Source organism: Pantoea sp. CFCC18177 (genome assembly GCF_059412425.1).
Genome location: NZ_JBNBPL010000036.1, coordinates 1 through 42,108, shown reverse-complemented (window position 1 = coordinate 42,108; position 42,108 = coordinate 1). Strand labels below are relative to the sequence as shown.

The window sequence follows — 42,108 nt, the reverse complement described above, 5'->3', positions numbered from 1 at the left end:
GTCTCAGTCCAGGGCATAGTGAGTCTCCTCTGCTATACCAATTTATAACTGTTACCCATGTGCCCGGTCTAAAGTGTTACCTATGTGCCCGGTTTGCACCTAAATGCGCACCCTACGGGGGTTTTTGTAGGGTCGCCATTAATGGCGACCTGGTTAATCACTGCACTTTCTTAATGCGCTTTCCCCTGCGAAATTCCCACTCCCGTCTGTGAACGAATAAACTGTCCGCGGAAACGTGCACGCTCCTGCGCACCCTGTTCAGAGTGATCGGTAATCGAGAACAGCCAGGTGCCCACAAACGCCGCAATCATGGAGAACAGCGCCGGATACTCATACGGATAAACCGGCTTGGCGTGACCCAGTACCTGTACCCAAATGGTCGGTCCGAGGATCATCAGTACCACCGCCGTGATCAGCCCCAGCCAGCCCCCCACCATTGCGCCGCGCGTAGTCAGCTTCGACCAGTACATCGACAGCAAAATGATCGGGAAGTTACAGCTGGCCGCAATCGAGAATGCCAGACCGACCATGAAGGCGATGTTCTGTTTCTCAAACGAAATGCCCAGCACAATCGCTACCACGCCAAGCACCAGCACGGTAATCTTCGATACCCGCAGTTCGTCTCGTTCGGTCGCCTGACCTTTACGGATCACGCTGGCGTAAAGATCGTGCGAAACCGCCGAAGCCCCCGCCAACGTCAGACCCGCCACCACCGCCAGAATCGTGGCGAAGGCCACTGCCGAGATAAAGCCGAGGAACAGACTGCCGCCGACCGCATTCGCCAGATGGACCGCCGCCATATTGGTGCCGCCAATCAGTACACCGCTGGCATCTTTGAAGGCGGGATTCGCTCCCACCAGCAGAATGGCGCCAAAGCCGATAATAAAGGTCAGGAAGTAGAAGTAACCCATAAAGCCGGTGGCCCAGAACACGCTTTTACGCGCTTCACGCGCATCCGCTACGGTGAAGAAACGCATCAAAATATGCGGTAAACCGGCGGTGCCGAACATCAACCCCAGGCCAAGCGACAGTGCAGAAATCGGATCTTTCACCAAACCACCGGGCTGCATAATCGCCGCGCCTTTCGGGTGGACAGCCATGGCTTCGGTGAACAGCGTATTGAAGCTAAATCCGGTGGCTTTCATCACCATAATGGCCATAAAACTGGCGCCAAACAGCAGCAATACCGCTTTGATGATCTGCACCCACGTGGTGGCCAGCATGCCGCCAAACAGCACATACATCACCATCAAAATACCGACCAGCACCACCGCGATGTGGTAATCCAGACCAAACAACAACTGGATGAGTTTGCCCGCGCCGACCATCTGCGCAATCAGATACAGCGCCACAACGACTAGCGAGCCACAGGCGGAGAGGGTACGAATCGGTTTTTGCTGTAAGCGATACGAAGCCACATCGGCAAAGGTGTAGCGCCCAAGGTTACGCAAACGTTCTGCGATTAAAAACAGAATCATCGGCCAACCCACAAGGAAGCCGAGTGAGTAGATCAGCCCGTCGTAGCCAGAGGTATACACCAAGGCGGAAATGCCGAGGAAGGATGCCGCAGACATAAAGTCACCGGCCATCGCCAAGCCGTTCTGGAAGCCGGTGATGTTGCCACCCGCAGTGTAGTAATCGCTGCGTGAGCGAGTGCGTTTTGAGGCCCAGTAGGTGATGCCGAGTGTTGCTGCGACAAACACCACAAACATGATGATGGCTTCATAGTTGGTCGCCTGTTTTTGCACCGCACCGGTTATGGCATCGGCGGCAAATACGCTGGCGGGCACAATCGCTAATAACGCAGAAAACAGGCGCTTCATGATTTCACCTCGCTCAGGATCTGCTTCGTCAGGCGGTCGAACTCGCCATTGGCACGCCAGACATAAATGCCCGTCAATACGAATGACACCACGATTAAACCGACGCCAATCGGGATGCCGCGCGTGACATTGGTCCCTTCGTGTAGCGGCGTACCCAGCCAGCCAGGGGCGAAGGCAATCAGCAAAATAAAGCCGACGTATAACACCAACATGATGATACTGAGCAGCAGCGCAAAGGACTGGCGTTTATGCACCAGTTCCTGAAAACGCGGATTGCTCTCGATTTGTTGCCAGACTGCTTCCTGTTGATTTAGGGCTTCGTTCATCACAGTTTCTCCAGAGGAAAGGCAGGCAGATAACTCACGGTTAAGTGATTTATCTTTCTGAATTTTATAATTATGTAAGGTTTTGCGATGCTGGAAAGCGTACGGCGTAAGGAGGGGGTGACGGAGAGTAGCCTGCCGTGGACAGGCTGACACTCTCCGTCGCGTCGATGCCGATTAAGGCATGGTGATGGATTGTTTCTCCTCCAGCAATTTCTCAACCACGCCCGGATCGGCCAGCGTTGAGGTATCGCCGAGATTACTGGTATCGCCTGCGGCGATTTTGCGCAGAATACGACGCATAATCTTGCCGGAGCGGGTTTTCGGCAGCGAGTCAGTCCAGTGCAGGACATCCGGCGTGGCAATCGGGCCAATCTCTTTTCGTACCCAGTTGCGCACTTCGGTATACAGCTCTGGCGACGGCTCTTCGCCGTGGTTAAGCGTAATATAAGCATAGATTGCCTGGCCTTTAATGCTGTGGGGAATACCCACCACGGCAGCTTCTGCAATCTTCGGATGTGACACCAGCGCCGATTCAATCTCAGCGGTACCCAGACGGTGGCCAGAGACGTTCAACACGTCATCGACGCGGCCCGTAATCCAGTAATAGCCATCTTCATCACGGCGTGCGCCGTCACCGCTGAAGTAGCGATTTTTGAAGGTGGAGAAGTAGGTTTGTTCAAAGCGCTCGTGATCGCCAAACAGCGTACGCGCCTGACCTGGCCAGGAGTCGTTGATCACCAGGTTGCCTTCTGTGGCGCCTTCCAGCGGATTACCTTCGTTATCCACCAGCGCGGGCTGTACGCCAAAGAACGGCTTGGTCGCGGAGCCGGCTTTCAGCTCAATCGCACCCGGCAGTGGAGTAATCATGAAGCCACCGGTTTCAGTCTGCCACCAGGTATCCACGATCGGGCAACGGCTGTCGCCAATCTTTTTGTAATACCACTCCCAGGCTTCCGGGTTAATCGGCTCACCCACCGATCCCATGATGCGCAGGCTGCTGCGGCTGGTACCTTCAATCGCTTTATCGCCTTCGGCCATCAGGGCGCGAATGGCGGTTGGCGCGGTGTACAGCAGCGTCACTTTATGTTTGTCGACCACTTCCGCCATGCGGCTCGGCTTCGGCCAGTTCGGTACGCCTTCAAACATCAGGGTGGTGGCACCGCACGCTAACGGGCCGTAAATCAAATAGCTGTGACCGGTGATCCAGCCCACATCGGCGGTGCACCAGTACACATCATCTGGATGGTAATCAAACACATATTTGAAGGTGCTGGCCGCGTACACCAGATAGCCGCCAGTGGTGTGTAGCACCCCTTTCGGCTTACCGGTGGAACCAGAGGTATAAAGGATAAACAGCGGATGCTCGGCTTCGACCGCCACCGGTTCGTGCTGATCGCTGGCCTTGGCCACCAGATCATGCCACCACAGATCGCGTCCTTCGCGCCAGCCGGTGTCTTTACCGGTGCGCTTAAACACCACCACGTTTTTCACGCTGGTGACGCTTGGGTTATTCAGCGCATCGTCGACGTTTTTCTTCAGTGGAATGCTGCGTCCTGCGCGCACCCCTTCGTCGGCGGTGATCACCAGTTTGGCGTTGGAATCGACGACGCGACCGGCGACCGCTTCGGGTGAGAAGCCACCGAAGATCACCGAATGCACGGCACCGATGCGCGCGCACGCCAGCATCGCTACTGCCGCTTCTGGCACCATCGGCATATAAATGGCGACCACGTCGCCTTTCTTCACGCCGAGGCTCAGCAGCACATTGGCAAAGCGGCATACATCGCCATGCAGTTCGCGGAACGTAATGGTTTTGCTTTCGCTGGCGTCATCGCCTTCCCAGATGATGGCGGGGTGATCGCCACGCGTCTGCAAATGGCGATCGAGGCAGTTGGCGGCAAGGTTCAGCGCACCGTCTTCATACCAGCGAATCGAAATATTGCCTGGGGCAAATGAGGTGTTTTTCACCTTGCTGTAGGGCTTAATCCAGTCGAGGATTTTGCCTTGTTCACCCCAAAAGGCGTCGGGATCGTCAACCGATTGTTGATACAGCGCCGCATACTGATCGGCGTTAATCAGGGCATTCGCTGCGACGGCAGCGGGTACAGGATGCTTATGTATTTGGCTCATGGCTGACCTCCTTGAAGATGTTAATCATATGTCAATCAAAGGTTAATTAAAGAGCGCGATCTGGCTTTGTTTCTATTTTGTAGTCTGGATCACGACCTTTTGTATGCCTGAAAAGTGCCCGAATTCATACTGTTCATCACCGAAACAAATGAGACCCAATCTGTTGCTTTTCGCGGAATCAGACGTTGTCGCTGGTTAAATAATCAGCAAACGCGCCGGAGGGTTTTTTGCCCGATATTGAATAGCTATGCGGAAAATTATCGAATTAACACTTTTCATAACAGCGAGTTATGACTAAAAGTAAATGCCAGCATTTTATGCTACTCACCTGCACAGGAAATACGCTAAGCCCCCAGGGGTTGCAATTATCGCAGTGAAAATGGTACTTATCTCGCCCCTGTTCAGCAGGTATCCACTCAGGCTGCATCATCGCGCAGGCGCAAAATGCCGCGCACAGTGGTTAAGGATGCAGTCCAATATAACCCTCTATTTTATCGGGCTTTTGCTCACTTCCCTGTGTGTCAAATCTTCTGCACCATCGCAGCAGAGCAAAGGGGTTTTTACTGAGGAAAATAACGCGTTATGAAAGGTTTTAAGCTCACCCTTGCCTGGCAAATTTTGATTGCCCTGATTCTCGGCATCGTAGTCGGAACCGTGCTGCATAATCAGCCAGACGATCGTGAATGGTTAATCACTAACATTCTTACTCCTGCGGGCGACATTTTCATTCATCTGATCAAGATGATTGTGGTGCCGATTGTGATTTCCTCCCTGATTGTCGGCATTGCTGGCGTCGGTGATGCGAAAAAGCTCGGACGTATTGGTGTCAAAACCATCATCTATTTTGAAGTGATCACCACCATTGCCATTGTGGTCGGCATCACGCTGGCCAACGTATTCCAACCCGGCAGCGGCATTGATATGTCAACGCTGGCAACGGTGGACATCTCTAAATACGAAGCCACAACCGAAGCGGTACAAGGTGCCCCTCACGGCCTGGTGACAACCATCCTGTCACTGATCCCGCAGAACATCTTTGCCTCATTGGTGAAGGGTGACATGCTGCCGATCATCTTCTTCTCGGTACTGTTTGGTATGGGCTTATCAGCGCTGCCATCTGAGCATCGCGATCCGCTGGTCACCGTGTTCCGTTCGATTTCTGAAACCATGTTTAAAGTGACGCACATGATCATGCGTTATGCGCCGGTGGGTGTATTTGCGCTGATCGCGGTGACCATTGCCAACTTTGGTTTTGCCTCGCTTTATCCGTTGGCCAAGCTGGTATTACTGGTTTACGTGGCGATTCTGTTCTTTGCCTTTGTGGTGCTGGGCGGCGTGGCGCGCTTCTGTAAGCTGCGAATTACCACGTTGATGCGCATTCTGAAAGATGAGCTGATTCTGGCTTACTCCACCTCCAGTTCTGAGACCGTGCTGCCACGCATCATGCAGAAAATGGAAGCCTACGGTGCGCCAAAAGCCATCACCAGTTTTGTGGTGCCAACCGGATATTCCTTCAACCTTGACGGTTCAACGCTGTATCAGAGCATCGCGGCGATCTTTATCGCACAGCTGTATGGTATCGACCTGTCGCTGACCGATGAGATCATCTTGGTGCTGACGCTGATGGTGACCTCAAAAGGGATCGCTGGCGTGCCGGGCGTCTCATTTGTTGTGCTGTTGGCAACGCTGGGAAGCGTCGGTATTCCGCTGGAAGGTTTGGCGTTTATCGCCGGTGTTGACCGTATCATGGACATGGCGCGTACCGCACTGAACGTGATTGGTAATGCACTGGCAGTGCTGGTGATCGCGCGCTGGGAAAACCAGTTCGACACCCAGCAAGCCGAGGCTTACGAGCTGCAACTGCGCACGCAAAAAGCCAGTTAATGCCTTAAGTCGCCATTACGGTGTCATTATCTAAACCCGCCTTTTGGCGGGTTTTTTAATGCAATCCAAGCTCAATATTGGCGCACCAAACTAAACCCGCCTTTTGGCGTAATGCTTGCCAGTTAAGAACTCAGGCTGCTTATTAGAAAGTGGCCTGTCTTTTTAGTGCGGGCTCTGCCGCCACTACTGCCCCCTCTGGGCCGTCCTCGCGCCGCTAAAGCGGTGCCTTCGACTTCCACGTCGTGCCGGACGGACCGTTCGCGGATGACCATCCATGGTCTGCCGCGAACTGCCCCACGCCTCCCCGCGTGGGGCTCCTGGCCCAACGTAAAAGTCTCAGCGCTGCGGATAGCCCAGAGGGGGCAGCAGAGGCGTCATAGCCTCAGGCAATGTGCCCTTTTTGACAACACGCACTGAAGCTGAAGAGCAGGCTGGGGCCGCACCGGGGCAGGCATCCGCAGCGCTGAACGGCGTGAGTATGCCAGGAGAGCCCGCAGGACGCGGGCGAAAGGTGGCGCTGGAACATGGATGTTCCATCGGCACCGGTCCGTAAGGCAGACGAGTGAAGTGAAGGTACCGCGCAGCGGCGCGAGGACCGCCAGCCCCGGTGCGGCTCCAGACGGCGTTAACGTCTGTCGCTTAACTGATAAGCATTAGCCGTTTGGCGGGTTTTTTATACCCGTTTGCGCAGAATCACAAAAATCGGCGTCACCCGGCAGGAATTAACAATTCTAAATGGTGTATAGTTTTCAGAATAAATTATTCTTTCACAGGAGTGCATGATGCAGATCGACCTCAGCCAGATGATCACCGAAGGCCGTAACCCCGCAAGCCAGAATATTGATGAACTCTCCACCGAAGCGATGCTACGCGTCATCAATGACGAAGATAAGAAAGTGGCGTTGGCGGTAGAAGCAATCGTCCCGCAGATTGCACAAGTGGTGGATGCCATCACCCTGGCCTTCAGTAAAGGTGGCCGCTTGATCTATTGCGGTGCCGGCACATCTGGCCGTTTGGGCATTCTTGATGCCAGCGAATGCCCGCCCACGTTCGGCACGCCGCGCTCGCAGGTGGTGGGGCTGATTGCGGGTGGTCACACTGCGATTTTGCAGGCGGTGGAAAATGCGGAAGATAACCACGAACAGGGTGCGCAGGATCTTAAGGATATCGATTTCCATGCCCATGATGTGTTAGTCGGTATTGCTGCCAGCGGGCGCACGCCGTACGTGCTGGGTGCATTGGCCTATGCGAAACAGCAGGGCGCATTCAGCGCTGCTTTGACTTGCAACCCAAATAGCCCGATGTCACAAGCCGCCGATGTGGCACTGACGCCGGTGGTCGGGCCGGAAGTGGTGACGGGTTCATCGCGGATGAAAGCGGGCACGGCACAGAAGCTGGTGCTCAATATGCTGACCACCGGTGCGATGATCCGCAGCGGCAAGGTGTATGGCAATCTGATGGTGGATGTCGAAGCCACTAACCAGAAGCTGGTTCAGCGCCAGATCAATATCGTCAAGCAAGCCACTGACTGCGATGATGCCATCGCACAGCAGGCGCTGAGCGCATGTCAGGGGCACTGTAAAACCGCAATTGTCATGGTGCTGGCGGGGCTGGATGCCAGTGAGGCTAAGGCGCTGCTCAATCAGAACAGCGGCTTCATTCGTCGTGCGTTGCGTGAAGCAGGGGCCGAATAATGGCCGCCATCACCGAAGGTTTATTGCAGGATATCTTGCAGGCAGTAGGTGGCGCACCGAATGTAGTGCAGTGTGGTCATTGCATGACGCGCCTGCGTCTGACGCTGGCGGATGCGTCGCGGGCGGATCACGCGCGGTTGAAAACGCTGCCCGGTGTGCTGGGTGTGATTGACAGTGATGCGCAACTGCAAATTGTGCTCGGCCCCGGAAAAGCACAAACGGCGGCGGAGAAAATGCAGCTGCTACTGAATAGCAGTGAGCCTGCTGCGCCAGGCGATCTGAGCCAGATTGCGGCGGCGCAGAAACAGCAAATGAAAGCGAAACAGACCAGCGCGCTGCACCGTTTTCTCTCCTGCTTTGCCACCATTTTTACCCCACTTATTCCCGGCTTTATTGGTGCCGGTTTGCTGCTGGGGTTTGCTACGCTGATTGAGCAGATTTTTCATCTCAATCAGCCGGGCGATCATGCGCAGTGGCTGCTGGATACCGTGGCCTACATGAAAGTGTTCGGCAAGGGACTGTTCACCTTCCTGAGCATTCTGATTGGCTACAACGCGCAGAAAGCATTTGGCGGCTCCGGCGTGAATGGCGCGATTATCGCCTCGCTGTTTGTGCTGGGTTATGTGCCAAAAGCCACGGTAGGATATTACAGTGGCATGTCGGACTTCTTCGGCATGGCAATTGACCCACGTGGCAATATTATTGGCGTATTACTGGCTGCGATATTTGGAGCCTGGATAGAGAAACAGTTGCGCAAGATTATCCCGGATAATCTCGATATGATTTTGACATCATTACTCACGTTATTAATTACCGGCGCGGTGACCTTTATGGTGATTATGCCCATCGGCGGTGAGTTATTTAAGGGCATGTCGTGGCTGTTTATCCATCTGAATAACAATCCATTCGGTTGCGCCATTTTGGCCGGATTATTTTTAATTGCGGTCATGTTCGGTATTCATCAAGGCTTTATTCCGGTCTATTTCGCGCTGATGGAAACGCAGGGCTTCAACTCATTATTCCCCATTCTGGCGATGGCGGGAGCCGGGCAAGTGGGTGCATCCATCGCGTTGTGGTGTAAAGCTGATAAACACTCCTTACTGCGAAAACAGATCAAAGGCGCGATCGTCCCCGGCTTGTTAGGTGTCGGTGAGCCGCTGATTTATGGCGTCACGCTGCCGCGCTTGAAGCCGTTTATTACCGCCTGCTGTGGCGGTGCGTTGGGCGGATTCTTCATTGGATTGGTGGCATGGCTGGGTTTGCCAGTGGGGATGAATACCGTGTTTGGTCCATCAGGATTAGTGACGCTGCCTTTGATGACCTCATCGCAAGGTATCTTTGCCGGGATGGCGGTGTATCTGGTGGGGTTAATCGTCGCGTGGGTCGGCGGTTTTGCGTTTACCTGGTGGGGCGGCACCAAGGATGTGGATCTGAGTTAATCCCGTAGCGGCGCGAGTTATGGCGTCAGGCTAGTCAGTTAAGCGCTTTTCGGTCGCCATCAATGGCAACCCTACGACGATCGTGCGCGGTTTTTGTAGGGTGCGCACTTTTGGCCTCGAAGAAAGGATGAGCGATAAATCATGCCGCTTCAGGAGTGCCTGATTTGCGCCAATGAAGCGTGATGCAGGTCACACTTTTGCATTTCGCCGTATCGTTTACCTTGGCACGATCGACCTGCGTCTTGCCGTGCCAATCGTAAATAAAACGCTAAGAAAAAATAAAGAAATTATTAACAACTTAGCGTGCTAACAGTTGATTATCTGCGGAATTAAATATTGCCAATAATTTATCCTGCCTCGCATTTATTTCCTCATTGTGACAATAGGTTAGCTGTAATTGCCTTTTGCTTCTCATGGCAGAAAAGTCTATACCTAAAGCCAATTAATCTATAACAACAGTTCTGTCTCTTTTTCGCTGCGCCGTACTTTCTTCACACAGTGGTTCTCAGAAATTAATTGCTCATCGGGGTTGGTGTTATTCCTGCCGCTTTATCCCCTCGCGATGAATTTAACGCTGTTGCAATAACAGCGTGGACGCTGCACGCCCACCGGAGGAAGTATGAAGTTCAAATTAAATCCGATCGCCATCGGAATATTAGCGGCACAGGCACTGTTTTATCCCTATATCAGTGCACAAGCGGTAACATTGGGGAGCTATTCACCGCAGGTCAATGACAACCTCTTTGGTGAGCAGAATATTGATGTGAGTGGCACGAGCGAAACCTTGACCGGTAACCCGGATTTTGCACCGGGTACCAACGGCTCAGTGAGTTCAAGCCTGGCTCAGGTGAATATCACCTCGGGTGCGCAGTTCCTCAACCAGACGCGCCTCAATCCTGGGCCGCAGAACTTTGCCATTACGGTGCCTGATCCCACTACGGGCGGTAATACCACCTTCCAGGTTTACAACTCCGCCAGCCTGGTGGCACAAGCGCCCGTGACCTCAGACACTGCCGTGCCCGATGTGGTGAATGTGAACGGCGATCAATACATCAACGCACGGGTCGCGGATGTCTCTAATGGAGGTTCACTTGATGTGAACATCGGCCAGCCGAATGCTGCTAGCAGCGCCAGCACCAACAGTTGGAGCATGGCTGCCAAACAGACCACGCTGTTTCAGGTAGGTAGCGACAGCACGCTGAACTGGAATTCCAACAATCGCATCAGCTTCTTTGGCACTGCCGCCACCCCTGACGGCGCAGGAGCCACGCAAACGTTTCAGGTGCAAAATCTCGCGACTTACAACGGCAGTTTCAGTGTGCAAACGCTGGACGGTGCCAACCACACCTTCTCGGTCACCAGCGCCAGTGAGCTACAAACCTATAACAACTGGCTGATCAGCCAACTGCAATCAGGCAATCTCGATAAAGCCAACTATCTGACCGACTTCAACAAGGCCGTCACCGTGACCAACGGCAATATTGTTTACGACGTCAGCGCCACGCCCCCGGATGAAGTGACTCAGCATATAGGCAATCGCATCGTGGTGAATGCCGATGGCGCAAACGCGCGCGTCAATCTGGCGGCGGGTAAAACGCTGGAGGTGGTTGGTTCGACGGGCGGCGCAATTAAAGCGTCAAACGGTGCGCAGGCGGTGATTGATGGCAAGCTCGCCAGTCGAGGCACGATCGCTAACAACGGTACAGCGCTGGTGCTGGCGGGCGGCAGCAACGGCAGCACCAGCGCCACTGGCGTGATTAACGGTGGTTTCCTGAATCGCCAGGATGGTACCGGCATTGGTTCTACCGGCTATGGCGCTAACGGCGTGCTGGTGCAGAGCGGCAGTGAGTTCAACAATAATGGCATCGTCAACCTGGCCACCATCGGTAGCAATTCGCAGTACGGTGTGGCGGGGATTCGATTGGAGGATAACGCCACATCCAACAACAGCGGCAACATCAACGTTGGCGTTAATGGTTCCAGTGCCAGTGGTACCGCCTCTGGGGTTTTGTTGACCACCCCAACGTCCACGTTTACCAATACGGCCGATGGGCAGATTTATATCGGCCGGGGTCCACAGAACAGCCTGACGGATAACGTCGCGGATACGGCGATGAATCAGAGCGGCCTGACCAGTGGCATCGCGTTGGTGGCCAACGGCAGCGCCACCAACAACGGCAACATTGTTATCGGTTCAAAAGTACAGAATGCAGCAGGCATGTCGGCCTCAGGTGCCAACAATGTCACGATACTGAACAACGGCACCATTGATGTGAACGGTGCCGCAGCAACGGTACCGCGTGAAAACGTCGGCATGTCGGTGACCAATAGCAGCGGAAATATCGACAACAGCGGCACCATCAATCTCAACGGCGTCAACGGTACCGGCGTGAAAGTGGTGGCGACCAATGGCAACAGCGCATCGGCCAACTCCACGGGCACCATTAACGTTGCGGGTGGGGCCGATCCGGCGAGCGGAACGCGCAACTTTGGCGTCTGGGTTGAAGGTCAGGGAACCGGCCAAGCCAGCGCAGACATTGATGGTCCGGTGAACCTCAGTGGTAACGGCGCGATTGGCGTGCATGCGCGCGGCAATGCCACGGTGAACGTGGCGGCAAATGCCATTCCCTCCTTTAGCAATGGCAGCAATCAGATCGCCTTCTTCGCCTATGGCCCCAATGCGCTGATCAACGTCGCGGGCAATAATCCCTTCAATGTCACCACCGCCAATTCAACCCTGTTCCGCGTCGAGCAGGGTGCAGATTTCGATGGTACCGACCTGTCTCTCACCGCATCAGGCGCGGGTTCGGTGGCGGTGAATGGCAGCGGCACGGGGGGCACGGAGGTGAATACGCGCAACGCCACGCTTAATGTCAGCGGCGCGGGTGCCACGGGGGTCAATATCGAAGGCGGAGCCACCGGCACTATCGACAATGCCACCACCATCAATCTGACCGGCAACAATGCCATCGGCGCGATTGTGGATGGGCAAAAACATACCCTGGCGGGCAGTAACAGTGGTGCTCCCGTTACCGGCACCCGCCTGAGTTCAGCCGCCGCACTCAGCTCATCACAAACCGGATTGGTGGGTTATCTGGCGCGCAATCGTGCGCAACTCAATAACACCGGTGACATCAATTTCAGCGGGGCAAACGCCACCGGTATTCGGGTAGAGAGCGGTGCCACTGGCAGCAACAGCGGTAACATCAGCATCAATGATGGTGGTACTGGTATTGCGGTCAACAGCAGCGGCAGCACGGCGAATACCACCGCCAATAACAGCGGCAACATCAATGTCAACGGTGGCAGCACCACGAATCGTAGCCGGGGTGTCAGCGCCAGCGGCAGCCGGGCCATTGCCAATCTTAACAGCGGCACCTTGAACCTTAACGGCACGGGCGCGATAGGCGCAGAGGCGATCAATGGCGCGCAGGTGAATATTGCGGCAGGCTCCACGCCGATTTTCAATAATACCGATCAGATTGCTTATCACGCCGCAGGCAGTGGTTCACGCATCAACTCGGCTGCGAACGCACTGGATGTGAACACGCAAAACTCCACCGGATATCGCATTGATGATGGTGCAGCCTTGAGCTTTAGTAGCCCAACGGCACTGACCACCAGCGGCGTGAACAGCACGGGCGTGATTGTTTCGGGGAGTGGTAGCACCCTGAACAGCGCCAATGCCCGTTTCACCGCCAGCGGACAGGGCAGCACCGCGGTGCGGGTCGAAGGGGGCGCAGCTGCCACTCTGGCCAGCGGCAGCACGCTCAATCTCAGCGGCAGTAATACGGTGGGAGTGCTGGTGAATAATCTGCGCACTGACCTGAGCAATGCGCTGAATGGCAGCTCGGCACCCACTACCGTCACCAGCAATGGCAATCTGAGCGGCGCAGGCAGCAATGCCATCGGCTTTGATGTCACCAACGGTGCCGAGCTGGTGAACAATGGTGCGCTGAATCTCACCGGCAGCGATAACATCGGTATTCGCTCGCGTGCCGGCAGCACCTTAACCAACAACGGCACGGTGAATGTGGCGAGTGGCACCGGGCTGGATGTCTCCGGCAGCGGCAGCACCCTGGCTAAGGGCGGCGTAATCAACGTGGATAACGGTACAGCGGGCGTGCGCATCAGTGATGGCGCGCAGTTGGCGCTCACCGGCAGTGACACGGTGATCACGACACGCGGCAATGCGCACGGCATTTTGCTGGATACCGGTGCAACTGCACTGAGCGCCAGCGATGCCACGGTCAACGTGCTCGGCAGCGGCAACGGTATCGAAAACCGTGCAGAACTCAGCAATGTCAGCCTGAGCAATCTCACCCTTAACGTTGGCAACGGTAACGGGATCCGCACTGCCGTGGCCTTTGATCCCGCCTCCACCGTGACCACTAATGTGTCGGGCAGCGGCACCGGGCTGAACATCGCCAATGCGGATGGATCGACCACCCGTGGCGATTTAACGCTGGGATCGGGCTATCAGTTCAATGTGACCGGCGCAGGCGGCACAGGGATCCGTGCCAACACCAGCGGTAATGTGACCACCGCAGCTGACGTGAATATTGATAACCCGGCAGGTGGCTCGGCACTGGTTTCCAGCACGGCGGGCACCATCACCAATACCGGTACTTTTACCTCCAATAGCCTGACGTCCCCGGTGGTAGATTTGCGTGGCGGTAAAACCCTATTTGAGAACTATGGATCGATCATTACGGCCAATCCTCAGACGGTGGCGGTGGCCGGAAGCAATGCCGATGATGAAGTGCTGTTGACCGAGGGGGAGGTGCGCGGCGATATCAATCCCGGCGGCGGATCTGATGTATTTCGTTGGACGGGCGGCACGCTTAACGGCAGCCTGACGATGGGGAATGACAACAACAACAGCGCCGAAGTCAGCAACGTTGATCTGGGTACGACTTATCACCTCACCAGCGGCAGCGGTACTGGCAACACCCTGACTTTCAACCAGATTGATTCACGCGGCGGCAGCTTTAGTGCAGACGATCTCAACAAAGGGGTGAATCTGGGCAGCGGCTGGAGCACCATCAACTTCGCCAACACCCAGTGGACGTTGACCGATAACCTCAATCTGGCACACAGCACCATCAATGTGGATGCGGATTCGACACTGTACGCCGGTAATAATGTGCACCCGACGCTGGCAGGTGGCACGGCGGACTCACTCACGGTGAATAATGCGGGGACGTTGGATCTGACTAACGGCGCAGGTTCGCCAGGCAACACGCTCAATATCAACGGTTCGCTGGCATCCAGCGGTGGTCAGCTTAACCTGATCACCGACCTCAACGAAGGGGGCGCACTGAGCAACCAGTTCACTGACCATCTCAACGTGACGGGTAACGCCAGCGGCACCACGCTGGTGAATGTGAAACTGACGGACAGCAGTACTGGGGCGCTTACCGATCTCAACCGCAACGGCGGGATTGAAGGCAACGAAGGGATATCCCTGGCCCAGGTGGCGGGTAACGCCAGTCCGGAGAGTTTTGCACTGAAAGACGGCTATCTCGGTGCCGGGCCGTGGCAGTATCGGCTCTACACCTTTGCGCCGGGCAGCACTGACCCCAGCCAGCGTTTGGTCAGCGGTAGTGGCAACAATTACTGGGATTATCGACTGGCAAATTATTACGTCTGCGAAGACGGCGCCAGCTGCCCATCGACCTTTATCACCGATGCGTTCGGTAGCGGTCAAAGCTACGATGCGCGTGCTGCCGTGGTGCCGCAGGTGCCTTCGTATATCTCTGCGCCGGTCGGGCTGGCGTATTACACCTCGGCGATCATTGACGATCTGCATAAACGTCTTGGCGAATTGCGCCATGAGCAGACGCGGCCAGAGGGCGAGGGCGGCGAGATGTTCCTGCGCTATATCGGTTCAAACCTGAAATACAAAAGTGACCAGCGTTTTACTGATTACGGTTACGACTTTGATTTGGATTACAGCGCGGTGCAGGTGGGTGGTAACCTCATGCGCCTCGACGGGGAGAAAGACAGCCTGCGCGGTGGTTTGGCCTACACGCGCGGTAACACCCGTATTCGCCCAGATGCGGCGGATGGTTACAGCAGCACCACCTTTGACAGCGACAGCCTGGCGTTTTACGGCACCTGGAAGCGTCAAAGCGGTTTCTATCTGGACGGCGTGCTCTCGTTTGACTGGCATCGCGGCGAAACCGCCATTGCGCGCCAGCAGCAAGAGGCGAAGTTGAAGGCGCACGGTTGGACCGCCTCACTGGAGAGTGGCTATCCGTTCGACCTGGGTGATGGCTATAAACTGGAGCCGCAGGCGCAGTTGATGTATATGAAGCTCAACATGAATGACTTTACCGATCAGGATGGCAATAAAGTGCGCTATGGCGATTACCACCAGACCATCGGACGTCTGGGCGCACGGCTCGATCGTACCTGGACGGATGACAGCCAACGTCAGTACACCCCCTATCTGCGCGCGAATTTCTATAAAGGCTGGGGCGGTACGGCAGAGACCAACGTCTCTTCAATGGATAACCCTGCGTTGGGGGCAACCTTCACCAGCGGTCACTTTGGTCAGATGTGGGAAGTGGGCGCAGGCGGCACCGCCACGCTGCAAAAGGATGTGTCGCTGTATGCCGAAGCTGATTATCGCAAAGAGATTAACGGCAACGGGGCCAAAGGTTGGCGCTACAACGTGGGCGTAAGGTGGCAGTTTTAGCCGACGACTCTACAGGGATGTAGCTGTTTTCGTAGAGTGCGCATTGATGCGCACTCTGCTCATCAAGCTAAACAATGATTTCATTTACCCTAAATGAAATTTTATTGATTCTTTTCCACTATAAAAAACAGGGACATTACCCGTTTGGCCTTTAATTCAGGATGAAAATTAATTATTCGTGCTAAAGCCCGCTCCTTGCGCTGCCGAAAAGGTAAAAAAGTATTATCGATTTTTCCTTTAGCCTGCATCTTGCAAGGACAACACACATGCGGAACAACCAGCCCATCACTCAGCGTGAGTTTATTTTTGACGACGACGCCACGCTGATGTCGACCACCGATCTCAACAGTTACATCACCTATGCCAACGATGCTTTTATTGAGGTCAGCGGGTTCGAGCCGGATGAGGTCAATGGCCAACCGCATAATATGGTGCGTCATCCGGATATGCCGCCGGAAGCCTTCGCCGATATGTGGGCGACGCTGAAACAGGGTGAACCCTGGACCGCACTGGTCAAAAATCGTCGTAAGAATGGTGACCACTACTGGGTGCGTGCCAACGCGATTCCGGTGGTGAGAGAAGGCAAAGTTCAGGGCTTTATGTCTGTGCGCACTAAGCCATCCGTGGAGGAAATCCGCCAGACGGAAGCGCTGTACCGCGATTTCCGAGAAGGGCGTGCCAAAGGACGCCGTTTCCACAAAGGCTTGTTGATCGGCACCGGCTGGCGTCGGTTTGGCTCCCTGTTGAAAACCATGCCGCTGCGCTGGCGCATCCGCTCCACGTTGCTGGCACTGCTGCCGCTGTCGGTGGGTGGGGTGGCGTTGCTGGGAATGAACACTCTGCAACTCGGCTGCTTTACCGGTGGCATGGCTGTCTTGCTGCTGTTGGCCAGCCTGTGGCTGGAGCAGCAAATTTCTCGCCCGATGGAGCGCATCTGCCGCCAGGCACTGAGCGTAGCGACCGGTGCCAGCCATAAAGTGGAGCAGATGGATCGCGTCGATGAAATCGGCATCACCCTGCGCGCCATCGGTCAGCTGGGCCTGATGTTCCGCTGGCTGGTGGATGATGTCAGCGGTCAGGCGATCAACGTCTTAAGCGCCAGTGATGCGATTGCCCGTAGCAACGATGAGTTGAGTCGTCGTACCGAACAAGCCGCAGCCAATGTGCAGCAAACGGCGGCCACCATGAATGAAATGACCGCCACGGTGAAAAGTAATACCGATACCGCCAGTGAAGTGAATAACCTGTCGGAGAACACCAGTCATGCGGCGTTGAAAGGCGGTGAAGTGATGCAGGAGATGGTGGGGATGATGGCGGAAATCGCTGACAGCTCCAAGCGTATCGCCAATATCACCAGCGTGATTGACGGGATCGCCTTCCAGACCAACATTCTGGCACTCAATGCCGCCGTAGAAGCGGCGCGAGCCGGTGAGCAGGGGAAAGGATTTGCCGTGGTCGCGGGTGAAGTGCGCAGTCTGGCACAACGCAGTGCCAAAGCCGCCAGCGAAATTAAAACCCTGGTCGAAACCAGCGCCAGCCGCGTGCAGTCCGGCAGCGATCACGCAGATGCGGCTGGCCGTACCATGCAGGAGATTGTTGGCCAGGTGCAAAACGTGACCGCGCTGATCGCACAAATCAGTTCGGCTACCGCTGAGCAATCCATCGCACTGAGCGAAGTCAGCACGGCGGTGGAAGATCTGGATGACATCACGCATCAAAACGCCGCCCGCGTGGCAGAGAGCGCCGAGGCTTCAGGAAGGATGGCGCGTCAAGCCAACCGCCTGGTGGAAGCCATCAGCGTATTTCGTTAAAGGGTTTCGCGCGCGGCACGTAACGCCCCGGGCGGCGAGCCGACAATACGCTTGAAGGCACGGCTAAACGCCGCCAGCGAGCCGTAACCGAGGTGGAAGGCCACGCTTTCCACCGCTTCACCCTCATTCACAATCCGTTCTACCGCCAAACGCATGCGCAACTCGGTGAGATAGCGCAGCGGCGTCATGCCGGTGGCGGACTGAAAACGCGCGGCAAACACCGAGCGCGAGCTGCCTGATTCACGCGCCAGCCGCTCCACCGTCCAGTTTTCCCCTGGTGCGCGGTGCATGGCTGCCATTGCCTGGCTGAGTCGCGGATCGCGCAATGCCTGCACTAAGCCACTGCCCTTGCCGCAGCCGTTTTCCACCCAGCCGCGAACGATTTGCGCGGCCACCACATCCGCCAGTCGGGACAAAATCCCGGCAAAACCGGCTTTACGATCGCGGGTTTCACGCTCCATAGCATCCAGAATCGGTTGGATTTCCGGGTACTGTGCCAGCAGGGTACTCACCAGCATCACATCCGGCATGGTATGCACCAGCGGCTGCATGCCACCGAGTTCAAATGCCATGCAGGCGCTAAACAGGATGACATCGCTGTCGTCGGGGCAATCTTCGCCGCTGTCGCCTATCGAACAGACGCTGCCGCAAATCGGCTTACTGTTAAAGGTGCCGATCGGCTCGCAGATCGCGTCTTCAGATGAAATTAATGCATGCGCTTTGCCGTGGGGGATCAGCAGCGCATCGCCAGCTTGCAGTGGATAGATCACGCCAGATGCCGAGCGGATCAGCAACGAGCCCCGGCCAACAAAGTGCAGTTGAGCTTTACCCGGCGCGTCATCGTACTGCAAACCAAACGGAGTATGTAAGGCAATACGCTGATACTTCACGCCATACAAGCGCATACCCATCAGCAGTTCACTGGTCAGATCTTCATAGCGGCTCATACGAATCCAGACGAATAATCAAAAAACAAAGTTTTTGTATCATAGATCGTCTTGCTTTGTCTCACTATGCTTACAACCTGAATTTTTGTGATGGGGATCGCAAATGAGTCTGGATACTGAAGTTGTCGAAACAAGTATAGCGGTGGATAAACCCGCATGGGGTGCGGTATTTGCCATGGCCTTTGGCGTATTCGGCCTGATTACCGCCGAGTTTCTGCCGGTCAGTTTGCTGACACCGATTGCCGACTCGCTGCAGGTGAGTGAAGGGCAGGCGGGGCAAACGGTGACGGTAACGGCGCTGGTGGCGCTGCTCACTAGCCTGGTGATCGGTAACATTACGCGACGCCTTGACCGTCGCATGGTGATGCTGGCCTTCACGCTGTTACTGATTGCGTCGGCGCTGCTGGTGGCTTTTGCTGAAAACTTGCCGATGATCTTGCTGGCGCGTGTACTGCTTGGCATGGCGATTGGCGGCTTCTGGACGCTCTCCACCGCCATCACCATGCGATTGGTGCCACCAGAACAGGTGCCGCGTGCACTGTCGATTGTGTTTAGCGGTATTTCGCTGGCGACCATTATTGCCGCGCCTTTGGGCAGCTATCTGGGCGGTTTGATTGGCTGGCGCAACATCTTCCTGTTAACCGGCGTGTTAGGTGTGCTGGCGCTGTTCTGGCAATTCTTTACCTTGCCAGCCATGCCGCCAGAGAACAAAGCGCGCAGCGGTGGGGTGCTGGATCTGCTGCGTAACCGCCTGATGCGCTGGGGCATGCTGGCGGTGATCATGATGTTTACCGGTCACTTCGCTTTCTTTACCTATCTGCGCCCATTCCTGGAGAGCAGTGCCCAGCTCAATATTAATCAGTTGTCGCTGGTGTTACTGGCATTCGGTGTGGCGAACTTCTTCGGCACTTCGCTGGCCGGTTTCCTGGTGACGCGCAGTGTGTCATTGACCTTGACTGGCATGGCGCTGGTAATGAGCGTCACGGCTGTGGTGCTGGTGAGTTTTGACAGTCTGCCTTGGCTGGTCGGTGCGGGTGTGGCGATGTGGGGTCTGGCATTCGGTTCGATGCCGACCGGCTGGTCAACGTGGATTTCCCGTGCGGTGCCGGATGATGCGGAGTCCGGCGGGGGTCTGCTGGTGGCGACGATTCAGTTGGCGATCACCGCAGGTGCAGCGGCAGGCGGCTGGATGTTTGACCTGCAAGGGGCTGGCGGCGTGTTCATGGCCAGTGGTGTGTTGATGCTGTTAGCGGCCATCACCATTTTCACGCGGGTACGCCATCACGGTTAAATTCGTTTTAGCGCAATGAATCGCGCCGCTATACAGGATGTGCATAGCTACCGTCTTGCACGTCAAGGTTTCAGTAAGGGGCGGCCTTCAGGCCGCTCGCAGCCTCCATTACTGTAGCGGCGCGATTTATCGCGCAAAACCAACCGCACCATTCACAGTCATTAATCCCGTCCATTCATTAAAACCTGGTTTTTTAACCCTTTGCACAAGGGTTAATCCAAATGTGCCTTTGTCGTTCAAATTAATCGAAGAACTTTGGCAAATCTCTCCGCTTTTTACTCCTCAATGATCAGCCTACTATGTATCTCAACAAGGCGATGACGCCTTATCTGATAAAACATTGACTGAGGAATTGACCATGAAATCTATCAAAACTTTTGCTGCTGTTGTTGCCCTGTCTGTTCTGCCATTCGCCAGCTTCGCGCAAAGCGTGACTGCCTGTGCCTCAACGCTTGATGGTGCAGAAGCGCAAATCGCTGCTCAGGCGCATAAAGCTGGTGCTTCCTATAAAGTGACTGAAGCCAACTTCAACAACGGCGTGCACATGACTGCCGAACTGACCAAATAAGTCTGCGTTAACGTTCTGTGCTGACAGGGTGCCTCCGGGCGCCCTGGCGGCGTTGGTAACCTGATAAATTCCTGTCACTTTCTCCACGAAATGATTACTATTCTCAAAAAAAATCATCCTTCGTCAGCTCGCCTCGGGCTGTCTTTATAAAATTGGTTGCACTGTCGAGCTTTCACTTCACTGCCAAGAGGCGGTGGTTTTGCTATGGAGAAGTTATGAAAGCGAATAAAACAACGTGGGCGCTGCGTCCGCTGCTGCTGGCAACGGCCCTGTTGTCATCCTCTGCAGTACTGGCGGCCGAATCTCAGCCGCTGAACCAGGTGATCTCAAAAGGTGCTTACGAACTGGCGTTCAGCAACAGCGATAACGCGCTGTTCGTTGCCACGGCGCAAAATGCCAGCAGCAAAGGCGGCACTGTTTATCGTCTCGACCCGCAGGATCTGGCGGTGAAGCAGACGATCAGCACTGAACTGCCAACCTTTGGTGCCACCATCAACCAGAAAACCAATACCCTGTTCTTCGGTAATACCCGTGATGCCGCGGTCACCGCCGTGGATGCGACGAGCGGGAAAGAGATCAACTCGCTGGTGCTGGATGCACGTAAGCGCAGTGAGAGCGTACGCCCACTGCAGCCGCGTGAACTGGTGGCCGATGCCGCAACTGACCGCGTCTATATCACAGGTTTGGGTGAGCAGAGTGTGGTGTGGGTGGTGGATGGCAAAACCCTGAAGCTGGTCAGCACCGTGCCGAATACCGGCAAAATGGGCACTGGCCTGGCGCTCGACTCTGCTGCGCAGAAGCTGTACGTGACCAACGCTGATGGCGAGCTGGTCACCATCAATACGCGTCTGAACGCGATTGAAAAACGTCAGAAAATTGATGGCGAAAAAGATCACTTCTTCCTGAACATTGCGTTGGACACCAAAGGCCACCGCATCTTCCTGAGCGACTCCAAGCAGCCCCAGGTGCTGGTGCTGGATGCGCGCACTCAGCAAGTGATCCATAAGATTGATGTGCCAGAATCTCTGGCGGTGCTGTTCAATGCCGACCGTAACGAGCTGTATGTGACGCACCGTAAAGCGGGTGAGATCAGCATCATCGACGCCAGCACCTACAAAGTGAAGCGCACGGTCAAAGCACCGGGCCTGCCAAACAGCCTGGCGCTGTCTGCCGATGGCAAAACCCTGTTTGTCAGCATCAAGCAGCCTGGCACCCGTAAAGAGCCACCGAAGAACCCAGATAGCGTACTGCGCATCGCGCTGTAAGCGGTAGTTATCTGAAACTCAAGGGCGGCGTGTGCCGCCCTTTGCATTTCCTGGCTTTCGTCGCGAAGTCCTCCCCGCTTTTACGCTACCTTTTATGACGACAACACCAATGGAGAGGAAGCAATGAGCCAGTTTTTTATGCATGAGAAAAGCGATCTGGTCAACGAAGCCATCGAAGGGGTTTTGCTGAGTACGCCGTGGCACAACTTACGCCGCCTCGATCTTGGTGATGAGATCCGCGTGGTGGTGCGTTCGGATTGGGATAAGAGCAAAGTGGCGCTGATCTCCGGTGGCGGATCGGGCCATGAACCTGCACATGCCGGTTTCGTCGGCAAAGGCATGCTCACGGCGGCGGTGTGCGGTGATATCTTTGCCTCACCGAGTGTGGATGCGGTATTGAACGCCATTATCAACGTCACCGGCGAGGCCGGTTGCCTGCTCATAGTGAAAAATTACACCGGCGACCGCCTCAACTTTGGCCTGGCTGCCGAGAAGGCGAAAAATCTCGGTTATAAAGTCGAAATTGTTATGGTTCAGGATGATATCGCGCTACCGGAAAATCCGCAGCCGCGTGGTATTGCCGGGACCGTGCTGGTGCACAAAATCGCCGGGTTTGCCGCTGAGCAAGGGCACTCACTTGAAGAGGTTCAGGCGCTGGCACAACGCGCCATCGATGCGACCGCTTCGATTGGTCTGGCATTCGCGACGTGCCACATCCCGGGGGAAACGCGTGATGACCGTGTAGCGGCAGGCCACAGCGAGCTGGGGATGGGCATTCATGGCGAGCCTGGCGTAGTGACGCTGGACACACAAAACAGCCGCAAAATCAGCAGTATCATGACTGATAAACTGGCGCAGGCATTGCCTGACGGCAAACAGGCGCTGCTGCTGATCAACAACCTCGGCGGGTTCTCGCAGCTTGAGCTGGCGCTGCTGACGCGTGAAGTGCTGCAGTCACCGCTGGCGGCCCGCGTTACCCATCTGATTGGCCCGGCAACACTGGTGAGCGCCCTGGATATGAAGGGCTTCTCGTTGTCGCTGCTGGCGCTGGAAGAACCGTTCCTTGAAGCTTTGAATGCGCCAGTGCAAGTGCTCGGCTGGGTGCCGGTTTATGACTTCGCGCCGATCAGTTTGCAGAGTGCAGAGAAAGTGGGCAGCATGCTGGATTTCGATCCATCCGAAAACGCGGAAGTGGCTGCGACCGTTGATCGTGTGACGCAAACGCTGATCGATCTGGAGAGCGAGCTGAACGCGTTGGATGCCAAAGTCGGCGACGGTGATACCGGTTCAACTTTTGCCGCAGGCGCGAAAAAAATTCAGCGGGGTTTGCGTGACAGGCAGCTGCCATTGGATGAGTTACCGACCTTGATGGCGTTGATCGGGGAGCAGCTCGCGACGGTAATGGGCGGATCGAGCGGTGTATTGATGTCGATTCTGTTCACCAGCGCGGGCCAGCAGCTGGAAGAAGGTAGCGCGTTACCGCAGGCGTTGATGCATGGGCTGGAGCGTATGAAGCACTATGGCGGCGCGCAGCCGGGGCATCGTACCTTAGTGGATGCACTGCAACCGGCACTGGAAGCGCTGGTGGCGGGTGAGTCGCTGGCAGTCGCGGCGAAAGCGGCACAACAAGGTGCGGATGCCACCGCGCAAATGCAGAGCGCCAAAGCAGGCCGTTCGGCGTATCTGAATCAGCAGAGTCTGGATGGAGTGAAAGATCCTGGCGCGTATGCCATTGAGAAAGTGTTCGCGGTGCTGGCAGGTTAAGGGGTTGGGGTGCGGACATCAAACCGCACCCACTCACGCACTTACTCAGCTGCTTCGCGCATCATCTCATCATGCGGAATATCAGCCAGAATCTGCTCAAAACTGCGCAGACGTTTATAAATCGACATCAACTCCACCAGCGTCGACCAGGATGAAATCAGGTACTGGAACGAAGAGCGCACCTGATCAAACACATTGGTAATCTGGTTGAGTAAACCCAGCGTAATCGTGCCTGCCACGATTGACGGAAACAGCAAAAACAGCCCGAACACGTTATCGACCTGCAGATAGAGAATGCGGGTGATGTTGAAGTACAAATAGTGGAAGTAAAGACGAAAATAGTTAAAGCGCACGCGACTAAACAGCTCATTGACCGTCGGCGGTGACGCGCGATCGGCATTATCTTCACCGTACACCAGCTCTTTACGGTAAGCGGCTTCCACACGCTGATTACGGAACTCCAGCCCCGGTAATTTAATCCCCACCACCGCCAGCAGCCCGGTACCAAATACTGACCACAGCACCGCAGCAATCACCAGCGCGTAAGGGATGTTACCCAACAGCGGGATATCTTTGACGTGATGTGACAGCGCGATCAGCACTGGCAGGAAGGCCACAAGCGTCATGATGGCTTGAATGAAACTTACGCCCCAGTCTTCCAGCGTGCTGGCAAAACGCATGGTGTCTTCCTGCACACGCTGTGCGGCACCTTCGACCTGACGCAGGCGCTGCCAGTTGTGCATGTAGTAGTTATTCATTGCAGTACGCCAGCGGAATACCCAGTGGCTGATGAAGAACGAATTCATGACGCCAATCACGACGGCAATGAGTGCAATACCCAAAAACGCCACAACTTGCTGGTAAAATTCGGTAATTTGTACCGATCCTGCCTTGGTTAAGGCTTTTTGGATTAAATCATAGAACGGACCATACCACGCGTTGACCGCCACGCCGACTTGTACCCCAAACCAGGTGACGAAGATGATAAGGGCTGCGCCCCATACTGACCAGCGCTGCCACGGATGGTTATCAATCACCTTCCAGGCAAGGGCGAAAATGGACGCCATTATCCAGTAATAGCCATAGAACCAGAGCTGGGCCGGGTGAATAAAACGGGAAGCATTGGTGGGCAACGGCTGCTGTATTGCTGCATGTAGCGATGGCCACAATGCAGGCAGATTATCGGCAAAGCCAAACCAGGCAAAAATCGCAATCAAACTCCAAATCGCTGCCGAGCTGAAAAACAGCGCTGGCCGCGGAAAATAGGACTTAAACATAGGCACTCCGCTGTTGTGTGTACTCTTTTATACCCTGATAGACATGATCTGTCTTTTGTAGGTTGTTTCTGACGATGACAGCATCGTCCCAGCGATGTAAAGCGCTGCCATCAGTTGTTAAGTATTTTGTGCGCATTTGTTTCGAGAAACTAAATTATTAACGGGGAAGGTGTTACACTATGCGTATTGTTACCGGTAACAGTAACACTGTATCCCTTAAGTCACCCATAAAAAAACAATACAACGCAATCACTTAACTTTCATACCGCATCATCTGCGGTACTGAGGCAATGTCATGTCAGAACAAAAAAATGGTCATAGTCGCAGGGATTTTCTGCTGAGAACCATCACCCTGGCGCCCGCAATGGCGGTAGGCAGTTCGGCGATGGGCGCGCTGGTGGTGCCAATGGCCGCTGGGGCAGCAGAGCAACCTGTCGCACCGCAACAGGCACGTGATTACCAACCAAACTGGTTTACCGCAGAAGAGTACGCTTTCCTCAAAGCGGCCGTTGCGCGCCTGATCCCGAATGATGAACGCGGTCCTGGCGCACTGGAAGCCGGTGTGCCGGAGTTTATCGATCGTCAAATGAATACCCCTTACGCCACCGGTAGCAACTGGTATATGCAGGGGCCGTTCAATCCCGATCTGCCGAAAGAGCTGGGTTACCAGTCTCCGCTGGTGCCGCAGCAGATTTATCGCCTGGGGCTTGCCGATGCGGACAGCTGGAGCAAAAAGCAGCATGGCAAAGTGTTTGCCGAGTTAAGCGGTGAACAACAAGACGCGCTACTCACCGCCTTTGAAAGCGGTCAGGCCGAGTTCCCTCAGTTGGCGGCTAAAACCTTCTTCTCCTTCCTGCTGCAGAACACCCGCGAGGGGTACTTCAGCGATCCGGTCCATGGCGGCAACCAAGGCATGGTGGGCTGGAAGCTGATTGGCTTCCCAGGCGCACGTGCCGACTTTATGGATTGGGTAGAGCGCGGCGAACGTTATCCGTTCCCGTCAGTGGATATTCGCGGGGAGAGGGCGTAACCGTGGCAAATGAATTGAAAAAAGTAGACGCAGTGGTGGTCGGTTTCGGCTGGGCCGGGGCGATCATGGCGAAAGAGTTGACTGAAGCCGGTCTTAACGTCGTCGCGCTGGAGCGTGGTCCGCACCGTGATACTTATCCCGATGGATCTTACCCGCAGTCGATTGATGAACTGACCTATAACATCCGTAAAAAGCTGTTCCAGGATCTGTCGAAAAGCACCGTAACCATCCGTCACGATGCGTCGCAAACCGCCGTACCTTATCGTCAACTGGCGGCGTTTCTACCAGGAACCGGCACCGGCGGTGCGGGTCTGCACTGGTCGGGCGTGCACTTCCGTGTCGATCCGGTTGAGCTAAACCTGCGTAGCCACTATGAACAGCGCTATGGCAAAAGCTTCATCCCGGAAGGTATGACCATTCAGGATTTCGGTGTCAGCTACGCTGAGCTGGAGCCGTTCTTTGACCAGGCGGAGAAAGTGTTTGGTACTTCCGGCAGCGCCTGGTCGATTAAAGGTAAGCTGCAGGGTAAAGAAAAGGGCGGAAACCCTTACGCGCCTGATCGTTCCAGCGATTTCCCGCTGCCCGCGCAGAAGCGCACCTATTCGGCCCAACTGTTTGCTCAGGCGGCTGAATCAGTGGGTTATCACCCCTACGATATGCCGTCTGCTAACACTTCGGGTCCGTACACCAACACCTACGGCGCGCAGATGGGGCCGTGCAACTTCTGCGGTTACTGCAGCGGCTATGCCTGCTACATGTACTCCAAGGCGTCGCCAAACGTGAATATTCTGCCCGCACTGCGTCAGGAACCGAAGTTCGAACTGCGTAACAACTCCTACGTGCTGCGTGTGAATCTGACCGATGACAAGAAGCGCGCCACCGGTGTGACCTATCTTGATGGTCAGGGCCGTGAAGTAGTGCAGCCCGCGGACCTGGTGATCCTCTCGGCCTTCCAGTTCCACAACGTCCATTTGATGCTGCTGTCAGGCATCGGCAAGCCATATAACCCCATCAGCAATGAAGGTGTGGTGGGGCGTAACTTTGCCTACCAGAACATTTCGACCCTTAAGGCGCTGTTCGACAAGAACACGACCACCAACCCATTCATTGGTGCGGGCGGTGCAGGTGTGGCGGTGGATGACTTCAACGCCGATAACTTCGACCACGGTCCGTATGGCTTCGTCGGCGGCTCGCCGTTCTGGGTTAACCAGGCGGGCACCAAGCCGATTTCTGGATTACCGACGCCGAAGGGCACGCCGAACTGGGGCAGTCAGTGGAAAGCGGCGGTGGCGGATACCTACAACCATCACATCTCGATGGATGCGCACGGTGCGCACCAGTCCTATCGCGCTAACTACCTCGATCTCGATCCGAACTACAAAGATGTTTACGGCCAGCCGCTGCTGCGTATGACCTTTGACTGGCAGGACAATGACATCAAGATGGCACAGTTCATGGTCGGCAAGATGCGTAAGATCACCGAAGCGATGAACCCGAAAATGATCATCGGCGGCGCAAAAGGACCGGGCACGCACTTCGATACCACCGTGTACCAGACCACGCACATGAGTGGCGGGGCGATCATGGGTGAAGATCCGAAAACCAGTGCCGTGAACCGTTACCTGCAGAGCTGGGATGTGCCGAACGTGTTTGTGCCAGGTGCGTCTGCGTTCCCGCAGGGCCTCGGTTACAACCCGACCGGTATGGTGGCAGCGCTGAGCTACTGGTCAGCCAAGGCCATTCGTGAACAGTATCTGAAGAACCCCGGCCCGCTGGTACAGGCATAAGGAACAAGGCGATGATCAAAAGCATTTTAGCCCTGTTTCTGGGCACGATGACCTTCGCCGCGGTGGCGGACGAAGCAGGTTCTGACGCACTGGTGAAGCGCGGTGAATATCTGGCGCGTGCGGGTGACTGCGTCGCCTGTCACAGCACGGCGGGCGGCAAACCTTTTGCCGGTGGATTACCGATGGCCACCCCGATTGGCACCATCTACTCCACCAACATCACACCGGATAAAACTACTGGGATTGGTGACTACAGCTATGACGATTTCCAGAAAGCGGTGCGTCACGGCGTAGCGAAAAATGGCGATACGCTCTATCCCGCCATGCCATACCCATCCTACGCGGTGGTGAGCGATGACGACATGAAGGCGCTGTATGCCTACTTCATGCATGGCGTGCAGCCGGTATCGCAGGCAAACAAAGACAGCGATATTCCGTGGCCGCTGTCGATGCGCTGGCCGCTCTCCATCTGGCGTGGCATGTTTGCGCCGGCCGTGAAAGCGTTCCAGCCAGCCGCACAGGAAGATCCCGCCCTGGCGCGCGGTCGCTATCTGGTGGAAGGCCTCGGACACTGCGGGGCTTGCCATACGCCACGTAGCATCACCATGCAGGAAAAAGCGCTGAATAACGGCGAAGGCAACGATTACCTGTCTGGTAGCAGCGCTCCGATTGATGGCTGGACCGCCAGCAACCTGCGCAGTGACAACCGTGACGGTTTAGGCCGCTGGAGCGAAGACGACCTGAAGCAGTTCCTGCGCTTTGGCCGCAACGATCACACCGCGGTATTTGGTGGTATGACCGATGTGGTGCAGCACAGCCTGCAATACCTTAATGACGAAGATATCAGCGCGATTGCTAAATATCTGAAATCGTTGGGTGCGAAGGATGCCAGCCAGACAGTGTTTACGCAGGATGATGCGGTCGCCAAAGCGTTGTGGAAGGGCGATGACAGCCAGCCAGGCGCATCGGTGTATGTCGATAGCTGTGCGGCCTGTCATAAAACGGACGGCAGCGGCTACCAACGCTTCTATCCGGCGCTGCGTGGCAACCCGGTGGTGATGGCAGAAGACCCAACCTCGCTGATTCACATCGTGCTGGTGGGCGGCACCTTGCCTGGCGTGCAGGGCGCACCTTCGGCGATCACCATGCCGGCGTTCGGCTGGCGTCTGAACGACAACCAGGTTGCGGATGTGGTCAACTTTATCCGTGGCAGCTGGGGTAATGGCGTGAAGTCGACGGTGACGGCGAAGGATGTGGCGAAGCTGCGCAAAGATGCGCCGCAGCAGGGCAGTGCCGATATTAAGGTGCTGGAAGGGCAGTAATAACCCGCGCTGCGTTTAACTGAGCGATGAACTGCGCCGCTACCGATCGCAACGATTTGGTAGCGGCGCAATTTATTGCGCACACCAGCAGTGATGCTTCACCACTTCCACAAGCAATAAATCAACCCAAGTCCCGTCTCATTTTCCCTCCCTATGATTGCAAGAGCTAAGCCCAGCGAACATAATCTTGGTTTATGAAATTCATTAAATTAATTTTTTCGTAAACCACAGGAGGTCAGTGTGTTTGGAGAGCGTTTACTACGTGCGCGTTCCGCTGCGGGCTTTTCTATGAAGCAGCTTGCAGAAAAAGCAGGCGTCAGCGCAAATATGATTAAGAAATACGAGCACAACCTCAGTGTGCCGGGCTCTGCCGTATTAGTAAAAATGTCGCGCGCCTTGGGCGTACGTAATGAATATTTCTTCCGTCCGACCACGGTTGAATTGAAGAACGTTGAGTACCGCAAACGCCATACGCTATCAGCCAAAATGCTGGCGCAGATTCATGCGGATGTGATTGATCAGGCTGAGCGGTGGCTTGAACTGGCGAACCTGTGGCCAAATTTTCCGGTCCCTGCTTTTACCCAATCGCAACTGCCTCTCGAGCAAATCGAGAATTACGGGCAAATTGAAAAGGTTGCAGAGCATATTCGTCAGCAGTGGGGATTAGGTTCTCAGCCGATAACGCATTTAATTGATGTGCTGGAAAGTCATGGGATTTTGGTCATTGTCACTGACGTTGACCACTCCGACAAATTCGATGGCTGCCAGGCGATGGTCGATGCCATTCCTGTCATCGTTATTTCAGCAAAATGGCCAGGTGACCGTCAGCGTTTTACTCTGGCACACGAACTTGGTCATTTGATTCTGCATCATTCTCTTCCATCTGATCTGGATGAAGAGAAAGCCTGCAATCGATTTGCCGGTGCCTTGCTTTTCCCTGCTGGCGCGGTATTGCAACATTTTGGCAAGCGGCGAACACGCCTTGAGGAACAAGAGCTTTACCTGCAAAAAATGGATTATGGTCTCAGCATGATGGCCTGTGTTTACCGCGCTGCCGATCTGGCCGTGATAACTGAGGGCAAGCGCAAAGATCTGATCATGATGTTTTCAGCGCGCAAATGGCGAAAGCAGGAACCTGGTGAACAAGTCGCACGCGAGAGCACCACGCTTTTTCCTCAGTTAATTTTTCGAGCGCTGGGAGAAGGGATTATCAGCGAAGGTAAAGCGGCTGAGCTGATGGGTGTCTCGTTAGTCGCCTTTCACCGCAAGCGACAGTTGGGGTGGTCGGATGATCATTCTCATCAGTGATGCCAATATTTTAATCGATATGGAAGAGGGCGATTTGTTAGATGCGAAATAGTGGGCGGCTCTATTTTCCGCCCACGACCCTTCGATAAATCAAATATTCTCCAAATCCAGCCCGCGCGTCTTCGGACCGTAAATCCCCACTGACAGCATCACCATCAACATACTCAGCACGATAAAGGCGATCACGCCCTGGCTGCCGGCGTACTGCAGAATAATGCCAATCAAAATACTGCTGAACACGGTCGACAGGCGGCTGAAGGAGTAGCAGAAGCCCACTGCACGCGCGCGAATATGGGTCGGGAAAATCTCGGTCTGGTAGGCGTGATAACTGAAGGTCAGCCATGCGTTGCTGTAGGTGATCAGGAATCCACAGATGATCATCAATACCGGGTTGGTGACCAGCGCGAACAGCGTACCGAACACCACGGTCATCAATGAAGAGAGAACGATCTGCCATTTGTTCTCAATCTTGTCGGCGTAGCGGCTGCAAATCAGTGAACCCAGCGGGTAGGCCAGCGTGATGAAAAAGGCATACAGCAGGCTGTGGGTCACGGTTGCGCCTTTACCTGAAAGCAGTGCAGGCAGCCAGTTGCCGAAACCGAAGAAGCCAATCGCCTGGAAGAAGTTCATCACCACCAGCATCAGAGTGCGTTTGCGATAAGCCGGTGCCCAAATCTCGCTGAAGCGGCCCTTTTTTGGCAGCTGTGCGGCGGCATCGCTGTTAGAGAAGTCTTCACCCGGCGCGATACCACAGCGTGTTTCCATCTCGCTCAGTACCTTATGCGCTTCCTGATGACGGCCCTGTTGTGCCAGCCACCGCGCAGATTCTGGCAGATTTTTACGAATCAGCCAGATCACCAACGAGCAGACCGCACCGGCAATCACCACCCAACGCCAGCCTTCCAGACTCAGGATGGTTTGCGGCACCAGCCACCATGACATCAGTGCCACCGCTGGCACCGACAGGAACTGAATAAAGAACGAGAAGGCAAAGGCGCGGCTACGCAGGTGCGCGGGGACCCATTCGGACAGATAGGTATCGATGGTCACCAGTTCAACGCCGAGACCAATCCCGACCAGGAAGCGGAACAGGATGATCATCTCCGCACTCTGCTGGAACGCCATCAGCAGTGAGAATACGCCGTACCATGCGAGGGCACACATAAAAGTGAGACGGCGGCCAAAGCGGTCGGCATAAGGCGCAAGCAGGCTGGCACCCACAAACAGGCCGAGGAAGGTGGCAGAAGCAAAAGCTGCCTGGTCGGCAAAGCCAAATACCCCTGCGGAGCCGGTATGAAACACGCCAGCAGCGAGTAGGCCAGAACTGATGTAGCCCGTTTCGAACAGATCGTAGAGCTCAAAAAATCCGCCCAGTGCCAGCAGCGTAATAAAACGCCACAGCCCTGCGGAAGAAGGCAGTGCATCAATGCGCCCGGCTAAGGTGCGGCGATCGGCTGCGATGTTGTTGTTCGCCATCCCTGTCGAAGTGATTGTTGTCATTATTGGATAAACCTCGGTGTTTGCAGAACTCGCGCGGTTTTATGGGTTTTAAAATAATTAACCGTTAGCAAGCGAAGGAATAGCAGAATAATCAATTCATCGGAGGTTGCCGAGAGGCGTAACGGTGACATTTTCGCAATCTACGTTGCAGTTCACAGAAGTGTGATCGCCGTCCATGGCGATGCGCTTAGTGCAGGCTTGGATAGACGCCCGGACCAATCGGTAAGCCGAGTGCGTACCAAACCAGTAGCAGCACAATCCAGCTAATGAAGAACACCACAGGATAGGGGAAGATCAGCACATAATAGGTGCCAAGTTGTGCATCTTTTAGGTATCGCTGCAGAAAGCCAAGGAACAACGGCAGGAACGGCGACATCGGTGCCAGCGGCAAGACGGCAGAGTCAGCGATGCGGAAAATCATTTGCGCAAAGGCCGGATGGAAACCGAGCAACATAAACATCGGCACGAATACCGGTGCCAGAATCGACCAGATAGCCGAGCCGCTGGCGATAAACATGCAGAGAAACGCTGACAGGAACATCAGGCCAAGGAACGCAGGTGCGCCACTGATCCCGGCACTCTCCAGCATATCGGTCAGGCCGATAGCCATAAACTTGCCCATGTTGCTCCAGTTGAAGAAGGCGACGAATTGCGACAGCGGGAACACCATCACAATAAAGCCCGCCATGCTCTTCATCGGATCGACCAGCAACTGTGGGATGTCATCGGCTCGACGAATCTGCTTCGTCACTGCGCCGTAAGCAATCGCCACCACAAAGAAGAACAGGATGATGATCGGCACAATGCCCTGAATAAACGGCGAAGGAATAATGCCGCCGGTTTTCGGGTTGCGCAGCGGTGCGTGTTCCGGCACCACCAGTAGCGCCATCAACGCAATAAATACCAGTGCAGCAATACCAGCCGCTCTCAGGCCGCGATTTTCCAGTGCCGTCAGCGGCGGCAGGCGGTCTTGATGACCGCCGTTCCATGCGGGCAGGCGCGGCTCAACGAATTTATCGGTGAGGATCGCGCCCACTACCGTCAATACGATCACCGAACTGGCCATAAAGAACCAGTTATCGATCACGCTGACGTGCACGGTATCGCTCACCGCTTTCGCCGCTTCGGTACTGATACCCGACAGCAGGACGTCGGTGGTGACGATCAGCAGATTGGCGGTAAATCCAGACGCCACACCGGCAATCGCTGCCAGCAGACCCGCTACCGGATGACGACCCACCGCGAGGAAGATCAGTGCGCCGAGTGGTGGCATCACCACCAGTGCCGCATCCGATGAGATGTGGCTGAAGAAGGCAATGAACAGCACCATATAGCTGGCGTAACGACGGCTCACGCGTGAGGCCATCTTCACCATCAGCGATTGCAGCAGGCCGACTTTCTCGGCCAGGCCCGCACCAATCACTAACGCCAGAATCGAGCCGAGTGGCGTAAAGCCACTGAAGTTTTTGATGATGTTCGGCAGGATCCACTGAATCCCAGCCACGCTCAGCAGGTTATTGACGCGGACCAGCTCGCCGTTGGTGGGATTTTTCACTGCCAGATCAAAGCCGCTGATAATGGCGGTGGCCACCATCAATACCACGATCAGATAGACAAACAGTAAGAATGGGTTCGGCACTTTATTGCCGATGCGCTCTATCCAGCTAAACAGCTTCCCTGGGCTGCGGTTCTCCGTAGTCACTTCCATCAGCTTTGCCTCATTGGTCGTCTTGTTGTATTTGCATGCCCGCGTTGGGGCTGTCATTTTTATAGTGTTTAGATATTTCTGGGCGCATAAATGCGCCCCCTACAACTGTGGTAAACCTTACAACTGCGCCTAAGCCCCATAGAGTACGCATTGATGCGCACTTAGTCGGAGCACCGCGCTTATTTCAGGATGACAACTTCGATGGTGTGACGTCTGCCGGTATCGGGCAAACATAAGGCTGTTCGCGGCGCACACGCTGAAACTCCTCACGACAGCGTGCCAGCGCGTCCTCGTCCTGTAACAAGGTCAGCGCGGTGGCGGCCATCACTTTGGCGGCCAGACACATGCCTTTGTGACCCAAAGAGGTGCGGCCCTGCGCCACCAGTTGCCAGGTGTGCAGCGGGGTACCGAAGGCAAAACAGGGCGCGAAGCACTGTGCCGTCGGCGTGACCCAACTGACATCGCCGACATCGGTTGAGCCGTACAGCAGCTCGCGCGTGACGGCGTACGGCGCCACCTCATCCATCAAAATCTTGTCACCCAGCGCTTCTGTCCACGCCACGCCCGCTTCACCGCCGGTGCGTGCCGCATTCAGGCGCGCATTGCGCAGATCGTCTTTGGTCAGCGTGGCACGGATCTCGGCGGCAAACTGCTGCTCATCCGCGCTGTAAGCTGGCAGGCCAAACTGATGCAAATTGCGCTCCATGACGGCTTCCAGCGCACGATTGGGCACATAGTTGGAGCAGGCTTTGTCGAATCGTACCGTCATGGTGGTGTCCGTCATCAGGGCCGCGCCTTTGGCGATGTTGATGACGCGCTGGTAGATATCCTGGGCCTGATCGAGTTCCGGTGCGCGGATCAGATACAGCACTTCGGCATCGGCCTGCACCACATTGGGAGAGACGCCGCCAGTATTAGTCACGGCGTAGTGCACGCGGGCTTCCTGCACGATGTGCTCGCGTAAGAAGTTGGCACCGGTATTCATCAGGGTGACGGCATCTAAGGCGCTGCGGCCCAGATGCGGGGAGTTAGCGGCGTGCGCGGCGACGCCCTTGAAATGAAACGCGGCCTGAATGTTGGCAAGGGTGCTGAGGTTGAACATGCCGCTGAACCCTTCAGGATGCCAGGTGACAGCCGCATCGACATCATCAAACAGTCCTTCACGCACCATAAAGGTTTTGCCGGAACCGCCTTCTTCGCCCGGACAACCATAAAAACGCAATGTGCCGCGTTGCCCGTTCTGCGCCCACCAGGCTTTGATGGCAAAGGCGGCAGCCAGTCCGGCGGTGCCTAATAAATTGTGCCCGCAGCCGTGTCCGTTGCCATTCTCGATCAGCGGTTGTGGCGTGGCGCAGCCCGATTGCTGGCTTAAACCGGCCAGTGCATCGAACTCACCCAGAATCGCAATCACCGGCTTGCCGCTGCCGATGCTGGCGATAAAAGCGGTATCGATATTGCCGACGCCGCGTTCAACGCGAAAACCTTCCTGCTCCAGCGCATCAGCCAGAATGGCGGCAGACTGCGTCTCTTCAAAGCGAGTTTCTGGCACATCCCAGATCGCATCGCTGAGCGCAGTAAAGCGCGGCTGATTCTCGTTGATGTAATGATCGATAAAGTCGTGATGGCTCATCGCTGGCCTCCAAACTGCGCCTGATTCAGCACCAGGGTGGCCAGCGTTTGCACCGCGGTGGCCATGATCGCTTCATCAAAATCGAATTTGGCGTTGTGATGGCCTGCTGCCAGATCGCAGCCGAAGATCACATACGAAGACTGGCCGCCGCGCTGCTGCACGCGCTCCAGCATGTAGGTGGCATCCTCTGAACCTGCCGCCTGCTGTTTGGTATCAATGACCGAGGTGAAAATGCCCATCGCATCGGCCTGCTGGTGGATGAAATCCACCCACGGCTGGCTCGGCGTACAGCTGCGAGCACCGCCCATCAGTTTGATATCGTACTCAACGCCATACATCGCCGCTGCGCCAGCGATGACGCGCAAGGCCTGCTGATAGATATCGTCGTTAACCTGATTGCTGACGCCACGGGTTTCGACTTTCATCAGCGCGCAATCCGGTACCACGTTACGGCCGGTGCCCGCCTGCAATACGCCGACGTTAACGCGCGCCACGCCGCCGCTGTGTTGCGGCAGATTATGCAATGCCAGCGTAGCCTGTGCGGCGGCGAGCAGGGCATTGCGGCCCTCTTCTGGTTTACCGCCTGCATGTGCGCCGACGCCCGTAAAACTCACATCCAGTTTGGTGGTGGCGAGGAAGCTATCACTGCCGCAAACGATTTCGCCTGCGGGCACGCCTGTGCCAAGGTGGATGGCGGTAAACAGATCCACATCATCCACCACGCCTGCAGCGACCATGGCTTTCGCACCGCGCACGCCTTCTTCGGCGGGTTGGAAGATGATCTTGATGGTGCCGCTGAGCTGATCTTTCATCTCCATCAACACGCCCGCCAGCGCCAGTCCGATGGTGGTGTGCCCGTCGTGACCGCAGGCATGCATCATGCCGGCATTGCAGGAGGCAAAGCCCTCGCGGGTCGGGATATGGTCGGCATCACGGCTTTCGTTCTGGTCCAGTGCATCCATATCGACCCGGAAGCCCATTACTGGGCCGGGACGACCGGTTTCCAGCGTGGCGACAACGCCACAGAAACCGCCAGAGAAATGGGAGATCCACTGCGGCAGCGCACCTTGTTCTAGCGCGCGGGCTTCTTGCTGCGCCAGCACTTCGTCAGAGGGTAAGCCCATACGCGCATCAGCATCGATCACTTCACGGCCCAGCTTCAGCTGATAACCAAGGCGATGCAGTTCTTCAGCGACTAAGGTTGCGGTACGGAACTCCAGCCAGCCCGATTCGGCAAAATGGTGCAGATCGCGACGCCAGATTTGCATCTGCGGTATCCGCGCGTTGACGAGGTCGGAGAGGGTTTTCATCGGCATATCCTTTGTGTTGGTTTTTTATGCATTAACCCGAATCTACACAATGGTATTGGTGCGCATAAGATGCGAATATCTTGTCACTGATAAACAACGGTTATCACAAAAATCATGCCTGCCAACCTCAAACTTCATCAGCTGCGTGCCTTTGTCGACGTGGCGCGCCAGGGCAGTATTCGGGCGGCCAGCCGCTTATCAGGGCTATCGCAGCCTGCACTGACCAAAGCGATCCAGGAACTGGAACTGGCGCTCGGCGCTCGCCTGTTTGAACGGCGTCAGCAAGGGGTCACGCTCACCGATATCGGTGATAACTTTTTCCGTCATGCCAGTCTGGTGTTGGAAGAGCTGCGCGTGGCGCAGGAGGATATTCAACAGCGGCTGGGACTGGCCGGTGGCCGGGTCAATATTGGCGTGGGCGGCAGTATCGCGCGTACCATCATGCCGCAGGTGATCACTCAGTTTCATCGCGAATACCCGCTGGTGAAGGTGCGCATTGTTGAGGGGCAACTGGTGTCGATGGTGCATGAACTGCGACAGGGTGCGCTGGATTTCACCATCAATACCTACGATCAACACCATCTGGATCAGGAACTGATTTTTGAACGCTTGATGCAGCGAGACTATCAGGTGGTGATGCGCAAAGGGCATCCCATGGCCCATGCGCGATCCCTCACGGAGTTGCAGCACTGTGACTGGACCATGCCGACGCCGCAAGGCAGCTATTACCGGCTGTTGCACGATTTGTTTGGTGAACGCGGCATGGCACCGAAGATCGTCGTCACCTGTGAGACCTTTATGGCCTGTACCAGTCTGGTGGCGAAGAGCGATTTCGTCAGTATTATTTCGCGCGATGTGATTGAAGATCCTACCCACGGCGGGCAGTTAATCGCTCTCGATCTTGACGATCCGCTGCCGAAAGCCACGTTCTATTTGATTCAGCGAAAAGACACCGCGCTGACGCCGATGAGTGCCTATATGGCGCAATTATTCCGGCGTTACTGTCAACAAAGGTAAGAGTGCGGCCTGGCTCCCATCTGATTAAAAATTGCGCACTACACTTGCACTGGACGTTCCAATTCTGGAGAACTGACCATGCAAATTACTCCCTATGTGTTTTACAACGGCCGCTGCGAAGAGGCGATCGCCTTCTATCTTGAGGCGACCGACGGCGAACTGCTGTTCAAAATGACCTTTGGCGATATGCCAGACGAAACAACTGTCGAAGATGAAGGCTGCCCATCTGGCATGACGTTCTCACCCGAACAGATAATGCACGCGCACCTGCGGATCGGGCAGGGCGAACTGATGATGAGCGATGGCGCACCGCAGGCGAATTACGCAGGATTTTCCGTGAGCTTATCAACGCCGGATGAGGCACAAGGCAAGCGGTGGTTTGATGCATTATCGGCAGGCGGAGAGGTGACGAAAAAGTGGGAACCGACCTTCTGGGCGCACGGCTTTGGCATGTTCACCGATAAGTTTGGCGTGCCCTGGATGGTGAATGCCTATAAACCACAGATTTGACAGGTGTTGTTGAGATGCGTGGCGGCACAATTCATTGCGTGTATGTTACCAGGTGCGCATAAATGCGCACCCTACGAAAACCGCACACGATCGTTGTAGGGTCGCCATTTATGGCGACCTGGTCCATGCAATCAGAAGTTGTAACCCACCACCAGGTAGTAACCCCAGCCGGTTGATTTCACTTCAAACGGACCGTTGCCGAAGTTCAGCTCCTGACCATCCGCCCACTGTCCGCCGTTGTGGAAGTAACGCGCCACGGTAGAAACGTGCCAGTGATCGTAGTTCAGCGACAGGATGTGGCTAGAGGCGATCGAGTTGCTGGTGCGTGATGGACCGGTTTCGTCACGCAGATCCGAGCCCCAGTCGAAGTTGGTGAAGCCGATATAGCTCAGCTTACCGCCCCACAGATCGGTAATCGGCACAAAGTATTTCACCTTGAAGCGATAACCATCCCAGCTGTTTTCGTTCGCCGCACCATAGTTCTGCCACTGGTACTTGGCATACACGTTCAGTGACAGGCCGATATCGCTGTGGGTATCAATATCGGTACCCAGACCCATATACCAGGTGTTTTGACGCTGTGACGCGTTGCGACCCATGTCATAGATATAGTTGTTCGCGAAGTACCACTCTTTAAACGGACCAAATGCCAGGCTGGTGCCGGTCAGTTTATCGATAGAGAAACGCGGCTCAATTTCCATGAACAGCGGCGAACCGTGGTCGAAAATGCCGTTTGCGTTGCTGTTGCCTGCGCCAAAGAAGTTGGTCAGGTCGGCATAGCCGTAGAAATCGAACCAGTCCTTTTTGGCAAAGGCTTCGTATTCGAGATACACATCGTTGTTGAACTGAGGTCCGAAGCGCGTGTGATAGCTGCCCACCACGTTTACGCTCTGATGCCACCAGTCAGAAAGATACTGCGGATCGCTGTCTGCCGCTTGTGCCGCGCCGGTCCAGCTGCTGGCCAATAAGGCCCCTGCTATCAATGCTTTAAATTTCATTATTGTTATCCACATGCTTGTGATCGCCGCGAATGCGCCGCGATCGTGTCAAATCGATCCCAGGGGATGGGCAGTGTGTTGGTTTAAACGGTCTGAATCGCCGAATTTTCAAGTGCGCGTAATGTGCCTGTAACAGAGCGATAGGAAATAGATTTTGATCACGTTTGTCAAAATGTGTTGCATTTTGATTCATCTGAAATGTGACTATGATCACAAAAAAGGCGTGTTGCGAACGGAACCCCGCAACCGATTACGTTGTCGCGTACAGCGGTAATTTGATGGGATGTTGAAAAGGAGGGAGTGGCGTGATTTATCGCGCGGCCTGAAGACCGCGCTCTACCGAAAACGTCAGCAACCGCCGAATTAAGGCAAGGTCACACGTACCTGCAAGCCCGAGATCTCGCCTTGCGGGTTATGGCAGTTGGACAGCGCCACCTGCATTTGATGCTTCTGCGCCACGCTACGAACGATAGATAACCCCAGGCCGCTGCCTTGTGCCTGCACATCCGGCGAGCGCGTGAAGCGATCAAAGGCGCGTTCAATAAAGGATTCCGGCATGCCTGGACCATTATCAACGATATCCACCACGGTGTGATTGCCCACGCGATGTAACAGCACATCCACCAGGCTACCCTCAGGCGTGTGCAGCATGGCATTGCCTATCAGGTTATCGAACAGGCTGCGCAAATCGGAGCGGCTGGCGTGCAGGCGGTAATGTGTCGTGCCGTTAAAGCCAATATCAATCCCGCGTTTGTCTGCCACCACCATCAGTTGCTCAATACTCTCTTTGAGCAGATCGTCGATGTCGATGGTCTCGACGGAGGCTACTACCGACTGATCTTCCTGCCGTGAGATGTTGAGCAGTTGCGTCACCAAATGGCGCGTGCGCGTGACGCCCGCTTCCAACTGGTCAAACTGTCGGCTGGCCTCGCCCGGTTGAATATGCTGACGCAGATTTTCCAGTTGGAGAGTGACGGCGGTCACCGGCGTGCGTAATTCATGCGCGGCATCTTCCAGGAACTGACGCTGTGAAGACCAGGCCGCACGCAGTTTATCCAGCAGCGAGTTATAAGCCGCGACCAGCGGCAGCACTTCATCGGGCAGGCTGTTGGGTGAAACCGCGTGGGGGTGCAGCGTTTCCTGCGCGGCAATTTGCCGCGACGCCACGCGTAAATCTCGGGTAATCGCGCGCACCACCAACCATATCACCAGCAGCGAGAGTGGCATCATTAGCATCAACGGAATGATGGCGGAAAGTACCCGCTTCACCATCAAACTCTTCATGTAGCCAATGTTATGCAACACCTGAATATTGCCAATCTCACTGCCTAACTCACCGGGGCGCGTATAGACACGCCATTCACAGTCATCGCCGCAGTCGCCCACTTTCAAATCTGACCAGCCTTTTTTGGGCTGGAGCGGTGCCTGTAACGCAGGCCAGGAACTGGCGCGCAGGTGGTTGTGGTCATCCCACAACTGCACGATGTAGGTACTTTTCAGCTTCTCTTGCTGCATCACCATCGGCATCAGCGCGGGCATGCGTTGGCTGGATGACCAGGCATCGGCGATCTTCGCGAGTTGATCGTCCTTCATGGTGCCCATCATGTCGCCATAGCAGTGGTAGAAGTACCAGGTGACGCCGCCAATCATCGCCAGGTGCAACAGCACCAGGGTGAGCAGCAATTTGTTACGCAAGGAGCGCATAAAGGTGAAAGGTTTCATATTGCCGGTACTCGCCAGCCCAGGCCGCGTACGTTACGAATCACTTCGTTATCAAGCTTGCGGCGCATGCCGTGAATCAGCACATCGACGGCGTTACTGGTGACTTCTTCTCCCCAGCCATAGATGCGGTTTTCTAATTGTTCGCGCGATAAAATCGCACCGGGTCGTTCCAGTAGTGCATACAGCAGCGCATACTCACGGGCGGTGAGTTGTTCGCGTTGCCCTTTATACAATACCTCACGCGTCATCATATCCAGCTGCACATCGCCGCTACCTAACAGGGAATCCGCCGCACCGTGACGACGTCGGGTGATTGCACGCATGCGCGCCAGTACCTCTTGCAAATCAAAGGGTTTGAGCAAATAGTCATCGGCACCGCTGTCGAGGCCTTGAATACGCTGTTGTACGGTGTCACGCGCTGTCAGTACCAGCACCGGCGTCATATCGCCTCGGGTGCGAGCACGTTTCAAGACGTGGATGCCATCTTCACGCGGCAAGCCTAAATCAAGCAATACGCAGGTATAGCCGCCCTCAGACCAGGCATTGGTGGCATACACGCCATCGCGCACCCAGTCCACTGACCAGCCCGCCGCTTCCAGCGCCTGCTGCAAGTTGGTGCCAATCATTTCATCATCTTCTACCAGCAGCACGCGCATAGTGTTCTCCCAGACTGATGAACGCAGTTTACCTTCGGATTCTTAGTAGATAATTACACTGCTCTCCCTCCTTGCTAATTCTGCGCTAATTTTCTGCTAATTAAGGGATAAATTTAACGCGCTACAGTGACTGCACTGGACATATTGTCGAAGCAGGAGGTTCCCATGAATCAGAGCGAATTTATCCGTAGTTTGCTGGACTGGATAGAAGACAACTTAGGTCACGATCTGCATCTGGATGAAGTAGCACGCCGCTCGGGATACTCCCGCTGGCATCTACAACGTCTGTTCCGTCAACACACGGGCTTCTCTCTGGCAGAGTACATTCGCCAGCGCCGGTTGACTGAGTCAGCGCTCACGCTGATTAACAGTGATGAAGCGATTTTACAGGTGGCGATGAGCTACGGGTTTGATACCCAACAGGCCTACACCCGCACCTTTAAAAATTACTTTAGCGTCACGCCGGGCCAGTTACGTCGTCAGCGTCGCGTTGAACAGGAACGTTTGTTATTCCCGTTGGCGGTGGCCAGTTGAGCGCATCAGGATTATGTGCGCATCAATGCGCACCCTACAAAATGATGGGATGATTTTGTAGATACCGTCTTGCCAGTTACCTGGCAAGACATATTTCTGCATCGAACGGGCGGCCTGATTTCAGCACTCCATAAGCCAGCTGCAGCAGCTTTTT

29 protein-coding genes are annotated in these 42,108 nt (G+C 55.4%); 17 read left to right on the top strand and 12 right to left on the bottom strand.

From position 1 onward, the window contains the following. Window positions 1-170 precede the first annotated feature (170 nt). From actP to acs, 3 genes are all read right to left on the bottom strand, one after another. Window positions 171-1,823, bottom strand: coding sequence for a cation/acetate symporter ActP (gene actP, locus ACPUC8_RS24505; protein WP_494927638.1), 1,653 nt, complete (start codon window positions 1,821-1,823; stop codon window positions 171-173). Continuing rightward, entirely contained in the window at window positions 1,820-2,149 is a 330-nt protein-coding gene (locus ACPUC8_RS24500; protein WP_058969649.1) for a DUF485 domain-containing protein, read from the bottom strand. The genes actP and ACPUC8_RS24500 overlap by 4 nt, the downstream gene beginning before the upstream one ends. Window positions 2,150-2,323: 174 nt before the next feature. Further along, window positions 2,324-4,279 (bottom strand): acetate--CoA ligase, encoded by a 1,956-nt coding sequence (acs, locus tag ACPUC8_RS24495; RefSeq protein ID WP_058969647.1) that lies wholly within the window; start codon window positions 4,277-4,279, stop codon window positions 2,324-2,326. 582 nt (window positions 4,280-4,861) lie between these two features. Between acs and gltP the strand changes: the two genes are divergently transcribed. From gltP to ACPUC8_RS24465, 6 genes are all read left to right on the top strand, one after another. Continuing rightward, window positions 4,862-6,163, top strand: coding sequence for a glutamate/aspartate:proton symporter GltP (gltP, locus tag ACPUC8_RS24490; protein WP_039336186.1), 1,302 nt, complete (start codon window positions 4,862-4,864; stop codon window positions 6,161-6,163). 400 nt (window positions 6,164-6,563) lie between these two features. Beyond that, window positions 6,564-6,716: a hypothetical protein gene (locus tag ACPUC8_RS24485; RefSeq protein WP_494927637.1), complete on the top strand. Its 153-nt coding sequence runs from the start codon at window positions 6,564-6,566 to the stop codon at window positions 6,714-6,716. A 229-nt stretch (window positions 6,717-6,945) separates the two neighbouring features. Then, window positions 6,946-7,857, top strand: a complete 912-nt coding sequence (gene murQ / locus ACPUC8_RS24480; RefSeq protein ID WP_039330397.1) for an N-acetylmuramic acid 6-phosphate etherase — start codon at window positions 6,946-6,948, stop codon at window positions 7,855-7,857. Further along, window positions 7,857-9,296: a PTS N-acetylmuramic acid transporter subunit IIBC gene (gene murP, locus ACPUC8_RS24475; protein ID WP_039330395.1), complete on the top strand. Its 1,440-nt coding sequence runs from the start codon at window positions 7,857-7,859 to the stop codon at window positions 9,294-9,296. The genes murQ and murP overlap by 1 nt, the downstream gene beginning before the upstream one ends. A 619-nt stretch (window positions 9,297-9,915) precedes the next feature. Then, window positions 9,916-15,999 carry an autotransporter outer membrane beta-barrel domain-containing protein gene (locus ACPUC8_RS24470; RefSeq protein WP_494927636.1) on the top strand — a complete coding sequence of 2,028 codons (6,084 nt, stop codon included), beginning with the start codon at window positions 9,916-9,918 and terminating at the stop codon, window positions 15,997-15,999. A gap of 266 nt (window positions 16,000-16,265) precedes the next feature. Next, a complete protein-coding gene (locus ACPUC8_RS24465; RefSeq protein ID WP_039330391.1) occupies window positions 16,266-17,810 on the top strand; it encodes a methyl-accepting chemotaxis protein in 1,545 nt (514 codons plus the stop codon). On the opposite strand, the gene ACPUC8_RS24460 is transcribed toward ACPUC8_RS24465, so the two are convergent. Continuing rightward, complete coding sequence (locus ACPUC8_RS24460; protein WP_039330389.1) at window positions 17,807-18,757, bottom strand: AraC family transcriptional regulator; 951 nt, start codon at window positions 18,755-18,757, stop codon at window positions 17,807-17,809. The genes ACPUC8_RS24465 and ACPUC8_RS24460 overlap by 4 nt on opposite strands. Window positions 18,758-18,860: 103 nt before the next feature. Here ACPUC8_RS24460 and ACPUC8_RS24455 point away from each other — a divergent pair, with 103 nt between their 5' ends. From ACPUC8_RS24455 to ACPUC8_RS24440, 4 genes are all read left to right on the top strand, one after another. Then, complete coding sequence (locus ACPUC8_RS24455; RefSeq protein WP_494927635.1) at window positions 18,861-20,048, top strand: MFS transporter; 1,188 nt, start codon at window positions 18,861-18,863, stop codon at window positions 20,046-20,048. Between the two features lie 358 nt (window positions 20,049-20,406). Next, window positions 20,407-20,616, top strand: a complete 210-nt coding sequence (locus ACPUC8_RS24450; protein WP_039330385.1) for a YdgH/BhsA/McbA family protein — start codon at window positions 20,407-20,409, stop codon at window positions 20,614-20,616. A 215-nt stretch (window positions 20,617-20,831) separates the two neighbouring features. Beyond that, window positions 20,832-21,881: a 7-bladed beta-propeller protein YncE gene (gene yncE, locus ACPUC8_RS24445; RefSeq protein WP_039330384.1), complete on the top strand. Its 1,050-nt coding sequence runs from the start codon at window positions 20,832-20,834 to the stop codon at window positions 21,879-21,881. A gap of 123 nt (window positions 21,882-22,004) precedes the next feature. Then, complete coding sequence (locus tag ACPUC8_RS24440) at window positions 22,005-23,645, top strand: dihydroxyacetone kinase subunit DhaK (protein ID WP_494927634.1); 1,641 nt, start codon at window positions 22,005-22,007, stop codon at window positions 23,643-23,645. Window positions 23,646-23,686: 41 nt separating this feature from the next. Here the strand turns inward: ACPUC8_RS24440 and sbmA are convergent, their stop codons facing one another. Then, the gene (gene sbmA, locus ACPUC8_RS24435; protein WP_494927633.1) at window positions 23,687-24,922 is read right to left on the bottom strand and encodes a peptide antibiotic transporter SbmA; all 1,236 of its coding nucleotides are present in this window, start codon (window positions 24,920-24,922) and stop codon (window positions 23,687-23,689) included. Between the two features lie 295 nt (window positions 24,923-25,217). Here sbmA and ACPUC8_RS24430 point away from each other — a divergent pair, with 295 nt between their 5' ends. From ACPUC8_RS24430 to ACPUC8_RS24415, 4 genes are all read left to right on the top strand, one after another. After that, the gene (locus ACPUC8_RS24430) at window positions 25,218-25,952 is read left to right on the top strand and encodes a gluconate 2-dehydrogenase subunit 3 family protein (RefSeq protein ID WP_494927632.1); all 735 of its coding nucleotides are present in this window, start codon (window positions 25,218-25,220) and stop codon (window positions 25,950-25,952) included. 2 nt (window positions 25,953-25,954) lie between these two features. Further along, window positions 25,955-27,739 (top strand): GMC family oxidoreductase, encoded by a 1,785-nt coding sequence (locus tag ACPUC8_RS24425; RefSeq protein WP_494927631.1) that lies wholly within the window; start codon window positions 25,955-25,957, stop codon window positions 27,737-27,739. An 11-nt stretch (window positions 27,740-27,750) separates the two neighbouring features. Further along, window positions 27,751-29,061 carry a c-type cytochrome gene (locus tag ACPUC8_RS24420; RefSeq protein ID WP_494927630.1) on the top strand — a complete coding sequence of 437 codons (1,311 nt, stop codon included), beginning with the start codon at window positions 27,751-27,753 and terminating at the stop codon, window positions 29,059-29,061. 240 nt (window positions 29,062-29,301) lie between these two features. Beyond that, complete coding sequence (locus ACPUC8_RS24415; RefSeq protein ID WP_494927629.1) at window positions 29,302-30,369, top strand: helix-turn-helix domain-containing protein; 1,068 nt, start codon at window positions 29,302-29,304, stop codon at window positions 30,367-30,369. Window positions 30,370-30,459: 90 nt separating this feature from the next. Here ACPUC8_RS24415 and ACPUC8_RS24410 read toward each other — a convergent pair whose 3' ends face one another. The 4 genes from ACPUC8_RS24410 to ACPUC8_RS24395 form a co-directional block, all read right to left on the bottom strand. Then, window positions 30,460-31,869: an MFS transporter gene (locus ACPUC8_RS24410; protein ID WP_494927628.1), complete on the bottom strand. Its 1,410-nt coding sequence runs from the start codon at window positions 31,867-31,869 to the stop codon at window positions 30,460-30,462. A 187-nt stretch (window positions 31,870-32,056) separates the two neighbouring features. Next, complete coding sequence (gene abgT / locus ACPUC8_RS24405) at window positions 32,057-33,577, bottom strand: p-aminobenzoyl-glutamate transporter (protein WP_494927627.1); 1,521 nt, start codon at window positions 33,575-33,577, stop codon at window positions 32,057-32,059. Window positions 33,578-33,761: 184 nt separating this feature from the next. Then, entirely contained in the window at window positions 33,762-35,207 is a 1,446-nt protein-coding gene (locus ACPUC8_RS24400; protein ID WP_494927626.1) for a M20 family metallopeptidase, read from the bottom strand. Further along, window positions 35,204-36,517, bottom strand: a complete 1,314-nt coding sequence (locus ACPUC8_RS24395) for an amidohydrolase (protein WP_494927625.1) — start codon at window positions 36,515-36,517, stop codon at window positions 35,204-35,206. The genes ACPUC8_RS24400 and ACPUC8_RS24395 overlap by 4 nt, the downstream gene beginning before the upstream one ends. A 114-nt stretch (window positions 36,518-36,631) precedes the next feature. On the opposite strand from ACPUC8_RS24395, the gene ACPUC8_RS24390 reads away from it, so the two are divergent. After that, window positions 36,632-37,534 (top strand): LysR family transcriptional regulator, encoded by a 903-nt coding sequence (locus ACPUC8_RS24390; protein ID WP_436379318.1) that lies wholly within the window; start codon window positions 36,632-36,634, stop codon window positions 37,532-37,534. Between the two features lie 78 nt (window positions 37,535-37,612). After that, window positions 37,613-38,044 carry a VOC family metalloprotein YjdN gene (gene yjdN, locus ACPUC8_RS24385; RefSeq protein WP_039335847.1) on the top strand — a complete coding sequence of 144 codons (432 nt, stop codon included), beginning with the start codon at window positions 37,613-37,615 and terminating at the stop codon, window positions 38,042-38,044. A gap of 131 nt (window positions 38,045-38,175) precedes the next feature. On the opposite strand, the gene ACPUC8_RS24380 is transcribed toward yjdN, so the two are convergent. From ACPUC8_RS24380 to ACPUC8_RS24370, 3 genes are all read right to left on the bottom strand, one after another. Then, entirely contained in the window at window positions 38,176-39,042 is an 867-nt protein-coding gene (locus ACPUC8_RS24380; protein ID WP_039335850.1) for a nucleoside-specific channel-forming protein Tsx, read from the bottom strand. Between the two features lie 363 nt (window positions 39,043-39,405). After that, the gene (locus ACPUC8_RS24375; RefSeq protein WP_058969614.1) at window positions 39,406-40,764 is read right to left on the bottom strand and encodes a sensor histidine kinase; all 1,359 of its coding nucleotides are present in this window, start codon (window positions 40,762-40,764) and stop codon (window positions 39,406-39,408) included. Further along, window positions 40,761-41,420, bottom strand: a complete 660-nt coding sequence (locus tag ACPUC8_RS24370) for a response regulator (RefSeq protein ID WP_039335853.1) — start codon at window positions 41,418-41,420, stop codon at window positions 40,761-40,763. The genes ACPUC8_RS24375 and ACPUC8_RS24370 overlap by 4 nt, the downstream gene beginning before the upstream one ends. Window positions 41,421-41,585: 165 nt before the next feature. On the opposite strand from ACPUC8_RS24370, the gene ACPUC8_RS24365 reads away from it, so the two are divergent. Beyond that, window positions 41,586-41,954 (top strand): helix-turn-helix domain-containing protein, encoded by a 369-nt coding sequence (locus ACPUC8_RS24365; protein WP_039335855.1) that lies wholly within the window; start codon window positions 41,586-41,588, stop codon window positions 41,952-41,954. Window positions 41,955-42,108: the final 154 nt, after the last annotated feature.

Coding starts and splice junctions, on each gene's coding strand:
- ACPUC8_RS24470 (WP_494927636.1), top strand. CDS start 9,916: ATGAAGTTCAAATTAAATCCGATCGCCATCGGAATATTAGCGGCACAG.
- ACPUC8_RS24465 (WP_039330391.1), top strand. CDS start 16,266: ATGCGGAACAACCAGCCCATCACTCAGCGTGAGTTTATTTTTGACGAC.
- sbmA (WP_494927633.1), bottom strand. CDS start 24,922: ATGTTTAAGTCCTATTTTCCGCGGCCAGCGCTGTTTTTCAGCTCGGCA.
- ACPUC8_RS24410 (WP_494927628.1), bottom strand. CDS start 31,869: ATGACAACAATCACTTCGACAGGGATGGCGAACAACAACATCGCAGCC.
- ACPUC8_RS24500 (WP_058969649.1), bottom strand. CDS start 2,149: ATGAACGAAGCCCTAAATCAACAGGAAGCAGTCTGGCAACAAATCGAG.
- ACPUC8_RS24450 (WP_039330385.1), top strand. CDS start 20,407: ATGAAATCTATCAAAACTTTTGCTGCTGTTGTTGCCCTGTCTGTTCTG.
- murP (WP_039330395.1), top strand. CDS start 7,857: ATGGCCGCCATCACCGAAGGTTTATTGCAGGATATCTTGCAGGCAGTA.
- ACPUC8_RS24395 (WP_494927625.1), bottom strand. CDS start 36,517: ATGAAAACCCTCTCCGACCTCGTCAACGCGCGGATACCGCAGATGCAA.
- abgT (WP_494927627.1), bottom strand. CDS start 33,577: ATGGAAGTGACTACGGAGAACCGCAGCCCAGGGAAGCTGTTTAGCTGG.
- actP (WP_494927638.1), bottom strand. CDS start 1,823: ATGAAGCGCCTGTTTTCTGCGTTATTAGCGATTGTGCCCGCCAGCGTA.
- ACPUC8_RS24460 (WP_039330389.1), bottom strand. CDS start 18,757: ATGAGCCGCTATGAAGATCTGACCAGTGAACTGCTGATGGGTATGCGC.
- ACPUC8_RS24380 (WP_039335850.1), bottom strand. CDS start 39,042: ATGAAATTTAAAGCATTGATAGCAGGGGCCTTATTGGCCAGCAGCTGG.
- ACPUC8_RS24365 (WP_039335855.1), top strand. CDS start 41,586: ATGAATCAGAGCGAATTTATCCGTAGTTTGCTGGACTGGATAGAAGAC.
- ACPUC8_RS24440 (WP_494927634.1), top strand. CDS start 22,005: ATGAGCCAGTTTTTTATGCATGAGAAAAGCGATCTGGTCAACGAAGCC.
- ACPUC8_RS24455 (WP_494927635.1), top strand. CDS start 18,861: ATGAGTCTGGATACTGAAGTTGTCGAAACAAGTATAGCGGTGGATAAA.
- yjdN (WP_039335847.1), top strand. CDS start 37,613: ATGCAAATTACTCCCTATGTGTTTTACAACGGCCGCTGCGAAGAGGCG.
- ACPUC8_RS24430 (WP_494927632.1), top strand. CDS start 25,218: ATGTCAGAACAAAAAAATGGTCATAGTCGCAGGGATTTTCTGCTGAGA.
- ACPUC8_RS24375 (WP_058969614.1), bottom strand. CDS start 40,764: ATGAAACCTTTCACCTTTATGCGCTCCTTGCGTAACAAATTGCTGCTC.
- murQ (WP_039330397.1), top strand. CDS start 6,946: ATGCAGATCGACCTCAGCCAGATGATCACCGAAGGCCGTAACCCCGCA.
- ACPUC8_RS24400 (WP_494927626.1), bottom strand. CDS start 35,207: ATGAGCCATCACGACTTTATCGATCATTACATCAACGAGAATCAGCCG.
- yncE (WP_039330384.1), top strand. CDS start 20,832: ATGAAAGCGAATAAAACAACGTGGGCGCTGCGTCCGCTGCTGCTGGCA.
- ACPUC8_RS24420 (WP_494927630.1), top strand. CDS start 27,751: ATGATCAAAAGCATTTTAGCCCTGTTTCTGGGCACGATGACCTTCGCC.
- ACPUC8_RS24370 (WP_039335853.1), bottom strand. CDS start 41,420: ATGCGCGTGCTGCTGGTAGAAGATGATGAAATGATTGGCACCAACTTG.
- ACPUC8_RS24390 (WP_436379318.1), top strand. CDS start 36,632: ATGCCTGCCAACCTCAAACTTCATCAGCTGCGTGCCTTTGTCGACGTG.
- gltP (WP_039336186.1), top strand. CDS start 4,862: ATGAAAGGTTTTAAGCTCACCCTTGCCTGGCAAATTTTGATTGCCCTG.
- acs (WP_058969647.1), bottom strand. CDS start 4,279: ATGAGCCAAATACATAAGCATCCTGTACCCGCTGCCGTCGCAGCGAAT.